Source organism: Citrobacter tructae, from assembly GCF_004684345.1.
Taxonomy (GTDB): Bacteria; Pseudomonadota; Gammaproteobacteria; order Enterobacterales; family Enterobacteriaceae; genus Citrobacter; species Citrobacter tructae.
The window spans coordinates 173,015-230,685 of sequence record NZ_CP038469.1; the positions used below are offsets into that span (position 1 = coordinate 173,015).

General features: G+C 52.8%; 47 protein-coding genes (2 of these 47 running past the window's edge). 22 read left to right on the forward strand and 25 right to left on the reverse strand.

The features are described 5' to 3' along the window. Window positions 1-522 carry the 3' portion of an o-succinylbenzoate--CoA ligase gene (menE, locus tag E4Z61_RS01430; protein ID WP_135321200.1) on the forward strand. 891 nt of this gene lie to the left of the window's left edge, so only the last 522 of its 1,413 coding nucleotides appear in the window; the start codon falls outside the window, past its left edge; it ends in the stop codon at window positions 520-522. Here menE and arnF read toward each other — a convergent pair. The 8 genes from arnF to nudI all read right to left on the reverse strand — a co-directional run bounded on the left by arnF (window position 470) and on the right by nudI (window position 8,558). Then, on the reverse strand, window positions 470-868 hold the full coding sequence (gene arnF / locus E4Z61_RS01435; RefSeq protein ID WP_135321201.1) for a 4-amino-4-deoxy-L-arabinose-phosphoundecaprenol flippase subunit ArnF: 399 nt from the start codon (window positions 866-868) through the stop codon (window positions 470-472). The two genes, menE and arnF, sit on opposite strands and share 53 nt — an antisense overlap. Beyond that, window positions 868-1,203, reverse strand: coding sequence for a 4-amino-4-deoxy-L-arabinose-phosphoundecaprenol flippase subunit ArnE (gene arnE / locus E4Z61_RS01440; protein ID WP_135321202.1), 336 nt, complete (start codon window positions 1,201-1,203; stop codon window positions 868-870). The genes arnF and arnE overlap by 1 nt, the downstream gene beginning before the upstream one ends. Further along, the gene (arnT, locus tag E4Z61_RS01445; protein WP_167817574.1) at window positions 1,200-2,855 is read right to left on the reverse strand and encodes a lipid IV(A) 4-amino-4-deoxy-L-arabinosyltransferase; all 1,656 of its coding nucleotides are present in this window, start codon (window positions 2,853-2,855) and stop codon (window positions 1,200-1,202) included. The genes arnE and arnT overlap by 4 nt, the downstream gene beginning before the upstream one ends. Next, on the reverse strand, window positions 2,855-3,754 hold the full coding sequence (gene arnD, locus E4Z61_RS01450) for a 4-deoxy-4-formamido-L-arabinose-phosphoundecaprenol deformylase (RefSeq protein ID WP_135321204.1): 900 nt from the start codon (window positions 3,752-3,754) through the stop codon (window positions 2,855-2,857). The genes arnT and arnD overlap by 1 nt, the downstream gene beginning before the upstream one ends. Beyond that, the gene (gene arnA / locus E4Z61_RS01455; RefSeq protein WP_135321205.1) at window positions 3,751-5,733 is read right to left on the reverse strand and encodes a bifunctional UDP-4-amino-4-deoxy-L-arabinose formyltransferase/UDP-glucuronic acid oxidase ArnA; all 1,983 of its coding nucleotides are present in this window, start codon (window positions 5,731-5,733) and stop codon (window positions 3,751-3,753) included. Before arnA ends, arnD begins: the two co-directional genes overlap by 4 nt. Beyond that, window positions 5,730-6,713: an undecaprenyl-phosphate 4-deoxy-4-formamido-L-arabinose transferase gene (arnC, locus tag E4Z61_RS01460; RefSeq protein ID WP_135321206.1), complete on the reverse strand. Its 984-nt coding sequence runs from the start codon at window positions 6,711-6,713 to the stop codon at window positions 5,730-5,732. The genes arnA and arnC overlap by 4 nt, the downstream gene beginning before the upstream one ends. 2 nt (window positions 6,714-6,715) lie before the next feature. Beyond that, complete coding sequence (gene arnB, locus E4Z61_RS01465) at window positions 6,716-7,855, reverse strand: UDP-4-amino-4-deoxy-L-arabinose aminotransferase (protein ID WP_135321207.1); 1,140 nt, start codon at window positions 7,853-7,855, stop codon at window positions 6,716-6,718. Between the two features lie 277 nt (window positions 7,856-8,132). After that, the gene (gene nudI, locus E4Z61_RS01470; RefSeq protein WP_135321208.1) at window positions 8,133-8,558 is read right to left on the reverse strand and encodes a nucleoside triphosphatase NudI; all 426 of its coding nucleotides are present in this window, start codon (window positions 8,556-8,558) and stop codon (window positions 8,133-8,135) included. Between the two features lie 318 nt (window positions 8,559-8,876). On the opposite strand from nudI, the gene E4Z61_RS01475 reads away from it, so the two are divergent. The 6 genes from E4Z61_RS01475 to yfaU all read left to right on the forward strand — a co-directional run bounded on the left by E4Z61_RS01475 (window position 8,877) and on the right by yfaU (window position 15,108). Continuing rightward, window positions 8,877-9,419, forward strand: coding sequence for a YfaZ family protein (locus E4Z61_RS01475; protein WP_135321209.1), 543 nt, complete (start codon window positions 8,877-8,879; stop codon window positions 9,417-9,419). A 114-nt stretch (window positions 9,420-9,533) separates the two neighbouring features. Further along, complete coding sequence (locus E4Z61_RS01480) at window positions 9,534-10,730, forward strand: nicotinamide mononucleotide deamidase-related protein YfaY (RefSeq protein ID WP_135321210.1); 1,197 nt, start codon at window positions 9,534-9,536, stop codon at window positions 10,728-10,730. A gap of 200 nt (window positions 10,731-10,930) precedes the next feature. After that, the gene (locus tag E4Z61_RS01485) at window positions 10,931-11,713 is read left to right on the forward strand and encodes an IclR family transcriptional regulator (protein WP_135321211.1); all 783 of its coding nucleotides are present in this window, start codon (window positions 10,931-10,933) and stop codon (window positions 11,711-11,713) included. A gap of 13 nt (window positions 11,714-11,726) precedes the next feature. After that, the gene (gene rhmD / locus E4Z61_RS01490; protein WP_135321212.1) at window positions 11,727-12,932 is read left to right on the forward strand and encodes an L-rhamnonate dehydratase; all 1,206 of its coding nucleotides are present in this window, start codon (window positions 11,727-11,729) and stop codon (window positions 12,930-12,932) included. A 57-nt stretch (window positions 12,933-12,989) separates the two neighbouring features. After that, window positions 12,990-14,279: an MFS transporter gene (locus E4Z61_RS01495; protein WP_135321213.1), complete on the forward strand. Its 1,290-nt coding sequence runs from the start codon at window positions 12,990-12,992 to the stop codon at window positions 14,277-14,279. 25 nt (window positions 14,280-14,304) lie between these two features. Continuing rightward, a complete protein-coding gene (gene yfaU, locus E4Z61_RS01500; RefSeq protein ID WP_135321214.1) occupies window positions 14,305-15,108 on the forward strand; it encodes a 2-keto-3-deoxy-L-rhamnonate aldolase in 804 nt (267 codons plus the stop codon). Window positions 15,109-15,149: 41 nt separating this feature from the next. On the opposite strand, the gene glpC is transcribed toward yfaU, so the two are convergent. From glpC to glpA, 3 genes are read right to left on the reverse strand one after another with little or no spacing between them, the layout of a single operon-like run. After that, a complete protein-coding gene (gene glpC / locus E4Z61_RS01505; protein ID WP_135321215.1) occupies window positions 15,150-16,340 on the reverse strand; it encodes an anaerobic glycerol-3-phosphate dehydrogenase subunit GlpC in 1,191 nt (396 codons plus the stop codon). Continuing rightward, the gene (glpB, locus tag E4Z61_RS01510) at window positions 16,337-17,596 is read right to left on the reverse strand and encodes a glycerol-3-phosphate dehydrogenase subunit GlpB (protein ID WP_135321216.1); all 1,260 of its coding nucleotides are present in this window, start codon (window positions 17,594-17,596) and stop codon (window positions 16,337-16,339) included. Before glpB ends, glpC begins: the two co-directional genes overlap by 4 nt. Then, on the reverse strand, window positions 17,586-19,214 hold the full coding sequence (glpA, locus tag E4Z61_RS01515) for an anaerobic glycerol-3-phosphate dehydrogenase subunit A (RefSeq protein WP_135321217.1): 1,629 nt from the start codon (window positions 19,212-19,214) through the stop codon (window positions 17,586-17,588). Before glpA ends, glpB begins: the two co-directional genes overlap by 11 nt. 272 nt (window positions 19,215-19,486) lie before the next feature. Here glpA and glpT point away from each other — a divergent pair, with 272 nt between their 5' ends. Then, the gene (gene glpT, locus E4Z61_RS01520) at window positions 19,487-20,845 is read left to right on the forward strand and encodes a glycerol-3-phosphate transporter (protein WP_135321218.1); all 1,359 of its coding nucleotides are present in this window, start codon (window positions 19,487-19,489) and stop codon (window positions 20,843-20,845) included. A gap of 3 nt (window positions 20,846-20,848) precedes the next feature. Next, window positions 20,849-21,919 (forward strand): glycerophosphodiester phosphodiesterase, encoded by a 1,071-nt coding sequence (gene glpQ, locus E4Z61_RS01525; RefSeq protein ID WP_135321219.1) that lies wholly within the window; start codon window positions 20,849-20,851, stop codon window positions 21,917-21,919. An 81-nt stretch (window positions 21,920-22,000) separates the two neighbouring features. On the opposite strand, the gene yfaE is transcribed toward glpQ, so the two are convergent. From yfaE to ubiG, 4 genes are all read right to left on the reverse strand, one after another. Beyond that, window positions 22,001-22,255 carry a ferredoxin-like diferric-tyrosyl radical cofactor maintenance protein YfaE gene (yfaE, locus tag E4Z61_RS01530; protein ID WP_135321220.1) on the reverse strand — a complete coding sequence of 85 codons (255 nt, stop codon included), beginning with the start codon at window positions 22,253-22,255 and terminating at the stop codon, window positions 22,001-22,003. After that, entirely contained in the window at window positions 22,255-23,385 is a 1,131-nt protein-coding gene (gene nrdB, locus E4Z61_RS01535) for a class Ia ribonucleoside-diphosphate reductase subunit beta (protein WP_135321221.1), read from the reverse strand. The genes yfaE and nrdB overlap by 1 nt, the downstream gene beginning before the upstream one ends. Window positions 23,386-23,447: 62 nt before the next feature. Beyond that, window positions 23,448-25,733, reverse strand: a complete 2,286-nt coding sequence (gene nrdA, locus E4Z61_RS01540) for a class 1a ribonucleoside-diphosphate reductase subunit alpha (protein ID WP_135321222.1) — start codon at window positions 25,731-25,733, stop codon at window positions 23,448-23,450. Window positions 25,734-26,081: 348 nt separating this feature from the next. Further along, window positions 26,082-26,810 (reverse strand): bifunctional 2-polyprenyl-6-hydroxyphenol methylase/3-demethylubiquinol 3-O-methyltransferase UbiG, encoded by a 729-nt coding sequence (gene ubiG, locus E4Z61_RS01545; RefSeq protein ID WP_135321223.1) that lies wholly within the window; start codon window positions 26,808-26,810, stop codon window positions 26,082-26,084. A 158-nt stretch (window positions 26,811-26,968) separates the two neighbouring features. Between ubiG and gyrA the strand changes: the two genes are divergently transcribed. Beyond that, the gene (gene gyrA / locus E4Z61_RS01550; protein ID WP_135321224.1) at window positions 26,969-29,605 is read left to right on the forward strand and encodes a DNA topoisomerase (ATP-hydrolyzing) subunit A; all 2,637 of its coding nucleotides are present in this window, start codon (window positions 26,969-26,971) and stop codon (window positions 29,603-29,605) included. A 44-nt stretch (window positions 29,606-29,649) separates the two neighbouring features. On the opposite strand, the gene E4Z61_RS01555 is transcribed toward gyrA, so the two are convergent. The 6 genes from E4Z61_RS01555 to atoS all read right to left on the reverse strand — a co-directional run bounded on the left by E4Z61_RS01555 (window position 29,650) and on the right by atoS (window position 36,914). Further along, window positions 29,650-30,834: an acetyl-CoA C-acetyltransferase gene (locus tag E4Z61_RS01555; protein ID WP_135321225.1), complete on the reverse strand. Its 1,185-nt coding sequence runs from the start codon at window positions 30,832-30,834 to the stop codon at window positions 29,650-29,652. 30 nt (window positions 30,835-30,864) lie between these two features. Continuing rightward, window positions 30,865-32,187 carry a TIGR00366 family protein gene (locus E4Z61_RS01560; protein WP_135321226.1) on the reverse strand — a complete coding sequence of 441 codons (1,323 nt, stop codon included), beginning with the start codon at window positions 32,185-32,187 and terminating at the stop codon, window positions 30,865-30,867. Further along, window positions 32,184-32,834, reverse strand: a complete 651-nt coding sequence (locus E4Z61_RS01565; protein ID WP_135321227.1) for a 3-oxoacid CoA-transferase subunit B — start codon at window positions 32,832-32,834, stop codon at window positions 32,184-32,186. Before E4Z61_RS01565 ends, E4Z61_RS01560 begins: the two co-directional genes overlap by 4 nt. 2 nt (window positions 32,835-32,836) lie before the next feature. Then, a complete protein-coding gene (atoD, locus tag E4Z61_RS01570; protein ID WP_135321228.1) occupies window positions 32,837-33,496 on the reverse strand; it encodes an acetate CoA-transferase subunit alpha in 660 nt (219 codons plus the stop codon). 197 nt (window positions 33,497-33,693) lie between these two features. Beyond that, the gene (atoC, locus tag E4Z61_RS01575; protein WP_135321229.1) at window positions 33,694-35,079 is read right to left on the reverse strand and encodes an acetoacetate metabolism transcriptional regulator AtoC; all 1,386 of its coding nucleotides are present in this window, start codon (window positions 35,077-35,079) and stop codon (window positions 33,694-33,696) included. Further along, entirely contained in the window at window positions 35,076-36,914 is a 1,839-nt protein-coding gene (atoS, locus tag E4Z61_RS01580; RefSeq protein ID WP_135321230.1) for a two-component system sensor histidine kinase AtoS, read from the reverse strand. Before atoS ends, atoC begins: the two co-directional genes overlap by 4 nt. A gap of 168 nt (window positions 36,915-37,082) precedes the next feature. Between atoS and rcsC the strand changes: the two genes are divergently transcribed. Then, on the forward strand, window positions 37,083-39,929 hold the full coding sequence (gene rcsC / locus E4Z61_RS01585) for a two-component system sensor histidine kinase RcsC (protein WP_135321231.1): 2,847 nt from the start codon (window positions 37,083-37,085) through the stop codon (window positions 39,927-39,929). A gap of 50 nt (window positions 39,930-39,979) precedes the next feature. Here the strand turns inward: rcsC and rcsB are convergent, their stop codons facing one another. Both rcsB and rcsD read right to left on the reverse strand, forming a co-directional pair. Next, on the reverse strand, window positions 39,980-40,630 hold the full coding sequence (gene rcsB / locus E4Z61_RS01590; RefSeq protein ID WP_045445418.1) for a response regulator transcription factor RcsB: 651 nt from the start codon (window positions 40,628-40,630) through the stop codon (window positions 39,980-39,982). Window positions 40,631-40,646: 16 nt separating this feature from the next. Next, entirely contained in the window at window positions 40,647-43,316 is a 2,670-nt protein-coding gene (gene rcsD, locus E4Z61_RS01595) for a phosphotransferase RcsD (RefSeq protein WP_135321232.1), read from the reverse strand. Window positions 43,317-43,376: 60 nt separating this feature from the next. Here rcsD and E4Z61_RS24245 point away from each other — a divergent pair, with 60 nt between their 5' ends. The 7 genes from E4Z61_RS24245 (at window position 43,377) to mgtE (ending at window position 51,387) form a co-directional block, all read left to right on the forward strand. Then, a complete protein-coding gene (locus tag E4Z61_RS24245) occupies window positions 43,377-43,505 on the forward strand; it encodes a hypothetical protein (protein WP_276608737.1) in 129 nt (42 codons plus the stop codon). A 557-nt stretch (window positions 43,506-44,062) separates the two neighbouring features. Continuing rightward, window positions 44,063-45,160 carry a porin OmpC gene (locus E4Z61_RS01600; RefSeq protein WP_135321233.1) on the forward strand — a complete coding sequence of 366 codons (1,098 nt, stop codon included), beginning with the start codon at window positions 44,063-44,065 and terminating at the stop codon, window positions 45,158-45,160. Between the two features lie 115 nt (window positions 45,161-45,275). Beyond that, window positions 45,276-46,331, forward strand: coding sequence for an FAD:protein FMN transferase ApbE (apbE, locus tag E4Z61_RS01610; protein ID WP_135321234.1), 1,056 nt, complete (start codon window positions 45,276-45,278; stop codon window positions 46,329-46,331). 79 nt (window positions 46,332-46,410) lie between these two features. Next, window positions 46,411-47,475, forward strand: a complete 1,065-nt coding sequence (gene ada, locus E4Z61_RS01615) for a bifunctional DNA-binding transcriptional regulator/O6-methylguanine-DNA methyltransferase Ada (RefSeq protein WP_135321235.1) — start codon at window positions 46,411-46,413, stop codon at window positions 47,473-47,475. Beyond that, window positions 47,475-48,125: a DNA oxidative demethylase AlkB gene (gene alkB, locus E4Z61_RS01620; protein ID WP_135321236.1), complete on the forward strand. Its 651-nt coding sequence runs from the start codon at window positions 47,475-47,477 to the stop codon at window positions 48,123-48,125. The genes ada and alkB overlap by 1 nt, the downstream gene beginning before the upstream one ends. A 75-nt stretch (window positions 48,126-48,200) precedes the next feature. After that, window positions 48,201-49,844, forward strand: a complete 1,644-nt coding sequence (locus tag E4Z61_RS01625; protein WP_135321237.1) for a multidrug ABC transporter permease/ATP-binding protein — start codon at window positions 48,201-48,203, stop codon at window positions 49,842-49,844. Between the two features lie 106 nt (window positions 49,845-49,950). Continuing rightward, entirely contained in the window at window positions 49,951-51,387 is a 1,437-nt protein-coding gene (gene mgtE, locus E4Z61_RS01630) for a magnesium transporter (protein ID WP_135321238.1), read from the forward strand. On the opposite strand, the gene E4Z61_RS01635 is transcribed toward mgtE, so the two are convergent. Continuing rightward, complete coding sequence (locus tag E4Z61_RS01635) at window positions 51,350-52,597, reverse strand: SulP family inorganic anion transporter (RefSeq protein WP_135321239.1); 1,248 nt, start codon at window positions 52,595-52,597, stop codon at window positions 51,350-51,352. The two genes, mgtE and E4Z61_RS01635, sit on opposite strands and share 38 nt — an antisense overlap. Before the next feature lie 278 nt (window positions 52,598-52,875). Between E4Z61_RS01635 and mqo the strand changes: the two genes are divergently transcribed. Then, window positions 52,876-54,537 carry a malate dehydrogenase (quinone) gene (gene mqo / locus E4Z61_RS01640; protein WP_135321240.1) on the forward strand — a complete coding sequence of 554 codons (1,662 nt, stop codon included), beginning with the start codon at window positions 52,876-52,878 and terminating at the stop codon, window positions 54,535-54,537. A 48-nt stretch (window positions 54,538-54,585) separates the two neighbouring features. Here mqo and eco read toward each other — a convergent pair whose 3' ends face one another. Then, complete coding sequence (gene eco / locus E4Z61_RS01645) at window positions 54,586-55,083, reverse strand: serine protease inhibitor ecotin (RefSeq protein ID WP_135324851.1); 498 nt, start codon at window positions 55,081-55,083, stop codon at window positions 54,586-54,588. Between the two features lie 415 nt (window positions 55,084-55,498). Between eco and napF the strand changes: the two genes are divergently transcribed. The 3 genes in view from napF to napA are tightly spaced (each overlapping or abutting the next) and all read left to right on the forward strand, a layout consistent with a single transcriptional unit that may run on beyond the window. After that, entirely contained in the window at window positions 55,499-55,990 is a 492-nt protein-coding gene (gene napF, locus E4Z61_RS01650) for a ferredoxin-type protein NapF (RefSeq protein WP_135321241.1), read from the forward strand. Then, complete coding sequence (gene napD / locus E4Z61_RS01655) at window positions 55,980-56,243, forward strand: chaperone NapD (RefSeq protein ID WP_135321242.1); 264 nt, start codon at window positions 55,980-55,982, stop codon at window positions 56,241-56,243. Before napF ends, napD begins: the two co-directional genes overlap by 11 nt. Continuing rightward, window positions 56,240-57,671 carry the 5' portion of a nitrate reductase catalytic subunit NapA gene (gene napA / locus E4Z61_RS01660; protein ID WP_135321243.1) on the forward strand. It continues 1,055 nt past the right edge of the window, so the window shows 1,432 of its 2,487 coding nt (coding positions 1-1,432); it begins with the start codon at window positions 56,240-56,242; the stop codon falls past the right edge of the window. The genes napD and napA overlap by 4 nt, the downstream gene beginning before the upstream one ends.

The window sequence follows — 57,671 nt, forward strand, 5'->3', positions numbered from 1 at the left end:
GAAGCCGATGGTTTGCGTGATGTCGGTTTTGCTTTGCCGGGCAGAGAAGTCAGAATCGTGGATGATGAAGTCTGGCTGCGTGCCGCCAGCATGGCGTCAGGTTACTGGCGTAACGGACAGCTTATTCCGCTGGTTAATGGCGAAGGCTGGTTTGCTACCCGCGATCGCGGCGTGTTAAACGACGGCAAGCTAACCATTGTCGGGCGTATGGACAACCTGTTCTTTAGCGGCGGGGAAGGTATTCAGCCGGAAGAGGTGGAGCGCGTGATTGCAACGCACCCGCAGGTTCTGCAAGCCTTTGTTGTTCCGCTGGAAGACAACGAGTTTGGCCATCGTCCGGTGGCGGTTGTTGAGTATGACACCGACGCGGATGACGCCAATCTTGCCGAATGGGTGAAAGATAAGCTGGCCCGTTTTCAGCAGCCAGTGCGCTGGCTGGTGTTACCGCCAGAGCTGAAAAGTGGTGGTATTAAGGTTTCTCGCCGTGCGTTGCTGGATTGGGTACGAGAAAAATCGTCATAAGGCCTGCCATAATGCACAGCACGCCGAATAACGCCCGTAATGAAAACGCTCCCTGCCAGCCGGGCAAAATCATTGAGGCAATCCACACCAGTACATAGCTGAGGCTGAGCAGGGCATAAGCTTTGCTCAGTGCCATTTGATGCAGGGCTTTGTGCCAGCAGATGACCGACAGCAAATATCCCACCAGCCCGGCGTACAGGGCGAAAGCCCCGACGCTTGCGGAAAACAGAGCGTCAATAAACATCAGCGGATCCAGCATCGGCGGCAGATTATCCATCGCGTAGCCGAGACTTAACTGGGCGACAGAGGTAATAATGACGCTACACAGTCCCCAAAAGATGCCCATTACACCGCGCTCCCGAGTATAAAGATACCGGTGATGATCAGTCCAACCCCCAGCCAGTGGCGTTTCGTTACCGGTTCACGCCATATTTTCCAGGCTGCCAGTGTGACCCATACAAAATTAAGACTCAGCATCGGATAGGCAATACCGACAGGAATATTTTGCAACACCGCAAGCCATAACAGCATGGCCAGACCGAGGCTTGCCAGAGCAAGGCCAATCCACAGTGTAATGTGGCGTTTGCGCGCGCGGATAGGCACCGGGCGGGTGGCCTGCTTCTGACAGAGTTGCCCGCAGACACTGAGCAAGCTGGCGAGGACTAAGATTATCCAGATCATTTGGGTCGATACTGAATCAAAACCAGTCGCCCCTGATTATCAACGTAGTCAGCGGGTGGAATGGCAAGTTGAGTAATATCTTTATCCTTTGATATCGACAGCACCAGCGTAATGTTTCCTTCCTGACGGTGTTGCGCTAACCACTCTGCAAAATCAGTTCTGCTGACAAAGCGGCCCTTGGCATCTGGGTAGCTGAGACCATATTTTAACTCGCCCGTTTGCCCGTACATGATGATATCGTCGCGTTTCAGGCTCCACGCCAGACCCGCGGCGACGCCAACGCTATCCGAGAGAATGTAGCGACTCGGTTCCAGCGACTCTTTGGTCATCTCAACAAAAAACTGCGGCTGTTTAGATTCCATAACCCTGTCGGGGATCGCGTATCCAAACAACAGCGCCAGCCCCAGCGGGCAGAGTGCTGCATATTTCCAGGTTTTTTCACTATTGGTCAGCGTGTACCAGCCAAAAAAAGTCCAGATGATAAAAATGCCCCATGAACAGAAAACCTTATACGTTTCGATGTGCGTCCAGACAGGTGACGTCAACGGTCCCAGTGTGGAAACGATAAAGGTTGCAACAATGCCGAGCACGCCAAACAGAATGTTGATCCAGCCATTGATGCGCAGGGCGATAGAACCTTTCTCTGCTGCCTGCATGCCGAAACGTGCGGTGAGGATCGCCAGCGGTGCGAAGCAGGAAAGAATATAGGTTGGCAGTTTTCCTTTGGCGATACTGAAAAATAGTATCGGCATGATAATCCAGCTCAGCAAGTACAGAGCACTACGGGGGATATCCCGCTCACGCCAGCCCGCACGCAGTGCGCCTGGCAGCAGACCAAGCCAGGGCAGGCTGCCGGCGACAAGGATAGGGAAGTAATACCAGAATGGCGCTTTATGCTGGGCATCATCCTGCGCAAACCGCTGGATATGTTCGATCCAGAAAAAGTAATGCCAGAAGTCAGGCTCGCGTTGTGCAATGGCGATTCCCCATGGCAGAACAACCGCCACACAGCCAATGACCGCTAGCCAGCCGTAGATGAAGAACGCTTTCCAGCGTTTTTGCACCAGTACCCACGGCAGCACGCTGAGTACCGGAACAGCGAGGGCGAGAAAACCTTTGGTCATCACTCCCATACCGCAGGTCAGCCCCAACAGTAAAAAGGCGATGATTTTGCGTTTTCTGCTGGTAGCTTGCATCCCCTCCCAAAAGCAGCACATGCCCGCCATCAACCAGAGTGCGATGATAGGGTCAAGCACCGCGTAGGTGCCGATGCTGTAAACGGAAAAAAACGTTAAAAATATAACTGAAGAGAGTATCGCGGTACGCTTATCCTGCCATAACCGCATCGCAAGCCAGGCGACCAGCAGCGCAGTCAGTAATGTGGCAAAAATAGCTCCCGCCCTTACGCCAAAATTGGTGGCACCAAAGAGCCATTGGCCAATACTGTTTAGCCAGTATCCGGCAATCGGTTTTTCAAAATAGCGTAATCCTAAAAAATGCGGGACTATCCAGTCGCCGGATGTCAGCATTTCCCGGCTGATCTCAGCGTAGCGCGTTTCGTCAGGCTGCCACAGCATGCGGCTATTGATGGGTAAAACGTAATACAGCGCAATAAAGGCGATAAATGCCATGATGTAGCGTATGGATTTCATCATGTCGCGCTCACCGGTTGCTGGCAACCGAGCCATCCCTCTCTGCCGGGTATTTTGCCACGTACAATTTGTCCTGATGGCAACGTGTTAATATCGTCCGGTAGCAGATCGCCAAGTGGACAAAACGTAATACCTGCGTCGGCGGCACGAATAAGCAGCTCGTCAAAATTTTGATGACAGGCGATGCCTTCAACTTCCGCATGAATGGTGTACACCGGGGTTTCTTTGTTCATCAGCATGTGAGAGAGAATATAAGAGTTGAAGTCTACGGCCTGGACTTCCTGACCAACCACTTCGTCCCAGGTAGGCAAGGTGACGGGGATCTGCGGCGTGCCAGCGTTCCCTGTTTCAAGCAGCGGGCGGAATATTGAGGTGCCGCGACAGTCGCTGTTATAACGCAGATGGAACGCTTCTTTTGCATAAACCACACGGGCGTCGGCACGCCATCCGGCAACGGCAGAGCAGGTGACAGGTTGTCCGGTGATCGCTTCGAGAGCGCTGATGCCCCGAGAGATATCATCAATTAGCTGTTTGTCATTCCAGTTCCCGCTTCGTGATTGCCAGGCGTGGTGATCCCAGGCATGCAAACCCGTTTCGTGCAGATGGGCGGTTTGCGCAATGATTGCCGCATTGGCGTGGCCGATCTCTTTTCCCGGCCACGCGGTTCCCGCCAGCAAAATATCCCATCCGTAGAGGGAGGCTGCGTTTGAGCGCAGCATCTTCCACAAAAATTGCGGTTTCACCAGGCGCCAGAGATGGCGTCCCATGTTGTCAGGTCCAACGCTAAAGAAAAAACTTGCCCGAACATGATGTCGGTTTAATGTCTCCAGCAGGCGGGGCACGCCTTCGCGCGTCCCCCTGAAGGTATCGACATCAATGCGCAAGCCTACTTTGGTCATGATGTGTGTTCCGTGATATCCACGCTGCGTAAGAAGAAATCGAGCGTCTCTTCTACCGTTTCCTGCATGTCGATGGTCGGTTCCCAGTTCAGGCAGCGTTTCGCATTACGAATGTTCGGTTTACGGTGCTCAACATCCTGATAACCTTTACCATAGTAGCTACTGCTTTCGACGTCGCGGAAACCGGCAAACGGTGGAAAGTGTTGGCGCAGTGGATGTTTTTCAAAGCAGCTAAGCAGCATCTCTGCCAGTTCCTGAATGCTGGCTTCGTTATCCGGATTACCGATGTTGATAATCTCGCCGTCGCAGCGTCCGCCTTCGTTTTCAATGATGCGGTACAGGGCTTCTATACCGTCGCGAATATCAGTAAAGCAGCGTTTCTGCTTGCCTCCTTCAATCAGCTTAATTGGCGAACCTTCCACCAGATTGAGGATCAGCTGCGTAATGGCTCGCGAACTACCGATACGCGCGGCGTTAAGGTTGTCCAAACGCGGTCCCATCCAGTTAAATGGGCGGAACAACGTGAAGCGTAATCCCTCTTTTTCGCCGTAAGCCCAAATGACGCGATCCAGCAGCTGTTTGGAAACCGAGTAGATCCAGCGCGGTTTATTGACCGGGCCGACGGTAAGGTTTGAGCTGTCTTCATCAAAGACCTTATCGCTACACATGCCGTAAACTTCAGACGTTGACGGGAAAATAATGCGCTTCTGGTATTTCACGCAGTAGCGAATGATTTTCAGGTTTTCTTCAAAATCGAGTTCAAACACGCGCAGTGGGTTGCGGGTATATTCAATCGGCGTGGCAATCGCCACCAGCGGCAACACGACGTCACCTTTTTTCACATGGTATTCAATCCACTCGGAATGAATACTGATGTCGCCTTCGACGAAATGGAATCGTGGATGTTGCAGAAAACGGCCAATCGCATCGCTGCCGATATCCAGCCCATAAACCTCGTAGTTATCTTCTTGTAACAAACGTTCGGTCAGATGATTGCCGATGAAACCGTTAACGCCGAGGATTAGGACGCGAGTACGGCGTTTGCTGGTGGAAACCGGGTGGCCGTTGAGGCGAGATCCCACCACCAGACCCAGAACCTGCGCCAGCTGTGAACCTTGCATCGCAATGCCATCGCCCGCTTGTCCGGTAATGATTTCAAGCGCGCCATCGGCGCAGGCTATTTGCAGTGGTGATGTACAGATAACGGTGCCCGGCAGTGCGCCGGTGGCATTCGCACACGGGCGTGATGACCAGACGGTGAATTTTTGCGTTCCAACATAGCTAAATGCGCCCGGCCATGGATCGCTGACGGCTCGTACCTGGTTATGCAAATCTGCGGCAGGTTTGCTCCAGTCGAGGAAGCTATCTTCCGGCGTGCGGCGACCAAAACAGGTCGCATCGGATTCCTGCTGGGGAAGCTCCTGAAAGTCACCGGTTTTGATTGCAGGCAGCGCTTGTTCCAGCACCTGGCGGGCAGCCTGGCACAGTTTATGATGCAACGTTAACGCCACGTCCTCGGGGGCGATAGCGACGCGCTGCTGGGCGACAATTGCTCCGGCATCCGCGCGTTTCACCATCCGGTGAAGCGTTACGCCTGTTTCTGTTTCGCCATTCACCAGCACCCAGTTCAGCGGCGCGCGACCACGATATTTCGGCAGCAACGAGCCATGCAGATTGAACGCGCCTGCTGGTGCGAGGTTAAGAATTTCATCGCTGAGTAAGTGGCGATAGTAGAACGAAAAAATGACATCGGGGGCGAGCTGGCTGATGCGTTCAATCCATAACGGATGATTGACGTTGTCCGGCGCGTATACCGGGATACCTGCGCTTGCAGCAAGCCGGGAAACGGAGCCAAAAAACGCTTTTTCACCCGGGTTATCGGTGTGTGTGAAAATAGCTGTGATGTCATAACCCGCATCCAGCAAAGCTTGAATCCCCTGACATCCCATATCGTGATAAGCAAATACGACGGCTTTCATGCGTGGTTTTCCTCGGTTGACTGCGTAGTGTGTGGACGAATAACGTGTTGAACAAAGTAGCGGGGGCGGGCGCGGACATCGTTATAGATGCGACCGATATATTCGCCGAGTAATCCCATGCCAATGAACTGTGCGCCGATAAACGTGAACAGCACGGCAAACAGCATAAATACCCCTTCAGCAGCCCACTGCGGGCCAAGCGTCAGGCGAAGTACGACCAGCAGGACGGACAGGGTGAAACCCGTGGCGGCAATCACACTACCCAGCAGGCTCAGCATGCGCAGCGGTGTGGTGGTCAGACAAGTCACCAGGTCATACATCAGGTTAATCAGGCGCATAAAGCTGTACTTAGAGTCGCCAAATTCACGCTCTGCATGGTGCACAGGGATCTCCGTCGCGCGACGTGCAAAGATGTTGGCCAGAATCGGAATGAAGGTACTGCGTTCCTGGCAATGCAGCATGGCATCGACGATATGACGGCGATAGGCGCGGAGCATGCAGCCATAATCCCCCATCGCTTTGCCGGTTGTGCGTTGAATCAGATGATTGATCATCCGTGAGGCGGTCTTACGAAACACGCTGTCCTGGCGGTTCTGGCGTACCGTACCAACGACATCGAAACCCTGGTCCGCAGTGGCGACCAGACGTGGGATCTCTTCTGGAGGGTTCTGCAAATCTGCATCCAGTGTGATAATCAAATCGCCGGTGACGTGGCTGAAACCGGCCATAATCGCCGAGTGCTGCCCGTAATTTCGATTCAGCAGAATAGAGACAATATGGCTGTTTGGAGCCTGTGAGGCGTCCATCATCAACTGCGCGGAGTTGTCGCTGCTGCCGTCATCGATCAGCAGAATTTCATATTCTTTCCCCAGTTTTTCGCAGGCGTCACTGGTGCGTCGGATTAACTCTGGCAGGCTTTCCTGTTCGTTAAAAACGGGAATGACCACCGAGACTTTTTTGATCGGTGTGGCTTCAAACATGGTCATTGTCCAGCTATCTGGTGAAGTGCCGTAATGACGCGTTGAGTGTCATCGGCGGTCATATCGGGAAATAACGGCAGCGAACAGATGCGCCCGCTATTCCATTCTGTATTTGGGAGCGAAAGGGAAGGGAAGCGCTCGCGATAATACTTTTGCGTATGCGCCGCGCGAAAATGCAGACCGGTGCCGATATTTTGGGCCTTCAGCGCTTCCATCAGGGCATCTCTGCTCAGGCCGCAGCGTGCTTCATCAACGCGAATGATGAACAGATGCCAGGCGTGAATGTGCGACCACTGCGGCAGCTTCAACGGCTGAAAAGGCGTATCTGCCAGCGCTTGCTGATACTGGTGAGCAATTTCAGCGCGACGTGCATTTATTCGACCCAGTTTATCCAGTTGCACCAGGACGATGGCAGCATTGATATCGGTCAGGTTGTACTTGTATCCTGGGGCCAGAACTTCCGCCTGCGGTGCGCGACCGTAGGTTTGTCGGTCATAGGCATCCACGCCCAGACCGTGAAATTTCAGACTGCGAAGCCGTTGCGCGAGCGCACTGTCGTCGGTAACGATCAGTCCACCTTCCGCACAGGTAACATTTTTGATGGCGTGAAAGGAGAAAATCGCCGTGCCGCGTGCGCCAACATGACGGCTCTTGTATAACGTTCCCACCGCATGTGCCGCATCTTCGATGATCGGGATGCCATAACGCTCGCCGATGGCGTAAATCGCATCAAGATCGGCAGGAGCGCCGGCATAATGCACCGGAATAATCGCTTTGGTTCGTGGGGTAATGGCCGCTTCGATTTGTTCGGGAGTGACCATCAGCGTATCGCGGTCGACATCGATCATCACCGGCGTCGCACCCAACAGGACAATCATATTGATCGTAGAAACCCACGTCATCGACGGGGTGATCACCTCATCACCTGCGCCTACGTCCAGCGCCATCAGCGTGATGTGCATACCTGCTGTAGCAGAGCAGACGGCAACGGCATTCTGGTTTCCTGTCAGCCGACAGAATGCCTCTTCCAGTTGCTGATTTTTAGGGCCGGTGGTTATCCATCCGGAGTCCAGAACGGCCTTGATAGCGGCAAGCTCTTCAGCACCTAATGCTGGGCGAGAGAAAGGCAAAAAGTCAGACATCATTATTCCTTAAAGCCATTAAACGCCATCGCATATTTATTTGAGTAATAAACAAGGACGTTGTTAATTATTTCATCAGGCTACAAAGATTAATGACTGAAGGTTAATTTATCCTTAAGAGTTTAAGGTTGGGAAATAACGTGAGATATGTTGGGTTTGGTCTTATCTTGTTGAAAGTATTATTTTTTATTTTGTGATGGCAAGGTGGCATTGCTCCCGTTTATTAAAAAATTAAGCAATGCCAATACACAGGAAACCCATTTTATAGCGACAAAAACTACAGCAATCCTTTCATTTTTAATGTTTTTCGGGTGGCGATGTTTAAGTCGTACTGGGCGAGATCTTGCGGCTTAACCCATGCGAAGTCCTGGAACTCTTCGTTAATTTTCACTTCGCGATTGGCAGAAACACAATCGAAAATAAGATAAATCATGTAGATCTCTTCCTGACGACCATCTGCATAGGTTTTGGTGCGGATATCGTCGCTGAAGGTCCACGGGGTAATCTCAGTGAGTTCCAGTTGCTCGCCCAACTCTTCGCGCACTTCCCGACGTAAGGCCTCTTCGATACGTTCACCCGGTTCAACGCCGCCGCCAGAAAGTGCCCACTGACCGGGGAATACGCCGCGATCGTCGGCCATTTTGCACAGTAAATAACAACCATCGTTCTGAATTAACGGGCAAACAATTGTTCTTTGGCGCATAAGTTGGGTCCTTGTAGAAGCAAGTATAGAAAATTCCATCGTGCGCTCATCTTACCTTTTGCGGGCTGCAGAAAAAACGCTTCATCGACGATTAACGCCGCGTTGCCAGAGAAAACAGGATGTTTGTTGAAAATGGCGTTCAGGTACGCTCAACAGTGCAATTGGCACAAGAACTTAACCTTAACTAAATCTTGTGAGTAGTATTTGGTTACAATATGTTATTGCATCGCTTTTTTAGCTCATTGATTCCTCGCCATCAGGCAGTACAATCCAGCGGTTTTGGGGCTATGTTTTGATTCTTGCTGGAAAGGATAGAAAATGAAAAAAAGTTTGATGTTGGGTTTTGCCGGAATGCTGTTTGTTTCTGCGTCGGCGAACGCGATTAGTATTAATGGCCAGGCTGGCGAAGATTACACCAACCTTGGATTCGGAATGGGAACTGAAACCACGGGTCTGGCTGTCAGCGGTAACTGGATGCATAACGATGACGACGGTGATGTCGCAGGGTTGGGCCTGGGTCTGAATATCCCATTGGGTCCTCTGCTGGCTACCGTTGGCGGTAAAGGTGTTTATACCAACCCAAACGACGGCGATGAAGGTTATGCTGCGGCGGTTGGTGGCGGTCTGCAGTGGCCGATTGGCGACAGCTTCCGTCTGTTTGGTGAGTACTATTATTCTCCGGACTCGCTCTCCAGCGGTATCGACAGTTATGAAGAAGCTAACGCCGGTGCGCGTCTGACGATCATGCGTCCGCTGAGCATCGAAGCTGGTTATCGCTACCTGAACCTGGCGGGTAAAGATGGCAACCGTGACAACGCGGTTGCTGACGGCCCGTATGTTGGGGTTAACGCCAGCTTCTGATGTCCCTGGCGCGGCATTTAGCCGCGCCTGTTTTTATTTCTCTCTCTCCTTCCTTCCTCCATGTTCCCCCTCCATTGCGTTATAGTGTTTTGATTGCATAAGCAGGAGAACACAATGTTAAACGTGGAGATGCTATCCACCGGGGATGAAGTGTTGCACGGCCAGATCGTCGACACCAATGCCGCCTGGCTAGCTGATTTTTTCTTTAATCAGGGATTACCGTTAACCCGCCGTAACACGGTGGGCGACAATCTCGATGACCTGGTCGCCATTTTGCGCGAACGCAGTGAACACGCCGATATTTTGATTGTTAATGGTGGCTTAGGGCCAACCAGCGATGATTTAAGCGCGCTGGCGGCGGCAACGGCAAAAGGTGAAGGGCTGGTGCTGCATGACGCCTGGCTAGCTCAGATGGAACATTATTTCCGCGAGCGCGGTCGCGTGATGGCGCCGAGCAACCGAAAGCAGGCTGAATTACCCGCCAGCGCTGAATTTATTAATAATCCCGTCGGGACCGCCTGCGGATTCGCCATTAAGCTCAACCGCTGCCTGATGTTTTTTACGCCGGGTGTGCCGTCAGAATTTAAAGTGATGGTTGAGCATGAAATCCTGCCGCGCCTGCGGGAGCGTTTCTCCCTCTCTCAGCCCCCGCTATGTCTACGATTAACCACCTTTGGTCGTTCTGAAAGCGATCTGGCGCAAAGCCTGGATCCGCTGCCTTTACCACCAGGGGTGACGATGGGATATCGCTCGTCCATGCCAATTATCGAGCTGAAGCTAACCGGGCCGGATTCCCAACGTGAAGCGATGCTGGCGCTCTGGCCAGAGGTTAAACGGGTTGCCGGGCAGAATATGATATTTGAAGGCACGGAAGGGCTTCCTGCACAAATTGCACGTACTTTGCAGTCGCGACAGTTCAGCCTGACGCTGAGCGAGCAGTTTACCGCGGGCCTGATCGCACTCCAGCTATCTCGCGCTAACGCACCGTTGTTAGCCAGTGAAGTGGTGCCTTCTCAGGAAGAAACGCTGGCGCAAACGGCGCACTGGATAACCGAGCGACGCGGCAAGCATTACGCAGATCTGGCTTTGGCGGTATCGGGTTTCGAAAACGAACATATTAACTTTGCTCTGGCAACGCCCGAGGGTACACACGCTTTGCGTGTGCGACTTAGCGCGAATCGCTACAGCTTGTCGGTGCGTCAGGAAGTCTGCGCGATGATGGCACTGAACATGTTGCGTCGTTGGCTTCATGGTCAGGATATCGCCAGCGAACACGGCTGGATTGAAGTGGTTGAGTCGCTGACGGCGTAGCATTTAACGGGAAGGTGTCCTTGCCTTCCCGTCATCAGTCCATCCTGTTGTACTCTTCGTGAAAATATCAGTGACTTATTTCACAATTCTCTCCGTTATTTCTCCAGTACGTTGGAAGAACGGAGGGATTTGACACGCTTCACAATTTTACCCACGTTGACCGACCACACTGATTCCAGTATCTCAGACTGGAGTCCAGTATGTTGGAATCAAGTAAAGTTCCTGCTCTCACCAGAGCGATCGACATTCTCAATCTTATTGCGCGTATCGGACCATGCAGCGCTGCAACGATCATCGACACGTTGAGGATCCCCAAAAGCACCGCCTATCTGCTGCTTAATGAGCTGAAGCGCCAGCGCTTTATCAGTCTTGATCACCAGGAAAACTACTGCCTGTGGACCAAGCTGGTGGAATTGTCAGGACATGCGCTGAGCAAGATGGATTTGCGCGAGCTGGCTCGCCCTCGTCTGACGCAACTGATGGATGAGACGGGGTTGCTCTGCCATCTGGGGATAATCGACCATGAAAGCGCTTATTACATCCTGAAAGTGGAATCGTCCTCCACCATCAGCGTGCGTTCGCACGAAGGTAAAAGTCTCTCGCTCTATCGTTCAGGTATTGGCAAATGCCTGCTGGCCTGGCAACCCGCCGTTGTGCGTAACACCATTATTGGACAGTTGGTGTGGGAACAGGCAACGCCGACCACCATCACAAACCCGCAACGATTAAATGATGAGTTGGAACGTATTCGTCAACGCGGATGGAGTTTTGACAATGGTGAAGATTATCCGGATGTCCGTTGCGTTGCAGCCCCGGTTTTTAACGCCAGTAACGCACTGACCGCTGCGATCTCAGTGGTCGGTACCCGCTTACAAATTAACGAAGAGAACCGTGACTATCTGGCCGGGAAAGCGATTGCCTGCGCCAAAGATATTTCACGCCTGTTGGGATGGAAAAGTCCCTTCGACTCACTCGCATCATAAAAAGGAGAACATCATGACCCTACCAAAAATTAAACACATTCGTGCCTGGTTTACCGGTGGCGCTACGGCAGAGAAGGGCGCTGGCGGCGGCGATTATCACGATCAGGGGGCTAACCACTGGATTGACGACCATATCGCCACGCCGATGAGCAAATACCGCGAGTACGAACAGTCACGTCAGTCTTTCGGCATCAACGTGCTGGGGACACTGATTGTTGAAGTGGAAGCCGAAAACGGCCAGACCGGTTTTGCCGTTTCCACGGCAGGAGAGATGGGATGTTTCATCGTTGAAAAACATCTCAATCGTTTTATTGAAGGCAAATGTGTGAGTGACATTAAACTCATTCACGATCAAATGCTCAATGCGACAATGTACTACTCTGGCTCCGGTGGTCTGGTGATGAACACTATTTCCTGCGTGGATCTCGCGCTGTGGGATCTGTTCGGTAAGGTGGTGGGGTTGCCGGTCTACAAACTGCTGGGTGGCGCGGTACGTGATGAGATCCAGTTTTACGCGACCGGCGCGCGTCCGGATCTGGCGAAAAATATGGGATTTATCGGCGGTAAAATGCCGACCCACTGGGGACCGCATGACGGGGATGCAGGGATCCGCAAAGATGCAGCAATGGTGGCTGAGATGCGCGAGAAATGTGGACCGGATTTCTGGCTGATGCTCGACTGCTGGATGAGCCAGGACGTGAACTATGCCACCAAACTGGCGCATGCTTGTGCGCCGCATAACCTGAAATGGATCGAAGAGTGTCTGCCGCCGCAGCAGTATGAAGGTTATCGTGAACTGAAACGTAACGCTCCGGCGGGCATGATGGTCACCAGCGGTGAGCATCACGGAACGTTGCAGTCCTTCCGTACGCTCGCTGAAACCGGCATCGATATCATGCAGCCGGATGTGGGCTGGTGCGGCGGGTTAACCACGCTGGTGGAAATTGCCGCCATTGCTAAATCACGCGGGCAACTGGTGGTGCCGCATGGTTCCTCCGTTTATTCCCATCATGCGGTGATCACCTTCACCAATACTCCGTTCAGCGAATTCCTGATGACCAGCCCGGACTGTTCAACAATGCGCCCGCAGTTTGACCCTATCCTGGTAGATGAACCAGTTCCGGTAAATGGACGCATTCATAAGTCGGTGCTGGATAAACCCGGATTTGGCGTTGAGCTTAACCGCGATTGCAATCTGAAGCGCCCTTATAGCCACTAAATCACCTGTGCGTTGTTGTTGATGCGACAACGCCCTCATTTCATTGAGGATCTTGCTATGAGTATCACTTTACTTGACGGTGTAGTGAAGAAAAACCGCGCCCGCTTGATTCCGTTTATGCTGGCGCTGTATGTGCTGGCGTTTCTGGATCGTTCGAACATTGGGTTTGCCAAAGAGACCTATCAAATTGATACCGGGCTGAGCAATGAAGCTTACGCGCTGGGTGCGGGAATTTTCTTTGTGGTTTACGCCTTTCTGGGCGTACCCGCTAATTTGCTGATGCGTAAATTTGGTGCCAGAACCTGGATTGGCACCACCACGTTGCTGTGGGGATTTTTGTCTGCGGCAATGGCGTGGGCGGATACGGAGGCGAAATTCCTGATTATCCGTACCCTTCTTGGCGCGGCAGAGGCAGGGTTCTTCCCCGGAATGATTTACCTGACTTCGCAGTGGTTCCCGCAGCGCAACCGCGCCAGCATCATGGGGCTGTTCTACATGGGAGCGCCATTGGCATTAACTCTGGGATCGCCGCTGTCAGGTGCGCTGCTGGAGATGCACGGTTTTATGGGGCATCCGGGGTGGTTCTGGATGTTCGTTATAGAAGGTTTACTGGCGGTAGGTGCGGGCGTTTTCACTTTCTTCTGGCTTGATGATACCCCACAGCAGGCGCGTTTCCTGAACGCTGAGGAAAAGTCCGTACTCATTAGCCAACTGGCGAGCGAAGAAGAAAAAAAGACCACATCTCGTCTCTCGGATGCGCTGCGTAACGGGCGCGTCTGGCAACTGGCGCTTATCTATCTGACGATTCAGGTTGCGGTGTATGGCCTGATTTTCTTCCTGCCCACGCAAGTTGCCGCGCTGTTGGGAACGAAAGTCGGATTCACGGCTTCGGTGGTCACCGCCATTCCGTGGGTTGTCGCATTGTTTGGCACCTGGTTGATTCCACGCTATTCCGACCGTACCGGCGACCGGCGTAATGTCGCAGCACTGACATTGATGGCTGCGGGGATTGGTATTGGCGTTTCTGGTTTGGTTTCTCCGGTACTGGCTATTCTGGCTTTATGTGTTGCTGCGGCGGGCTTTATCGCAGTACAGCCCGTGTTCTGGACGATGCCAACGCAACAGCTTTCTGGCACTGCGCTGGCAGCTGGTATTGGCTTTGTGAACTTGTTTGGCGCGGTAGGTGGGTTCCTTGCGCCAATCTTACGGGTTAAAGCAGAAACGTTTTTTGCCAGTGACGCTGCTGGGCTGCTGACCCTGGCGGGAGTGGCGATTATAGGTTCACTGATTATCTTCACTTTGCGCGTGAACCGTCCTTCCTCGCAAGTGGGCGCTGCGCATCAATAATCTTATCTACGTTGTAAGGATCGTTATGAACGCATTGTTAGCAAATCCCTTCAAAGAAGGATTACGCAAAGGGGAAGTACAGATTGGCCTGTGGCTCAGTTCAACCACTTCCTATATGGCCGAGATTGCCGCGACGTCGGGTTATGACTGGTTGTTGATTGACGGTGAGCATGCACCGAATACGGTGCAGGATCTCTATCACCAGCTACAGGCAATCGCCCCTTACGCTAGCCAACCGGTGATCCGTCCGATTGAAGGCAGTAAAGCGTTGATCAAACAGGTACTGGATATTGGCGCACAAACGCTGCTGATCCCGATGGTCGACAGCGCTGAGCAGGCGCGTCAGGTGGTCTCTGCTACCCGTTATCCTCCGCTCGGCGAACGCGGTGTTGGGGCGAGCGTGGCGCGAGCGGCGCGCTGGGGGCGAATAGATAACTATATGGCGCAGGCCAATGAGTCGCTCTGTTTGTTAGTTCAGGTTGAAAGTCGGACCGCCCTGGACAATCTGGACGAAATTTTGGATGTGGAGGGCATTGACGGTGTGTTTATTGGCCCTGCGGATCTCTCAGCATCATTGGGATATCCTGATAATGCCGGGCATCCTGATGTTCAGCGGATTATTGAGGAAAGCATTCGCCGCATCCGCGCGGCTGGCAAAGCCGCAGGTTTTCTCGCCGTTGATCCGGCGATGGCGCAAAAATGTCTGCAGTGGGGGGCGAACTTTGTCGCGGTAGGCGTCGATACCATGCTTTATACCGAAGCGCTGGATCGCCGGTTGGCAATGTTTAAATCTGATAAGGCTGTGCAAACGCTCAAAAGCAGTTATTGATACTTGCTTGCCCGATGGTGGAATACCATCGGGCAGCAGCGTTAACCCAATGCTTTGGCAAGCAGGGTGATTGGATGTTCACAGCGCTTGCTTGTTGACATCTCAATCTGCCATTTACAAGTTTCGCAGTCGGTGACGACGATATCAGCGCCGCTTTCTTCAATCTGGCGGAACAGCGGGGCGCCAATGGACTGCGATGTCGGATAGTTTTCTTTTTTGAAGCCGTAAGTTCCGGCGATGCCGCAACACTGGGAATCCAGCACCGTCAGTTCCAGCCCTGGAATTTGTCGCAGTAGCTCCAGCGTGTAGAGCGTCCAGCCCATTTTTTCCATATGGCACGGCGTGTGATAAACCACTTTTAATGGCAGTGTTTTCAGTGGCAGCGTTTTCCCTTCGTCCAGTTTGCGCCATAGCCAACGGGTGGCCAGCTCAATATGTTCGCGCAGGCCAGAGTTGTCGACATCCAGCACTTCAGGATATTCATCGCGTAGCGCAAAAGTACAGGTTGAAGAGGTGGCGATCACCGGAATACCTTTTCCGTCTATCGCTTCTCTGAGTGAGGCCACGTTGCTGACCGCCTGCTTACGCGCTTTATCGGTAAAACCGTTGGCGATCAGCGGCACGCCGCAGCACTTTTCTTTACTCAGCAACTGTACGCCGGTCCCCATTGCGTTCAGCACTTTAATCAGGTCTTTGCCAAGCTGCGGATGGTTGTAGTTGACAAAGCAGCCGTGAAAAAAGGCGACCTGATCCTGATACTGCGCCTGCTGTGCGGCAACGCCGCGATACCAACGACGGAAGGTGCCGAAGGAATATTTTGGCAGCGTCCGGCGATGATCTATTTTTAACGCGTAATCCAGCAACTGACGCACAGGCTTCAGTGAGGTGGCGGTATTGACTATCGGCGCGAACGGTGTAGAAACGGTGCCCATCAAATCGGTATGGCTTAAGACAAAGTTACGCAGCGACGGGCGCGTGGTGTCATATTTGGCGCGCGCGCGCTGGATGATATCGCCAATTTTCACATCTGACGGACAGGCCACTTCGCAGCGCTTGCAGTTGATGCAGTATTTCAGAGCGTCGTCATAGAGCGCACCATCTTTCAGGCGCAGGCGTTCGCCGTCCGGCCCGGCCTGTTTAGGGCCTGGGTAGCCTGGATTGACGCGGCTTACCGGGCAGGCAGTGGTACACACAGTGCATTTGATACAACTTTCAAAACGTGTGTCGCTCATTGCTGGCCTCCTGCACGTTTCGCAATATGATGTGCGGCATGCAAGGCGCTTACTGCGCACACGCCGCCTCCGCAACCTTGGGCTATAGGGTCAAAACCGCCAAGTACCGATCCGACGGCAAACAAGTTCTCTACTGTTTTTCCCGCAAGCGTAGGTCGCAGTTCAGCATCGGTGGTCACGCCAAACTGTTGCCACGGCTGCGGGTCGAAGACGTCGCGCTGATACCACTGCGCACGGGTCTCTGCCTGCTGGACATCCAGGCCAAGGATTGGCTCGTGGACGGCCTCGCGAGTGGCCACCAGCCCGCTGCTGAAGAAGCTACCGCTGGCGAGCACGGCGAAGCGTGGCCGCAGTGGAATATCAGCGTGGTTGCGGGTCCAGACTTCGCTCACTATACCGTCCTGACAGGTGATTTTTTTCACTTCGTCGCCCGGCATCCAGACGCCGCCCTGGCGCACAAACTGGCGTTGTAATTGATTGTGCAGGCGCATGCCTAGAACGGAAGGCGGTAAGGTCGGTAACAACATCAGCGAGCAGGGCAGACGTTCGTTGAGCCACTGCCAGAGCCGGGAATCGGCGAGGCCGAAGCAGGCTGGCATAATGATCATGTCGCAGGTTTTTGCTATTGGCAGCAGCGCGTCATAGAGCAGTTGCCATTTATCTTCGTTATCCAGCAGGCGTGCGATGTTAACCGCGCGAAACTCAGTAGGGTTATCGCGCAGGACATCCAGTTCTGGTAGCTCGATTTCTGCGGTTTCGACGCTGAGGTTATGCTGGCTCAGAGAGGCGGCCGCGAGGTGCGCCTGAAAATCCAGTAACCCGCTGATGCCCACCACGCAGATATGCTGAGCAGACAGCGGCCAGACAGGGACTTCCGGCGAGCTGAGCCAGGCTGAACGCAAGGTGCCCAGTGGCGTCACGCGTTGATGCCCATGATGAACCTCGCCCTGCAATTGGGCGCCAGATTCTTTCAGCAGAGTTTGTGCCTGCTGCGCCAGAGACAATACACTTTGCGTGCCAATGAGACTATAAGGATGCAACGGAGCCTGGGTGCGCAGCGCGTTCAAACCCGCCTCGATATCGCTCACCGGCTGCCCATCCGGCAGCGTGCTGAGTAAATCCAGCGAGCCGGAGGAAAAATGCAGTGCGCTTTGGCCGCGGGTAACAATCGTGCAGCGCAACCCGCTTTTTTGTAGCTGCAGACCGCACAGTAGCCCGGCGAGGCCGCCGCCGATAATGACGGTATCAAATTTCATCCTGGTGCTCCTTTTCCAGACCGCACAATCCCTGATAAACCCAGCGCGTGAATTCGCTTTCGCGCAGCGCATCTCCCCAGGCAATCGGCTGCACGCCTTTCCAGCGTTCGTTGAGGAACTCGGAGAGTTGGGTGATGGATTGCGCGGCGGTGGTAACATTAAAACGTTGCAGCAAACCTGCGGCACGGCAGGCACACAACTCGCCCTGGCATGTCCCCATCCCGACGCGGGTACGACGACGTAAATCCAGCAGGCTGTTGACGGTTAAATTTTCCACAGCGTATTGCACTTCTCCCGCTGTGACCGCCTCGCATTCACAGACCAGACTGCGGTGCTGACGACCTTCGCTCAGCCAGGCAGGGGTGCGATCGCCGTGACGGTAGACCGCTGAGCCACGGAGTGGTGCTGGCAAAGAGATCACACGTTTTAGCGTGTGCTCAGTCGATTCCTGCGAACCTGGCAGCGCGGCATCCGCAGTGGTGCAAGGTCGGGTATTGCCTAGCTTGCGGCAGACGGCGTCGGTAGCCCATTCGGCCATCAGGCGGTAGGTCATCAGTTTGCCGCCGGTGATAGTGATAAACCCATCCAGTCCGTCGCGTTCGGCGTGATCGAACAGTACGATACCGCGGCTAACGTTGCGACCTGTTGGATCATCGTCGCTGGCCACCAGCGGACGCACGCCGGAGTAGGCGCGTAAAATGCGCGTTTTCGCCATAATCGGGGCCAGTTTTTCCCCTTCACGCAGTAGAATATCAACCTCTTCAGCGGTGACGCGGTTGCTGTCGATATCGTCGTAATCAATGTGCTGTGAGGTGGTACCGATCAGCGAGATGGTGTCGCCAGGCACCAGAATGTCGGCATCAGACGGCTTACGACAGCGGTTGATGACATGTTGGTTAATGCGATGATCCATGATCAGCAGCGAGCCTTTCGCTGGGAACATGCGGATGCTCAGATCGGCATATTCCGCAATCCGTTGACCCCAGATCCCGGCGGCGTTCACCACCACCGGCGCATGCAGGGACTGCATCTCACCGGTAAGATGATTGCGTACGTTCACACCGCAGACGGTTGCGCCTTCACGAATCAGCCCGGTCACTTCATGGGCCGTCAGGATGACTGCGCCATGCTCACGTGCATCCAGCATGTTGGCGGCGGTCAAACGGAAGGGATCCACGGTACCGTCCGGTACTTTTACCGCACCAATCAACTGCGGATTCACCGCTGGCTCGATAATGCGTGCCTGTTGGGGGTCAATCGCCTCTGCGCGGATCCCCGCGTCTTCACAGGCGCGAATAAAGGTGGCCTGGAAGGAGAGCTCATCTTCCGGCAACGTAATAAACAGACCGTCCGTTGATTCAACGCAGTGGCGGGCGATACGTTTCAGAATTTGGTTTTCGCTAATACATTCACGAGCAGATTCAGCGTCAGTGACGGCATAGCGTGCACCGCTGTGCAACAGGCCGTGGTTACGTCCCGTCGCACCGGTGGCGATATCGTGGCGTTCGACCAAAATGACGCGCAATCCGCGTAGGGCACAGTCGCGTGCGATCCCGGCACCTGTTGCTCCTCCACCAATGATAATCACGTCACTTGTTTGCGAGTCGCGAGTTTTCATTGTTTTTCCTCACAGTTCGTTTTTTATCATTTAGCCACATAAAAAACATGGATTGTTTGATTTCGCGCATAATCGCTCATTATTCGAAAATGAAACGTGATTCCGTGCGCCTTTATGAACATTTGTCATAAAACTGTAACAATATGTGCTGTGTTTCACATTATTGCGCTGAATCTTTCCTTAACATCGCGGCCACACTGGGGGCGGTAGCGTCGCGATGACGTACTACAGTGTTTCCTTCGAATGAAAGACGGCCACGGAGGCTACATAATATGTTGAGCATTTTTAAACCGGCGCTACACAAAACGCGCTTACCTGCAGCGGAGATCGATCCTACTTATCGTCGATTGCGCTGGCAGATTTTCATGGGGATATTCTTCGGCTATGCGGCGTACTATCTGGTACGTAAGAACTTTACTCTGGCGATGCCATACCTGGTTGAGCAGGGTTTCTCTCGTGGCGATCTGGGCTTTGCATTGTCTGGTATCTCCATTGCTTATGGTTTTTCGAAATTTATTATGGGGTCCGTTTCGGACCGCTCGAATCCGCGCGTTTTCCTGCCTGCGGGCTTGATTCTGGCTGCGGCAGTCATGTTGTTTATGGGCTTTGTGCCGTGGGCGACATCGAGTATTGCCGTGATGTTCGTGTTGTTGTTCCTCTGCGGCTGGTTCCAGGGGATGGGGTGGCCACCGTGTGGCCGTACCATGGTGCACTGGTGGTCGCAAAAAGAGCGCGGCAGTATTGTTTCTGTATGGAACTGCGCGCATAACGTGGGTGGCGGTCTGCCTCCGCTGCTGTTCCTACTGGGGATGGCTTGGTTTAACGACTGGAAAGCTGCACTGTACATGCCGGCATTTGGTGCGATTATTGTCGCCCTGATTGCTTTTGCTCTGATGCGCGATACGCCGCAGTCCTGTGGTTTGCCGTCTATCGAAGAGTATAAGAATGACTATCCGGACGATTACAACGAAAAAGCAGAAGAAGAGCTGACTGCGAAGCAGATCTTCATGCAGTACGTTCTGCCTAACAAACTGTTGTGGTACATCGCGATTGCCAACGTATTTGTCTATTTGCTGCGTTACGGCATCCTCGACTGGTCGCCGACCTACCTAAAAGAAGTGAAACATTTCGCACTGGATAAATCATCCTGGGCCTACTTCCTGTATGAGTATGCGGGTATCCCTGGCACCCTGTTGTGTGGCTGGATGTCGGATAAAGTCTTCCGTGGTAACCGTGGTGCGACTGGCGTGTTCTTTATGACGCTGGTGACTATTGCAACGGTCGTTTACTGGATGAACCCGGCGGGAAATCCGAATGTTGATATGGCATGTATGATTATCATCGGCTTCCTGATCTACGGTCCGGTAATGCTGATTGGTCTGCATGCGCTGGAACTGGCGCCGAAAAAAGCGGCGGGTACGGCGGCAGGCTTCACCGGGCTGTTTGGTTACCTGGGCGGCTCTGTGGCGGCGAGCGCCATTGTGGGTTACACCGTTGACTTCTTCGGTTGGGACGGTGGTTTTATGGTGATGATTGGCGGCAGCGTACTGGCGGTTATTCTGCTGGTGATTGTGATGATTGGTGAAAAACGCCATCACGCAGAGATGGAACTGAAGCGTAACGGGGGCTAATAGATGAAAACCACATTGAAAAGTCTCAGCGTAGCGTTGATGCTGACCGGGATGGTGGTCAGCAGCGCGGCTATCGCCGCAGACAAGATTGTGATTGCACACCGTGGGGCCAGTGGCTATTTACCTGAGCATACGCTGCCAGCAAAAGCGATGGCCTATGCACAGGGCGCGGATTATCTGGAGCAGGATCTGGTGATGACCAAGGACGACCATCTGGTCGTTCTGCATGACCATTATCTTGATCGGGTAACCGATGTCGCTGAGCGTTTCCCGGATCGCGCCCGTAAAGATGGGCGTTATTACGCCATCGACTTTACGCTGGATGAGATCAAATCGCTGAAATTTACCGAAGGTTTTGATATCGAAAACGGCAAACAGGTGCAGACGTACCCCGGGCGTTTCCCGATGGGGAAATCTGATTTCCGCGTGCATACTTTCGAAGAAGAGATCGAGTTTGTTCAGGGATTAAATCATTCCACCGGTAAGAACATTGGCATCTATCCGGAAATCAAAGCGCCGTGGTTCCATCATCAGGAAGGGAAGGACATTGCGGCGAAGACGCTGGAAGTGCTGAAAAAGTACGGCTACAGCGATAAGCAGGACAAGGTCTATCTGCAAAGTTTTGATGTGGCGGAACTTAAGCGCATCAAGAATGAGCTGGAACCCAAAATGGGGATGGATCTCAACTTGGTACAGCTGATTGCTTATACCGGCTGGAATGAAACCCAGGAGAAAAAGCCGGACGGCAGTTGGGTGAATTACAACTACGACTGGATGTTTAAACCGGGTGCCATGAAGCAGGTTGCTGAGTACGCGGATGGCATCGGCCCGGACTATCACATGCTGGTGGATGAGAAGTCGAAGAAAGGCAATATCATGTTGACCGGTATGGTGAAGGAGGCGCATCAGAACAAGATGACGGTGCATCCTTATACCGTGCGGGCCGATCAGTTGCCGGACTACGCGACGGACGTGAATCAACTGTATGACATCTTGTATAACAAGGCGGGTGTTGACGGGTTGTTCACCGACTTCCCCGACAAAGCGGTACTGTTTTTAACAGATAAGCACTAACGCTGCCTGAACGGCTACCTTTACCCGGCTTACGAACGATGGTGTTTGTAGGTCGGGTAAGCGCAACGCCACCCCACAAAACTACATTTCTATTTCAATATCACCCTTTGCCCGGCAACAGCAGGGCAATATTTCACCCGGCTGAATAAAGGCCAAAGGCTCTGCAATCCAGTCAACCTGACCCGCCACCAGACGGGTACGACAGGAGCCGCAGTAGCCTTCACGACATTGATACTCGACTTCAACATTGTGCGATTCGAGCGCGGCCAGCAGGGAAGGATGTTCATCCTGGCACAGCAGTTGTGTGCCAGAGATGCGCAACGTCACGCGGCCCATCAGAGCTGGAAGTTACTCAGATCGTCGGTATCGACTTCGGCATCGATCTGCCCGACCAGATAAGAGCTGACTTCCACTTCCTGCGGCGCAACCTGCACGTTATCGGACACCAGCCAGGTGTTGATCCACGGGATTGGGTTCGAACGCGTCTGGAACGGCAAATCAAGCCCAACGGCCTGCATGCGGATATTGGTGATGTACTCGACGTACTGGCACAGAATGTCTTTGTTCAGGCCGATCATCGAACCGTCGCGGAACAGGTAGTCTGCCCACTCTTTTTCCTGCAACGCGGCCTGTACGAACAGGTCGTAGCAATCCTGTTTACACTCTTCGGCAATCTCTGCCATTTCTGGATCGTCTACGCCGCTGCGCAACAGGTTCAGCATATGCTGAGTGCCGGTCAGGTGCAGGGCTTCATCGCGGGCGATCAGACGAATGATTTTTGCGTTGCCTTCCATTAGTTCACGCTCGGCAAAGGCGAAAGAGCAGGCGAAGCTGACATAGAAGCGAATCGCTTCCAGCGCGTTCACGCTCATCAGACACAGATACAGTTTCTTTTTCAGTTCGCGCAGGTTTACGGTCACGGTTTTACCGTTGACGGTATGCGTACCCTCACCCAGCAGGTGCCAGTAGCTGGTCATTTCGATCAGCTCATCGTAGTAGCTGGAGATCCCTTCCGCGCGTTTCTGAATCTGTTCATTGGTGACGATATCGTCAAACACCACTGCAGGATCGTTGACGATGTTACGGATGATGTGGGTGTAAGAGCGTGAGTGAATGGTTTCGGAGAATGCCCACGTTTCCACCCAAGTTTCCAGTTCAGGGATCGAGATCAGCGGCAGTAGTGCCACGTTCGGGCTGCGGCCCTGGATGGAGTCCAGCAGAGTCTGGTATTTCAGGTTACTGATAAAGATGTGTTTTTCATGTTCTGGCAGCGCCTGGAAGTCGATACGATCGCGAGAAACATCGACCTCTTCCGGACGCCAGAAGAAAGAGAGTTGCTTTTCGATCAGTTTTTCGAAGATGTCATATTTTTGCTGATCGTAGCGCGCGACGTTCACCGGCTGGCCGAAGAACATCGGTTCCAGAAGCTGGTCATTTTTCGTCTGTGAAAAAGTGGTGTATGCCATTGATGTGGATCCTGTCTGGAATGTAATGCCGGATGGCGTTTATACCGCCATCCGGCAAAAGATTAAATCTTACATGCGCCGCTTTCGCAGCCATCGTCCTGAATGGACGGCACCAGATCGTCCTGAGAATCTTCCGCACCGTCACGGGTGTTCTGATAATACAGCGTTTTGACACCAAATTTGTAGGCGGTGAGCAGGTCTTTCAGCAGCTGCTGCATCGGCACTTTTCCGGACGGGAAACGTGACGGATCGTAGTTAGTATTTGCTGAAATCGACTGATCGATAAACTTCTGCATCACGCCAACCAGTTGCAGGTAGCCATCGTTATTTGGCATTTCCCACAGCAGCTCGTAGGCATTTTTCAGATGTTCATAATCCGGTACCACCTGACGCAGGATGCCATCTTTCGACGCTTTGATGCTCACGTGACCGCGTGGAGGCTCAATGCCGTTGGTGGCGTTGGAGATCTGCGAAGAGGTCTCGGACGGCATCAGGGCAGACAGCGTGGAGTTACGCAGGCCGTGAGTCTTGATCGATTCACGCAGGGCTTCCCAGTCGTGATGCAGCGGTTCGTTGACGATCGCGTCCAGATCTTTCTTGTAGGTATCGATCGGCAGAATCCCTTTGGCGTAAGTGGTTTCGTTAAACCACGGGCACGCGCCTTGCTCTTTTGCCAGCTCATTCGAGGCTTTCAGCAGGTAATACTGGATGGCCTCAAAGGTTTTGTGGGTCAGGTTATTTGCGCTGCCGTCAGAGTAACGTTTGCCGTTTTTCGCCAGCCAGTAAGCGTAGTTGATTACGCCAATACCCAGCGTACGGCGGCCCATGGCACCGCGTTTAGCAGCCGGGATCGGATAATCCTGGTAATCCAGCAGCGCATCCAGCGCACGCACGGCCAGTACAGCCAGCTCTTCCAGTTCGTCCAGGCTCTCGATAGCACCCAGGTTAAATGCAGAAAGCGTACACAGCGCAATTTCACCGTTTTCGTCGTTAACGTCAGTCAGCGGTTTGGTCGGTAGAGCAATTTCCAGGCACAGGTTGGACTGGCGCACTGGCGCGATAGCCGGATCAAACGGGCTGTGGGTGTTGCAGTGGTCGACGTTCTGAATGTAGATACGGCCGGTAGAGGCACGTTCCTGCATCATCAGCGAGAACAGCTCAACCGCTTTCACGCGCTGTTTACGAATGCTGTCGTCGTTTTCATACTGGGTATACAGACGTTCGAATTCGTCCTGATCGGCGAAGAACGCGTCGTACAGGCCAGGAACGTCGGACGGGCTGAACAGAGTGATGTCGCCGCCTTTTAGCAGGCGGGTGTACATCAGCTTGTTGATCTGCACACCGTAGTCCATATGACGCACGCGGTTGCCTTCAACGCCACGGTTATTTTTCAGTACCAGCAGGCTTTCAACTTCCAGATGCCACATCGGGTAGAACAACGTGGCAGCACCGCCGCGTACGCCGCCCTGAGAGCAGGATTTCACCGCCGTCTGGAAATGCTTATAGAACGGGATGCAACCGGTGTGGAATGCTTCACCGCCGCGAATCGGGCTACCCAGCGCACGAATACGGCCAGCGTTGATGCCGATACCGGCGCGCTGGGAAACGTATTTCACGATGGCGCTGGAGGTCGCGTTGATGGAATCCAGGCTGTCGCCGCACTCGATCAGGACGCAGGAGCTGAACTGACGGGTTGGGGTACGCACGCCGGACATGATCGGCGTTGGCAGCGAAATTTTAAACGTAGAAACGGCGTCGTAGAAACGTTTAACGTATTCCAGACGGGTTGCACGTGGGTAATTTGAGAACAGGCAAGCCGCCACCAGAATATAGAGGAACTGCGCGCTTTCATAAATCTCACCGGTGACGCGGTTTTGTACCAGATATTTGCCTTCTAACTGCTTAACAGCAGCGTAGGAGAAGGTCATATCGCGGTCGTGTTCGATGAACGAGTCCATCTGCTTGAACTCTTCTTCCGTGTAGTCTTCCAGCAGATGATTGTCGTATTTGCCCATTTCAACCATTTTCACCACATGGTCAAACAGTGCTGGCGGTTCAAACTCACCGTAGGCTTTTTTGCGCAGGTGGAAAATCGCCAGGCGGGCAGCCAGGTATTGATAATCCGGCGCGTCGCGGGAGATCAGATCGGCAGCTGCTTTGATAATCGTTTCGTGGATATCGGAAGTCTTGATACCGTCATAAAACTGAATGTGGGAGCGCAGCTCGACCTGAGAAATCGATACGTTATTCAGTCCTTCTGCCGCCCAATCCAGAACTCGGTGGATTTTGTCGAGATTGATGCGCTCTGTACTACCATCACGCTTTGTCACCAGCAGACTCTGATTCATGTGGTTTTTTACCTGTCCGTGAAAGAAAAAATATCCCCTACATTATCCACAATGCCATGTTGTGACTAAGTCTGTGGATAAATACTATATGTAGGGGTTGTTTGATAAGATAGACGCTATATGGTGAGTATTCTAGTAGGGATTCTTTTCAGTACAAGAGTTGATTTTGGCGTTAAATTGAGGTTGCAAAAGGGTAATAATCGCTAAGTGCGCGTCTTATAAGGCCTGGCGAGGATGTCAATAATTGAGAAAAAAAATAGAAAATTTGATCGAGTGCTGATTTCTTCATCGAACTGGAAAAGCGCGCTGCAGAATACAGCGCAAGCTTTATAAGAATATTTTATGGTGTTAGTCGTTTTTTGCTGTTGTGTGTAACATGTAGTTAACATCAACACCTGGCGCCAGCTTAAAATGATTGGTGATAGGGTTGTAATGTAAACCGGTCATGTGACGCTCTTTCAGCACGGTTTGATCGACCCAACCTAAAAGCTCCGCAGGTTTAATGAATTTTTTCACATCATGCGTGCCTTTGGGCACCATGCGCAGAATGTACTCAGCACCGACGACCGCCATCAGCCATGATTTGCCGTTGCGGTTGAGCGTGGAGAAAAACACGTCGCCGCCAGGCTTCACCAGTTGGGCGCAGGCTCTGACCACCGACTGCGGGTCCGGTACGTGTTCCAGCATCTCCATGCAGGTCACGACGTCGTACTGGTGTGCATATTTTTCGGCATGTTCCTCCACGGTTTCCTGCACGTACTCCACCTGAATTCCGCTTTCCAGCGCATGCAGTTTTGCCACCTGTAGCGGTTCAAAGCCCATATCCAGGCCGGTGACCGTTGCGCCTTCGCGCGCCATGCTTTCAGCCAGAATGCCGCCGCCGCAGCCAACATCGAGCACTTTTTTACCAAACAGGCCGCCTGACCGCTCGGTGATATAGCCCAGACGCAGCGGGTTAATGCGGTGCAGAGGCTTAAATTCACCCTCAAGATCCCACCAGCGCGACGCGACTGCTTCAAATTTGGCAATTTCTTCATGGTCAACGTTGTGAGTCACCGGGGGTTTTTCGGCATTCATTGGGGCTTCTACTCCTTAATTAGCAATGCAAGGGAGTATATCAGCCTGACGGGATGAATAAAGCCTCTCTCTGGGGGAATCCATTTACCTGAATCTGCGCGGATGTGTTATAATTTGCGACCTTTGAATCCGGGATACAGTAGAGGGATAGCGGTTAGATGAGCGACCTTGCGAGAGAAATTACACCGGTCAACATTGAGGAAGAGCTGAAGAGCTCCTATCTGGATTATGCGATGTCGGTCATTGTTGGCCGTGCGCTGCCGGATGTCCGAGATGGCCTGAAGCCGGTTCACCGTCGCGTACTTTACGCCATGAACGTATTGGGCAACGACTGGAATAAAGCCTATAAAAAATCTGCCCGTGTCGTTGGTGACGTAATCGGTAAATACCACCCTCATGGTGATACCGCCGTTTACGACACCATTGTTCGTATGGCGCAACCATTCTCCTTGCGTTACATGCTGGTGGATGGTCAGGGTAACTTTGGTTCTGTCGATGGCGACTCCGCCGCAGCGATGCGTTATACGGAAATCCGTATGTCGAAAATCGCCCACGAACTGATGGCTGACCTGGAAAAAGAAACGGTTGATTTCGTCGATAACTACGACGGCACCGAACGCATTCCGGATGTTATGCCAACCAAAATTCCTAACCTGCTGGTGAACGGTTCGTCCGGTATCGCGGTAGGTATGGCGACCAACATTCCGCCGCACAACCTGACGGAAGTGATTAACGGCTGCCTGGCCTACATTGACGATGAAGACATCAGCATTGAAGGGCTGATGGAACACATCCCAGGCCCGGACTTCCCGACCGCTGCGATCATCAACGGTCGTCGTGGTATTGAAGAAGCCTACCGTACCGGCCGTGGCAAAGTGTACATTCGCGCACGCGCGGAAGTCGAAGCTGACGCGAAAACCGGTCGTGAAACCATTATCGTGCACGAAATTCCGTATCAGGTGAACAAAGCGCGCCTGATCGAGAAAATTGCCGAGCTGGTAAAAGAAAAACGCGTTGAAGGCATCAGCGCGCTGCGTGACGAGTCTGACAAAGACGGTATGCGCATCGTGATTGAAGTAAAACGCGACGCGGTCGGGGAAGTGGTTCTCAACAACCTCTATTCCCAGACCCAACTGCAGGTTTCCTTCGGTATTAACATGGTTGCGCTGCACCATGGTCAGCCGAAGATCATGAACCTGAAAGACATTATCGCTGCGTTTGTGCGCCACCGTCGTGAAGTGGTTACCCGCCGTACTATTTTTGAACTGCGTAAAGCCCGCGACCGTGCTCACATTCTCGAAGCACTGGCGATTGCGCTCGCCAACATCGATCCGATCATCGAGTTGATCCGTCGTGCGCCAACGCCGGCTGAAGCGAAAGCAGGACTGGTTGCGCGTTCGTGGGAACTGGGTAACGTTTCTGCGATGCTGGAACGTGCCGGTGATGACGCCGCTCGTCCTGAATGGCTGGAGCCTGAGTTTGGCGTGCGTGACGGTCAGTATTACCTGACGGAACAGCAGGCCCAGGCAATTCTGGATCTGCGTTTGCAGAAACTGACCGGCCTTGAGCATGAAAAACTGCTCGACGAATATAAAGAGCTGCTGGAGCAGATCGCTGAACTGTTGCACATTCTGGGCAGTGCCGATCGTCTGATGGAAGTGATTCGTGAAGAGATGGAGCTGGTTCGCGAGCAGTTCGGTGATGAGCGTCGCACCGAAATCACCGCCAACAGCGCTGACATTAACATCGAAGATCTGATTACCCAGGAAGATGTTGTCGTGACCTTGTCTCATCAGGGCTACGTTAAATATCAGCCGTTAACTGATTACGAAGCACAGCGTCGTGGCGGTAAGGGTAAATCAGCGGCACGTATTAAAGAAGAAGACTTTATCGACCGTCTGCTGGTGGCCAACACCCACGACACGATCCTCTGCTTCTCCAGCCGTGGCCGTCTGTACTGGATGAAGGTGTATCAGCTGCCGGAAGCGAGCCGTGGCGCGCGTGGACGTCCAATCGTCAACCTGCTGCCGCTGGAAGCCAACGAACGTATTACCGCGATTCTGCCGGTACGCGAGTACGAAGAGGGCGTGAACGTCTTTATGGCAACCGCCAGCGGTACGGTGAAGAAAACGGCGCTGACCGAGTTCAGTCGTCCGCGTTCTGCCGGTATTATCGCGGTTAACCTCAATGAAGGCGATGAACTGATTGGCGTGGATCTGACCTCCGGGTCCGACGAAGCGATGCTGTTCTCTGCCGCAGGTAAAGTGGTGCGCTTCAAAGAAGACGCCGTGCGTGCGATGGGTCGTACTGCGACCGGCGTTCGTGGTATCAAGCTTGCTGGTGAAGACAAAGTCGTTTCTCTGATTATTCCTCGTGGCGAAGGTGCAATCCTGACTGTGACGCAAAACGGTTATGGTAAGCGTACTGCGGCAGAAGAGTATCCGACCAAGTCACGTGCGACGCAGGGCGTTATCTCCATCAAAGTTACCGAGCGCAACGGTTCCGTTGTCGGCGCGGTGCAGGTGACCGATAGCGACCAGATCATGATGATCACTGATGCAGGTACGCTGGTGCGTACGCGCGTGTCGGAAATTAGCGTGGTCGGGCGTAACACCCAAGGCGTTATCCTCATCCGCACGGCGGAAGATGAAAACGTGGTGGGTCTGCAACGTGTTGCTGAACCGGTTGATGACGAAGAACTGGATTCCATCGACGGAAGTGCTGCTGAAGGGGACGAGGATATCGCGCCTGAAGCAGAAAGCGATGACGATGCAGCGGATGACGCAGAAGAGTAATTAAGCTGTCATGAGAAGGGGCCGGAGAAATCCGGCCCTTTTTTTTAGTTCATTCGTTCCACTATCATCGCAATCCCCTGACCACCGCCGATACACAGCGTCGCCAGTCCCAGCGTTTTATCCCGCGCCTGTAGCGCATGTAGCAGTGTCACCAGAATACGCGCTCCGCTGGCGCCGATAGGATGGCCTAGCGCAATAGCACCGCCGTTAACGTTCACCTTTTGTGCATCAAACCCCAGCGTTTTTCCTACTGCCAGAAACTGTGCGGCAAAAGCTTCATTGGCCTCGATCACGTCGATATCGGATAGCTGTAGTCCGCTCAGTTGCAGCGCTTTTTGTGTGGCTGGAACAGGCCCCATACCCATCATCGCGGGTGCGACGCCGCCGCTGGCATAGGATTTGATTCGCGCCAGCGGTTTCAGCCCTGCGGCCAAGGCCGCAGATTCCTCCATTATCACCAGAGCCGCAGCACCGTCGTTAATCCCTGAGGCGTTCCCGGCGGTGACGCTTCCTGTTTTGTCGAAGGCCGGACGTAATGCAGCCAGACCTTCTGCCGTGGTGTCAACTTTAGGGAATTCATCACGATCAAAGACGATGGTTTTTTTCCGCGATACCACACTCACAGGGATGATTTCCGCCTGAAACGCACCCGATTCTATTGCTGATACCGCTTTGCGCTGCGACATCAGTGCCAGTTCATCCTGCATCTCCCGGCTAATACCATATTCGCGGGCGACATTTTCAGCGGTGATCCCCATATGGTAGCCGTGCTCGGCGCAGATTAGGCCATCGCGCAGGATAACGTCGGACAACTGCCCGTCGCCAAGGCGATATCCCCAGCGGGCTTTGGCGTCTAACAGGTACGGAGCCTGGCTCATGTTTTCCATGCCACCGGCGACAATCGCCTGAGCCTGTCCGGCCTGAATAGCTTGTGCGGCAAGCGCCACGCTTTTGAGGCCAGAGCCGCAGACTTTATTTATGGTAAAGCCACAAACGGTGTCGGAGAGGCCGCTTTTTAATAGCGCCTGGCGTGCAGGGTTTTGCCCGAGACCTGCTTGCAATACATTACCCATGATCACCTCGTCAACCCGCTGCGGATCAAGGTGGGCGCGCTCAAGCGCAGCTTTAATGACGATTGCACCGAGTTCGACGGCGCCGGTGGTTGCCAGTGCGCCGTTGAAGCTACCGATTGCTGTACGTGCCGCGCTGACGATGACACAATTTTTCATTTTTCTGTTCCTTTATGTAAGTGATTGCCGTCAGAACAAGGTCAATCCGATGACAAAAATGACGCCGGAGAAGAGCAGGGCGGTGATGCAGTAACCCATGATGTCGCGCACCCCCAGCCCGGCGATGGCCAGTGCAGGTAACGCCCAGAACGGTTGCGCCATGTTCATCCACTGCTCGCCGTAGGCGATAGCCATGACGGATTTTCCGAGGTCAGCGCCAAGCGCCTGCGCGGCGGGAATCACGAACGGCCCCTGAATAACCCAGTGACCGCCGCCCGACGGCACGGCAAAGTTAATGAGCGCAGAGCTGAAAAAGGTCATCAGCGGAAAGGTGTCTTTGTTGGCGACGTTGATGAAAAACTCGGTGATGAGTCCTCCGAGACCGGAGTGCTCCATCATCAACTGGATACCGGCGTAGAAGGGAAATTGCACCAGAATTCCAGCGGTGCTGCGCGCTGCGGCGCTGACGGCCCGCATATAGGCCATTGGCGTTTTGTGCAGCAACAGCCCGGCAATCATAAACATCAGATTGACGGTATTGATGGTGATGTTGAATCCTTTCTCGGTGAAATAGATGGCCAGGTAAGCAATACCCAGTGCACCGATGATCAGGGCCAGAATACGACTCTCTTCCAGTTTTTCTGATGGTGGTGCATCAGCGGGTAATTTCTTCTGAAAATCCGCCTCTTCCAGTAACAGTTTCGGATCGATGCTGACCACATCGGAAGGTTTTGGTGTCATCAGGCGGGTAATGAACGGCATGACGACAATCAGCGCCAGGGTGATGAAGATATTGAAACCAGTGAACAGGGTGTCGCCGACTGGAATTAACCCGGCAATATGCTCAACCGGATTGCCCGGCGTTGCCGCCAGTAGGGGCATTGAGCCGGAGAAGCCGCCACCCCAGGTGAGAAAACCAATGTAGGCACAGGCAATCAGTAGCGGGTAATCGGAGCCGGGAACCCGACGGGCGACTTCGCGGGCAAACATCGCCCCGACCACCAGACCAAAACCCCAGTTGATTACGCAGGCGACCGAACCGAAAAAAGTCACCAGCATCACCCCCTGAACCGGGGTTTTGGCGGCGGATGCCGCCGTGCGCAGCAGACTTTTAACGGGGCCTGAACTGGCTAACGCATGACCCGTCACGATAATTAGCGCCATCTGCATGCCAAATGCCAGCAGGTTCCAGAAGCCGTCACCCCAGAATCGCACCATGCTGACCGGTGTTTGCGGCGTTAGCCATAGTGCAATGCCGAAGGTCAGCAGCGTGAGCAGCATGGCGAAAATCAGCGGGTCGGGCAGCCAGCGGCTGACCACGCGAGTCATAAAGCGGGAGATGCGACCGATCATGCGTCACCCCGCTGGATAACCAGATCGGCGGCGACGTCGAACTGCGCTTCTGTTTTTTCACGCAGCGTGGCGATGTCGCATCCTTCAACGATTTCAGTGAGCCACATTTTTCCGTCAATAAAGCGGAATACGGCAAGTTCAGTGACCAGCATGTGCACCGCATGTTGCGCCGTAAGCGGCATGGTGCAGTGACGGAGGATTTTCGCTGAACCGTCTTTCGCGCAATGTTCCATGGCGATAATCACTTTGCGAGCACCGGTCACCAGATCCATCGCACCGCCCATGCCGGGCACCATTTTTCCTGGTACTACCCAGTTGGCGAGGTTAGCCTGCTCATCGACTTGTAATCCTCCGAGAACACAAGCATCGACGTGACCGCCACGAATAAGTGCAAATGACATGGCGCTGTCAAACATGGCCGCACCGGGTAAAATTCCGCACGGCTGTCCACCGGCGTTAACCAGATCAGGATGCGCGGTCGTTACCGGCCCCAACCCAAGAAAGCCGTTTTCAGACTGCAGAGTGATGTGAATATCTGCCGGTAGATAGTTGGCGACCATTGTTGGCAGGCCAATCCCCAGGTTGACAACATCGCCGTCGCGAAGCTCTTGCGCCACGCGGCGCGCAATACGTTGTTTAGCATCCATGATTAGCTCTCCTGTGGAATGACGATATGGTCGATAACGGCGCCGGGGGTGACTATCTGGTCAGGTTGCAGCTCGCCTGTTTCGACCATTTCATCCGGCTCAACCAGCGTGATGTCGGCGGCAAGGGCAATCAGAGGGTTAAAGTTACGGGCGCTGAGTTGATAGGTGAGGTTGCCAAGCATGTCGGCGCGGTGCGCGCGGATAAGCGCGAGGTCTGCACGCAATGGGCGTTCAAGCAGCCAGGTTTTGCCATCAAGCGTCATGGTCTGCTTGCCATCTTCTACGATGGTGCCGACGCCGGTTGGCGTCAGAAAGCCGCCAAGACCCGCGCCGCCGCAGCGGATTTGCTCAATCAGCGTGCCTTGTGGCACCAGTTGAACCTCCATTTCACCGGCAATCATGCGGCGACCGGTTTCAGGGTTGGTGCCAATATGCGAAGCAATCACTTTGCTCACCCGACCATTGACAATCAATGGCCCGATACCGGTATCGACAAAAGCGGTATCGTTGGCAATTAGCGTCAGATCTCTGACACCAGATTCAAGTAAGGCTTCGACCAGACGAGGTGGCGTGCCAACACCCATAAAACCGCCGACCATGATGGTCATGCCGTCACGAAAGAAGCTCGCTGCGTCTTGTAAGGTAATCAGTTTGGTTTTCATTATGTTTCCCTTGTGAATACTCCATTTTGGGTACGCTCAGGGAATTGCAAGCAGAATGCCAGGATGATGACATCCGTACTTTAATATTTAACACATTGAATTTAATTGTTTATTTCTGAGGTTTTTTTGCGGGGAAGGCGCGGTAACTATGCAGAGTTTTGCGCACTGTGCAAAATTCTGCATAGCAAAATTTTGTATCAGGAACCTGACGTGTCGATACCGTATTCCTGTAATTTATACATCAAGGCGCGTCGGCTGATGCCCAACATCAACGCCGTGCGGGTACGGTTCCCGTCCTGTTGGTCGAGTACTTCTATGATGATCCGTTTTTCCTCGCGTTTAATTTCTTCTTTCAGGTTTCGCTCGCCTGTCTGGGTCGGTTTTACTTCTGTAATTGCACTGGCGGGAGAACGGAACTGCACGGGTAGATCTTCAGCGAAAATCACCGCTCCGGTATTCATGACGACCGCGCGTTCGATAACGTTGGATAGTTCACGAATATTGCCCGGCCACGACCAGGCTGCGAGTATTGACATCGCTGTCGGGTCGATCTCGATAATATCGCGCTGATTTTCTGAGCTGAACTTCTGTAAAAAATGGTTAGCTAATAAGGCGATGTCTTCGCGACGCTCGCGCAGGGGAGGCAGCGTCAGATGAATCACGTTCAGCCGATAAAACAAGTCTTCGCGAAAGGTACCTTCTTTCACCATCGTTTGCAGGCAGCGGTTGGTAGCGGCAATAATGCGGATATCGACACGTATCGTTTGGTGTCCGCCGATACGCTCGAACTCTCTTTCCTGCAAAATACGCAGCAGTTTCGCCTGCAGAACCAGCGGCATCTCACCAATTTCGTCGAGCAATAGCGTGCCCTGATGGGCGCGTTCGAACAGCCCCTGCCGTAATGTCTGTGCACCGGTAAATGCCCCTTTCTCATGACCAAACAGTTCACTTTCCAGTAGTGATTCCGGCAGTGCGGCACAGTTGATTTTGATAAACGGCCCGTTGGCTCGACGGCTGTTGTAATGGATGGCGCGAGCAATTAGCTCTTTGCCTGTGCCACTTTCGCCACTAATCAGCACGTTTGCCTGGGAGATCGCAATTTTCGCCGTGTCTTTACAGATATCCATCATCAGCGGGCTGTTGGTCAGGATATGCCCCCACTGCCAGCTGGTGCTTAGCGCTTTATGCAGGTTGCGGATCTCTTGTTTCATCGCCTGAAGTTGTAATGCGCGCTGAATGACGAGGTGTAGTTCATCCAGATCAAAAGGTTTGATGACATAGTCAAACGCACCGCTGCGTAATGCGTCTACCGCCGTTTCGACTTCAGCGTAGGCGGTCATCAGAATGACGGGGATTCGCGGTTGCTGGGCGCGCATGGCTTTCAGCGCGGCGATACCGTCCATCTCGGGCATGCGGATGTCCATCAGCACCACATCCGGCTGCGTGTCGACAAACAGGTCCAGCGCGGCTCTGCCGTCGCTGGCACAGTGGGTTTCATGCCCTTGCAGGGAAAATGCGGTGGCAAGCATACGGCGAACATTTTCTTCGTCATCAACGATGAGAATACGGTAGGTCGTTTTCATTCTGACGGATATCCCTGCGGGTTGATCGGTAAAATAAGCGTGAAGGTTGCGCCGCAGCCAGGCATGCTGGCAACGTGAATATCCCCCTGATGCGCATTGATAATGCGCTGGCTCAGCGCCAGTCCAAGACCTGTACCTGACGCTTTTGTGGTAAAGAATGGATCAAATATTTTCTTCTGTAAGGCGGTATCAATACCGCAGCCATTATCCTCAATCATCACCGCCTGTTGTGATGCAGTGTACTGCCAGGTGCGGATGCGAATTTCCCCTCGCGCACCTATCGCCTGTACTGCATTAATTAAAATATTCAGGATCACCTGCTTGAGGAGTTCGCGATCGGCGACGATTGCCGTCAGGCTGGTATCGAATTCCGTTGTAAAGGCAATGCGCGCCTGAATACCGGAGGTTTGTACGAGGATTAACGTCTCCTCAATTAACGCATTGAGTTGAACATGCTGCCACTGGCTTTGTCGCGGGCGTGAGAAATCCAACAGTTGTTGGATGACTTTATTGATTGAATCGATTTCATTCAGCACTACGGATAAGTATTCCTGATGCTCCGGCAAAGAGGTTTGCTGACGAATGATCTGGACATAGCCGCGAATGGCCGTCAGCGGATTTCTCACCTCATGGGCGACGCCAGCCATCAGTTCGCCGAGAGTGGCGAGCCTTTCCGTTTGCGCCAACCGCCGCTGGGTCTCTTTACGGGCGGTTAAATCTGAGAAGATAACTAGCGCGCCAATCAACTCGCCATGAGCGTTATGGATCCGACTGGTGGTGACGCTTATCTCAATGGTGCGCCCGCGTCCCGGAAAGCTTACCTCTTGGGCGACATGTTCGGTGCCGCTTTCAAGAGTATCCAGTACTGGGCTGGAAAATGGGGTGTTGGCAAACAGCGTTGCATAGGGTTGCCCAACCAGCTCATGCAGCTTATAGCCTGTTATCTGTTCCGCCGCCGGGTTCATCGTGGTGACGTCGCCCTGTCTGTCGATAGCAATAACGCCGTCTGCGGCGTTTTCAATGATCAGATCGTTTAGCGTTTTGGTCTCCCGTAGCGTTTGTGCCAGCGCATTGACGCTGCGGCTGATTTGCCCCAGTTCACCGGGTAGGTCTGGCAGTCGGGCGGGAGTTTTTTGCGCCAGCGTTGAGAGTCCGTCTGTGATGATGTCGATATTGGCGCTGAGTCGGCGTGAAAAAAGAACGATAAGTAACAGACTGCTGATTAACCCTGCTGCCAGCACAGCAATGATCCTGACATCCATTTTCCAGGCTTGCTGGCGAATGTCTTCCGTCAGTTCGTTGGCCCAGATATACCCAATGACTTCACCCTGGCGTTCAATCGGGATCATTGAGTTGAGTATGTCACCGCGAACCTGCCGTCCGGAATAGACGACGGGAGTGTTGCTGCCCATCACCTCGCGTCCGGGGTGATCGTCGGTGATGGTGATGCCAACGTTACTTTGATAAAAAGCAGAGGGTGCGTAGGTGATAATGGCATCCAGCGCTTTGTTATAATACCCCGCGCCTACACCCGGAAATGCGCGCGTAATACTCTCTGTGAGAGGGCTTAGCTCGGCATTAAGTGCTCGAATACGTGCTGCGCGCGGCAGATTCGCATAGTGGCTAAAGCGATCGCCCAGCGCATCGTTAAGCAAATGCACCACCGCCGACAGTTTTTTCTCTTTTTCAGACAAGACTGCTGAACGGCCTTCTGTTTCTACGATATAACCTATGGATATCGTCGGCACAATCACCATCAGAATGGCCATCATGATCATTTGGTTGCGTAAACGTCGCGGGGTTAAACGACGAGTCAGCCATTTCAGGTCATTCATTCTGACATCCGTGTGGTGTTTTTTAGGCAAACGATGATTATCAGGGGTTGGGATAACGGTTTCTCAGCGGTGTATCATATTCCCGTAAAGAGAGGGCATTGCGACGCCGGACATTTACCGCTACCTTAACCACACTCTATTGATACCCTGAGGCGGAGCTTCGCCCCTTTGAAATACCTTGCTTCCGTTCATACAACCCTAAAAGTTTCCCGCTACCTGTTTCGTGCGCTGGCGCTGCTGGTCTGGTTTCTGATTGCTTTTGCTTCTGTGTTCTACATCGTGAATGCGCTGCATCAGAGAGAATCTGAGATCCGCCAGGAGTTTACTCTTAGCTCCGATCAGGCTCAGCGCTACATTCAGCGCACGTCTGACGTGATCAAAGAGCTGAAATACATCGCGGAAAACCGCTTAACGGCGGAAAACGGCGTGATGTCGCTGCGGGCGCGGGATGACAAAACCGTGGTGCCCAATTTTGAGCCGCTGTTTGCCGATTCCGACTGTGCAGTGATGGGCAACGCCTGGCGTGGCTCGCTGGAGTCACTGGCGTGGTTTATGCGTTACTGGCGCGACAATTTCTCTGCCGCCTATGATTTAAACCGTGTATTTCTGATCGGTAGCGATAACCTGTGTATGGCAAACTTCGGCCTGCGTGACATGCCGGTTGAACGTGACGGGGCGCTGAAAGCGCTACATGAGCGTATCATTAAATACCGTAACGCGCCGCAGGAAGAAAACGGCAATAATCTGTTCTGGATTAGCCAAGGGCCGCGTCCGGGTGTGGGCTATTTCTACGCGCTGACGCCGGTGTATCTGGCGAATCGCCTGCAGGCGCTGCTCGGCGTTGAGCAACCTATTCGGATGGAAAACTTCTTCACGCCGGGCAATCTGCCGATAGGTGTGACAATTCTCGATGAAAATGGCCATGCGCTGATTTCGCTGACTGGCCCCGAAGGGACGATTACCGCCGACCCGCGCTGGATGCAGGAGCGTTCCTGGTTTGGCTACACGCCTGGTTTCCGTGAGCTGGTGCTGAAGAAAAGTCTGCCGCCATCTTCACTCAGTATTGTGTATTCCGTTCCGGTCGATCTGGTGCTGGAACGTATTCGCATGTTGATCCTGAACGCCATCCTGCTGAATGTGCTGGTGGGCGCGGCGCTGTTTATGCTGACGCGTATGTATGAGCGGCGTATTTTTATCCCTGCGGAAAGCGATGCCCAGCGTCTGGAAGAACATGAACAGTTTAACCGTAAAATTGTCGCCTCTGCGCCGGTGGGGATATGTATTCTGCGTACCATCGACGGTATTAATATTCTGAGTAACGAACTGGCGCATACTTATCTGAATATGCTGACTCATGAGGACAGACAGCGACTGACGCAAATTATCTGCGGCCAGCAGGTTAACTTTGTCGATGTGTTAACCAGTAACAATACCAATCTGCAAATCAGCTTTGTGCATTCACGCTATCGCAATGAAAACGTAGCGATTTGCGTACTGGTTGATGTGAGCGCGCGCGTCAAAATGGAAGAGTCGTTGCAGGAGATGGCGCAGGCGGCGGAACAGGCAAGTCAGTCGAAATCAATGTTCCTCGCCACGGTCAGCCATGAGCTGCGTACGCCGCTGTACGGCATTATTGGCAACCTTGATCTGCTGCAAACCAAAGAGTTACCGAGTGGTGTCGATCGGCTGGTCACGGCGATGAACAACTCATCCAGCCTGCTGCTGAAAATCATTAGCGATATTCTCGACTTCTCAAAAATCGAATCTGAACAACTGAAGATTGAGCCGCGTGAGTTTTCACCGCGCGAGGTGATGAATCACATTACGGCCAACTACCTTCCGCTAGTGGTGCGTAAGCAGCTGGGATTGTACTGTTTTATTGAGCCGGATGTGCCGGTGGCGTTGAATGGCGATCCGATGCGCCTGCAGCAGGTGATCTCTAACCTGTTGAGCAATGCGATTAAGTTCACCGATACCGGCTGCATTGTGCTGCATGTGCAGTGTCACGGCGACTATCTCAGCATTCGCGTGCGCGATACCGGCGTGGGTATTCCGGCCAAAGAAGTCGTGCGTCTGTTTGATCCTTTCTTCCAGGTGGGGACTGGAGTTCAGCGTAATTTCCAGGGGACCGGACTGGGGCTGGCGATTTGTGAAAAACTGATCAGCATGATGGACGGTGATATATCCGTCGATTCTGAACCGGGAATGGGCAGTCAGTTTACACTGCGCATTCCACTTTATGGTGCGCAGTATCCGCTGAAAAAAGGTGTCGAAGGGCTGACCGAGATCCGCTGTTGGCTGGCGGTACGAAATGCCTCGCTGTATCGCTTTATTGAAACCAGTCTGATGCGTGCCGGGATGACGGTATTGCGCTATGAAGGTCAGCAACCCGATGCCGATGATGTACTGATTGCCGATGATGTGCTGGAACAGGCGTGGCAAGGACGTGCTGCGGTAATTTTCTGCCGTCGCCATATTGGGATCCCGCTGGAAAGGGCGCCAGGGGAGTGGGTGCACAGCGTGGCGTCACCGCACGAATTGCCCGCGCTGCTGGCGCATATTTACAGTGTTGAGCTGGACAGTGAAGCGCTCTCCAGCACGCTGCCTGCGCCGGATAAAATCGGCAGTACTCACGATGACATGATGATTCTGGTAGTCGACGATCATCCAATCAACCGCCGCTTGTTGGCCGATCAGTTGGGATCGCTGGGATATCAGTGTAAAACCGCCAACGATGGTGTGGACGCCCTCAATGTGCTAAGCAAAAACCATATCGACATCGTGTTGAGCGACGTCAACATGCCGAATATGGACGGTTATCGCCTGACGCAGCGTATTCGCCAATTGGGGCTCACGCTGCCGGTTGTCGGCGTCACAGCGAACGCGCTGGCAGAAGAGAAGCAGCGTTGTCTGGAGTCAGGGATGGATAGTTGCTTATCCAAGCCGGTGACGTTAGATGTGCTGAAGCAGACGCTGACGGTCTATGCGGAAAGAGTGAGAAAAACGCGGGGATAAAAAAAGCCTGATGAGCGTAATGCCATCAGGCCGTTTGACGTTACAAAGAATTAATCTTTATCGGACGGGCTAAGCGTCACGGACGAGAGATAATTCAGCAGGGCAATATCGTTTTCTACGCCCAGTTTCATCATTGCGGACTTTTTCTGGCTACTGATGGTTTTAATACTGCGGTTGAGCTTTTTGGCGATCTCAGTGACCAGGAAACCTTCCGCGAACAGGCGCAGAACTTCGCTTTCTTTCGGTGACAGACGTTTGTCTCCGTAGCCGCTGGCGCTGATTTTCTCCAGCAGGCGAGAGACGCTTTCCGGGGTAAATTTCTTGCCTTTTTGCAGTGCGGCCAGTGCTTTCGGCAGGTCTGTCGGCGCGCCTTGTTTCAGTACAATCCCTTCAATGTCGAGATCCAACACCGCGCTGAGGATCGCCGGGTTGTTGTTCATGGTCAGAACGATGATCGACAGGCTCGGGAAATGGCGTTTGATGTACTTAATTAACGTGATCCCGTCACCGTATTTATCTCCCGGCATAGAGAGATCGGTTATCAACACATGAGCGTCTAATTTAGGCAAATTGTTGATCAGTGCAGTGGAGTCTTCAAATTCGCCGACAACATTCACCCATTCGATTTGCTCAAGTGATTTACGAATACCGAACAGTACAATCGGATGGTCATCGGCAATAATTACGTTCATAGTGTTCATGTATTGGGCTACCTTGCTACAGCAAGCTCTTGACGTAAGCGTCAATGTCGCTGATGTACTTTTCTATACCTGGAGCATCTTTTTCTTGAATAAGATGTTCCAGCGTTTCACATAACTGCTTGCCGGGTACCAGATTAAGCATGGCAAACACGCCTTTCAGGCGATGGGCGGTTTGGGCTAACGCAGCGAAATCGCTGGTTGCTGCCTCAGTATACAACCTCTTAACATCATCCGGTACTGTGTCTACAAAGAGTGCATAGTAACCACTGGCATGAAGTTCGGCGTTTTCATCTCCACCGAGGGGGAGTTCTTGGATCTCTTCCTGCGCCAGCTGCTCTTCTATTAGCTCGAGAACAGCTTCCTGCATGGCATTGCTCATATTAAAGTTGACGCGCAGCTGACCTGGGCCAATTTTGCGTACGCCAGACTCATCATCGCTTAAAAGCAAGCCCGAGGCAGTAAGATTAGACGGATTATCAGTTAAAAAGAGATCATATTCTTGACTACTTAACCGTTCATCGGGCGTGATGCAGGTGGCTCCCCAGTTTTCTAACTGACGTAACACGATGCTACGTACATCACTGGAAGTGACATCAACCATCACGCAGACGTCATCCAACAGGCGCTCTTCAATGTCAGCGTGTTGGTCATGCAGCGGCATTTTAACATGGACGATGTAACGCGTTCCAAGTTCTTCACGCGCTTTGATATTCAGATGTCCGCCCAGTTTGCGGGCCAGCTGATCGCACAGCCAAAACGTCAGCGGGTTGGCTTTACCATAGCGATCACCTTGCGTTTCATTAATGAACGGAAAATGCAGATTATCAATTTCATTCAACGCCACACCTTCGCCGGTATCCAGAATACGGAAGGTCAGGCGCTCCGCTTCTGATTCATCCTGGTCAACGTCGAGGGTAATTTTCCCAATCTGTGTGGTGGTCACCGCGTATTGAATGAGCAGCAGCAGAATACGGCGCAGGGCGTCACGATCGCCACGGCGTTCATCGTTGGCGCTGAGGTGATTTTTAATCAGCAACTGCAAGCCTTTGCGTTTGATGACCGGCAGAACATCAGGCACCACTTCATCAATTAATTCCTGAACGGAAAACAGCGTGGATTCGCTTTTCCAGGTGTCGCTCTCCAGAATATTGGCCAACTGAATTTCATCGATCATTCGTACCAGCACATCGGCCTGATTTGCCAGTTTTTGGCTGTCAGGTGTATTGAGCGCAGCGGCGTCAACGGCCAGTGTTCTGACCGGATCTTTCAGGGTGCTGCTGATATTTTGCATAAAGGCGGCGCGGGCCTGCTGGTTTTTCTCATACAGGCGCTGCGCTTGTTTCAGCTTCTTATTCACCAGCACTTCTTTGTCCTGGTCGCGAATAATAAAGATTTGCGTGCGCGGTGAAATCTGGCTGCGGAACAGCCTGATTTCATACAGTTCATTATTGATGGTGGCCTGGATCACGCCCTGATGCTGTTCCGCCATGCTGGTGATGTTTTGCAGATTTAAATGTGGCAGCAGGTGGTCGGCAATTTTATTGCTGATGACTGTGCGATTGGCTTCCTGGTCGTGGACCAATAAACCCAGCGGCAGCAGCGAAACGATCTCTTCGTTAATTGCCCGCAGAATACGCAATTCATTATTGGCGGCAGGGTTTGGCGCCACGTCGGTCTGGCGGGCAGGGAGGTGGCGAAAGGTGGTATAGCCAAACAGCGCCAGCGCAAGCAGCGCGATGTTCAGCAAGAGCGGCAGCAGGATATTTTGCAATGTATCGAGCAGCAATGAGCCGAACGGTACTTGCCAGACCAGTCGCATATCCGTCGAGTTTAATGCCGAAGAGATCTCAATTTTGGCGTTATTGAAGCTGATACTGACGCTGTCAGGCGACTCTTTGTCGCTACTATGATCGATCGTCGAAGTGGCATCAGGTTCCAGGTGGAAACTGTCCAGCGGCATGTCAGGCGGGATCAGATCATTAATGGGCAGGTCAAAGGCCACCACGGTAGCCAGATGCCCCGGCTGATTAAAAGTGGTACGCAGCGTGAAGTAATGCCCGTTTTGCCAGACCAGACGGCGCAGCGAGGAGAAGCTTTCACGCTCATCCAGCGCATTGGCCTGCTGCAGCATTTCTGCGCGACGCGAATCGACAATATTACCAATAGTCGATTCTTTAAAACCGGAGGTAAGATCTTTCAGAGGCAACGTCGAAATCAGGATCAGGCTGTTGTCCTGACCATTGAGATAATACATTGACCACGGGACATTCTCGGCTCCCCACAGCGTATCCAGGTAGGTTGAGATTCGCTGGGTCATCTCCAGCGTCGAGCTGTCGTGCGAGCCGAAAATTAGCGCTTCAGTCTTTCTACGCGGTTTTTCAAGATAGTAGATATCTTGTTTAAGACGGGTTTCTTGCAGTCCATCTGCGGTAGCGGATTGAGGGGTGGCGGCAATATTGTCATAGATTTGCCAGGTGACGTACCGCCAGGTATCTACTCGCTTATGGATGGCATGAGTAATATCGACAATCTGGTAGCTCTTATCTTTTAGCCAGGTGTTGACCGCGCTCTGGACCATCACGCCCATCATCACTAACAGCACAACGATCAGTAATAAGAAGAAACGGGTAATACTTCCCGGGAGCAGGGAGAATCGGGTAGAAGCCGTTGTGTCTGACTGACTCATTCGTGTTTAAGACCTGTTAGAACGATGCTTAAGATGAAGGGGCAGTATAAAGGGTAATGGATGAATTGCCATACTCTCGCGACGCCGAACGCGCGGCATTTGTTTACCGCCCATTTTGTCGTCATCACCGTGCGCTACAATCTGTACAGCGAACGACGTCAGGTACAAATAGAAATGTCGAAGATATGAATTTAACATTAAATAACAAGAAATTATTTGATGAGTTTAGATGCGCCTAATGCACGTCAAAATAATTAATAATCGTTATAGTTTTTCGGCGGTAGCACAGGACGGTCTGTTTTGTGTAAAGAAGGGTAAAAAAAAACCGAACGCAGAGCATTCGGTTGAAATAGGGGTAAACAGACATTCATGAATGAATGAATGACGGTAATAAATAAAGTTAATGATGATAGCGTTGCTATTTTAGTTGCGAGTGAAGATTTTTTTTTGTCATTCAGTGCTATGAGTTATTTGAATGTAATTTGTTGATTTATATTGTAATGTGTATGATTCTTGACTATTTGTGCTTATTTTGCCCATTTCATGAATTAAAAAAAGTTCCGCCGTATTAATGTTTTGAAACATCTATGTGGACAAATGAAACACCTTAAAAGTTTTAGTATCATATTCGTGTTGGATTATTCTGTGTTTTTGCGGAGAATGAAGTTGCCGACTGGTTAATGTATGTAATCAGTATGCAGTGGCATAAAAAAAGCAATAAAGGCATATAACAGAGGGTTAATAACATGAAAGTTAAAGTACTGTCCCTCCTGGTACCGGCTCTGCTGGTAGCAGGCGCAGCGAATGCTGCTGAAATTTACAACAAAGACGGCAACAAATTAGATCTGTACGGTAAAGTCGACGGTCTGCACTATTTCTCCGACGATAAGAGCGCTGATGGCGATCAGACCTACATGCGTATCGGCTTTAAAGGCGAAACTCAGGTTAACGACCAACTGACCGGTTATGGCCAGTGGGAATACCAGATTCAGGGTAACTCCTCTGAAAGCGAAAATAACGCTTGGACCCGTGTGGCGTTTGCTGGTCTGAAATTCGCTGATGTTGGTTCTTTCGACTACGGTCGTAACTACGGCGTGGTGTATGACGTAACGTCCTGGACCGACGTCCTGCCGGAATTCGGCGGCGATACCTACGGTTCTGACAACTTCATGCAGCAGCGTGGTAACGGTTTCGCGACCTACCGTAACACCGATTTCTTCGGTTTGGTTGATGGTCTGAACTTTGCCATTCAGTACCAGGGCAAAAATGGTAGCGTGAGTGGCGAAGGCATGACCAATAATGGTCGTGGTGCACTGAAACAGAATGGCGACGGCGTTGGCGGATCTATCACGTATGATATCGGCGAAGGCTTCTCTCTGGGTACCGCAGTCACCAGTTCTAAACGTACGACCGAACAGAACAACACTGCTAACTATATTGGTAATGGTGATCGTGCTGAAACCTACACTGGTGGTCTGAAATACGACGCCAACAACGTGTACCTGGCAGCACAGTACACCCAGACCTACAACGCAACGCGTGCGGGCACTCTGGGCTGGGCTAACAAAGCACAGAACTTCGAAGCCGTTGCACAGTACCAGTTCGACTTCGGCCTGCGTCCGTCCGTGGCTTACCTGCAGTCCAAAGGTAAAGACCTGGGCCGTGGCTATGACGACGAAGATATCGTGAAATATGTTGATGTTGGCGCGACCTACTACTTCAACAAAAACATGTCCACCTATGTGGATTACAAAATCAACTTGCTGGATGACAACAACTTCACCCGTGATGCAGGTATCGGTACCGATGACATCGTAGCGCTGGGTCTGGTTTACCAGTTCTAATCTGCGTTCATGTCAATCAAAGGCCCTGCGGGGCCTTTTTTAATGCCGTTTTTCTGACGTACAAACAACTATTTTTGGTGTACTCTTGCGCCCGTTTGTATAAGGGTAACTACATATGCATATGAATTTTTGTCGTGCAGCGCTGCTGGCTGTAACGATCTTTTTTGTCGGGTGTGATGAAGCCCCGAAATCGACACAGACTCCGTCACCTGTTGCCACGGTACTGGAAGGTAAAACGATGGGCACCTTCTGGCGGGTTAGCGTGGTGGATGTCGATGCCAAACGTGCCGAGGCGCTACGAACGAAGATCCAGACGCAGCTTGATGCTGACGATCAGCTCCTGTCTACCTATAAAAATGATTCTGCGCTGATGCGTTTTAACCTGTCGAAAAGCCTGTCTCCCTGGCCGGTTAACGATGCGATGGCGGATATCATCACCTCGGCGCTACGCATTGGTGCGAAAACTGATGGCGCCATGGATATTACCGTCGGGCCGTTGGTTAACCTGTGGGGATTTGGTCCTGACCAGCAGCCGCTGCATATCCCCACGCAGGAACAAATTGACGCCGCAAAAGCCAAAACCGGACTGCAGCACCTGAGCGTGATCAATGACACGCGGCAGAACTACCTGCAAAAGGATTTACCCGATCTGTATGTGGATCTCTCAACCGTCGGTGAAGGTTATGCTGCCGATCATCTGGCTCGATTGATGGAGCAGGAAGGGATCGCCCGCTATCTGGTGTCTGTTGGTGGGGCGCTAAACAGTCGGGGGATGAACGCCGAGGGACGCCCGTGGCGCGTGGCTATACAGAAACCTACCGATCGGGAAAACGCGGTGCAGGCGGTTGTCGATATTAACGGTCATGGTATCAGCACATCCGGTAGCTACCGCAATTACTACGAACTGGACGGTAAGCGCCTGTCGCATGTTATCGATCCGCAAACCGGTCGGCCAATTGAGCACAATCTGGTCTCGGTAACGGTGATTGCGCCAACGGCGCTGGAAGCCGACGGCTGGGATACCGGACTGATGGTGCTTGGAACCGACAAAGCCAAAGAGGTGGTACGTCGTGAAGGGCTGGCGGTCTATATGATCGTCAAAGAAGGTGACGGGTTTAAAACCTGGATGTCGCCGCAGTTCACAAGCTTTCTGGTCAGCGATAAAAATTAAAAAGCAAGATTGCGGGTTTTTACACTTTGCAATGCGGACACACTAAGGCTAAGCACTATGCTTAACAAAGGAGTCCATCATGAAAAATGTATATCGCGTAACGGATGATGACCGCTGGCAGTCTGTGCTGCAACGTGATGCACACGCCGACGGTCAGTTTGTTTTTGCCGTGCAAACCACCGGTATCTTTTGTCGACCGTCCTGTCGGGCCAAACATGCGCTGCGCAAAAATGTCCGTTTTTTTGCCGATGCCGCACTGGCGCAGGCGGCAGGGTTTCGTCCCTGCAAACGCTGTCAACCTGATAAAGACAGCGCGCAGCAGCAGCGGCTGGATAAGATTGCCCGGGCGTGCCAGCTGTTGGAGCAGGAGACGCCGCTCACGCTGGATGCTTTAGCCCGACAGGTGGCGATGAGCCCGTTTCATTTGCATCGTCTGTTTAAAGCCACTACGGGGATGACCCCGAAAGCGTGGCAGCAGTCTTGGCGCGCCCGACGTCTGCGTGATGCGCTGGCGAAAGGGGAGCCGGTAACCCAGGCTTTCTTGAATGCTGGCTTTCCCGACAGCAGCAGCTACTACCGGAAAGCGGATGAGGCGCTGGGCATGACTGCAAAGCAATTTCGTAAAGGCGGCGAGAAACTTGCGGTTCGTTATACCCTGGCGGACTGTGTACTGGGCCGCTGCCTGGTAGCGGAAAGTGAACGTGGGATCTGTGCGATCTTACTTGGCGACGACGACGCCACGCTGATATCAGAGTTGCATGAACTGTTCCCCGCTGCACATGGCATGCCCGCTGATACCGATTTTCAGCAGCATGTGCGCGAGGTGATCGCGGTCATTAACACGCGCAATACCTCACTGTCGCTACCGCTGGATATCCGGGGAACGGCATTTCAGCAGCAAGTGTGGCAGGCGTTGCGCGATATTCCCTGTGGCGAAACGGTTAGCTACCAGCAATTGGCTAATGCCGTGGGCAAACCGAAAGCGGTTCGCGCAGTGGCCAGTGCCTGTGGGGCAAATAAGCTGGCGATAGTGATCCCGTGTCATCGGGTGATCCGAGGCGATGGCGCGCTTTCGGGTTACCGCTGGGGCGTCGCCCGCAAGGCGCAACTGCTGCAACGTGAAACCACAGACGAGGAAAGATAATGCTCGATCTCTTTGCGGATGCAAAACCCTGGCAGGAACCGCTGGCGTCTGGAGCGGTCATTTTGCGCCGTTTTGCGTTTGATTCCGCCCCTTCTTTATTACAAGCAATGGCAGCTGTTGCCAGACAGTCGCCGTTTCGCCAGATGGTGACTCCCGGTGGGTATACGATGTCGGTGGCGATGACCAACTGTGGCCAATTGGGTTGGACGACCGATCAACATGGCTACTTCTATTCTCCAGTCGATCCGTTAACGGGATCGCACTGGCCGCCGATGCCGGACGTTTTTGTGGAGCTTTGCCAACAGGCGGCAACAGCTGCGGGCTATCCTGACTTTCAGCCGGATGCCTGTTTAATCAATCGATATACACCTGGATCAAAGTTGTCATTGCATCAGGATAAAGACGAACCCGACCTGCAAGCACCCATCGTTTCTGTATCGCTGGGCCTGCCGGCTATCTTTCAGTTCGGTGGTCTGAAGCGCAACGATCCGCTAAAACGTCTGCTGCTGGAGCACGGTGATGTGGTGGTATGGGGTGGGCAATCGCGCTTGTTTTATCATGGTATACAGCCGCTTAAGACAGGGTACCATCCGTTGACGACGGACTGTCGCTACAACCTGACTTTTCGCCGAGCCAGTAAAGAAGAATAAAAATAAGAATTATTATTGCTGTCAGCGAAGAGATGTTTAAACTGCGGGCTGTCATTACTTGTCCGGGTTGTACACATGGAACTTTTACTTCTTGTCTGGCGACAGTATCGCTGGCCATTTATCAGCGTCATGGCGCTCAGCCTTGCCAGCGCCGCGTTGGGGATTGGGCTGATTGCGTTTATCAACCAGCGCCTGATTGAAACGGTCGATACCACGCTGATGGTGCTGCCGGAGTTTCTCGGCCTGCTGCTGTTGCTGATGATTGTTACCCTTGGCTCACAGCTGGCGCTAACCACGCTGGGACACCACTTTGTCTACCGTCTGCGTAGCGAATTTATCAAACGTATTCTGGATACCCACGTCGAGCGCATCGAGCAGCTGGGTAGCGCCTCGTTGCTGGCTGGTTTAACCAGCGATATCCGCAATATCACCATCGCCTTTGTCCGTTTACCGGAGCTGGTGCAGGGGATTATCCTGACCGTCGGGTCGGCGGCGTATTTGGCAATGCTGTCGACCAAAATGCTGCTGGTGACGGCAATCTGGATGGCAATCACCATCTGGGGCGGATTTGTGCTGGTGGCGCGGGTGTACAAACACATGGCCACGCTGCGTGAAACCGAAGATAAGTTGTACAGCGACTACCAGACAGTGCTGGAAGGGCGCAAAGAGCTGACCCTTAACCGTGAACGTGCCGAGCACATCTTTAATCAGCTGTACGTTCCGGATGCCAAAGAGTACCGCCACCATATTATCCGCGCCGATACCTTCCACCTGAGTGCGGTCAACTGGTCGAACATTATGATGTTGGGGGCCATTGGCCTGGTGTTCTGGATGGCTAACAGCCTGGGCTGGGCAGATACCGCCGTGGCGGCAACCTATTCGCTGACGCTGTTGTTCCTGCGTACACCGCTGCTGTCCGCCGTTGGTGCGCTGCCCACGCTGCTCACCGCGCAGGTAGCGTTCAATAAACTGAATAGATTTGCTCTGGCACCTTTCAAGGCGGAGTTCCCACGTCCCACGGCGTTCCCGAACTGGAAAACGCTCGAGCTGCGCAACGTGGTTTTCCACTATCAGGATAATGCCTTTTCCGTTGGGCCAATCAATCTGACGATTCATCGCGGTGAGCTGATTTTCCTGATTGGCGGCAACGGGAGCGGGAAATCCACGCTGGCTATGTTGCTGACCGGGTTATACCAGCCGCAGTCCGGCGAGATTTTACTCGACGGCAAGGCGGTGGCTGTCGACAAACCCGAAGACTACCGCAAGCTCTTCTCCGCCGTGTTTACCGACGTCTGGCTGTTCGACAAACTGTTGGGGCCGGAAGGTCAATCGGCCAACCCGGAGCTGGTTGATAAGTGGCTGGAACATCTGAAAATGGCGCACAAGGTGGAGCTGAACGACGGGCGGATTCTCAATCTCAAACTGTCGAAAGGGCAGAAAAAACGCGTGGCGCTGCTGCTGGCGTTAGCCGAGGAGCGCGACATTATTCTGCTGGATGAATGGGCCGCCGATCAGGACCCGCACTTCCGTCGCGAATTCTACCAGGTGCTGTTGCCGCTGATGCAGGAGATGGGCAAAACTGTCTTCGCCATTAGTCACGACGATCACTACTTTATTCATGCTGATCGCCTGCTCGAGATGCGTAGCGGCCAGCTAACCGAACTGCTGGGCGATGAGCGCGACGCCGCCTCGCGTGATGCGGTAGCCCGCACCGCCTGATCTCCGTAAGCCGCCGGTTTTTTATTCATCCGGCAGCTTCGTTTATTGTTATTTACATAATTCGGCATCATGATTGATGGTATTTCATATCATGGATTTATGATTAATGTCCGTAATAAACAAAAATAGCGCCAGGCTACGTGATGAAGAACGTGCACGTCTAATCTGGTTACTGACCACAGATAAAGCCATTATTTCAACGCTACTGGGCAAGCTTACCCTGGCTGAGCAATATGACGTCGGTACTCTGGCCGACGATATTGCTGAGGTAGGGGCGCTGGTGGCCCATTTGCCGCCACCCGATCTTGCCGATACCCTCGAAGCATTACCCTCTGAAGAACGTCACGCGCTGTGGCGCTTGATCCAAAGCGACAAGCGTGGCTATGTGCTGCTGGAAGCATCAGAAAACGTCTGGGACGACCTGATCGACGAAATGTCCGATCGGGAATTGCTCGACGCGCTGCAATACCTCGACATCGATGAGCAGATCTACGTGGTGCAGCATTTACCGCGTAACCTGACCGGTCGACTGCTGGCGACGTTACCGGCGGAGGAGCGCGCACGCGTGCGCCAGGTGATGCACTACGAGAAGAATCGCGTCGGTGCGATTATGGAGTTCGAAGTCATTACCGTGCGTCCGGACGTGACGCTGGAGGTGGTTCAGCGCTACCTGCGACGACTGGGTAAAATGCCGGAGAATACCGATAAACTCTTCGTTACCGATCGCAATAAAGTTCTCGTTGGTGAACTGACATTAACCTGCATTCTGCTCAATGACGTGCAGCGCAGAGTCAGTGAAGTGATGGAAGACGATCCGCTCACCTTTGCCCCGGAAGATATCGCCGAGCACGCTGCGCGTACCTTTGAACGTGACAACCTGGTCAGTGCGGCGGTGGTGGACCCCACCGGTAAGTTAATGGGACGATTAACCATCGATGAGATCGTCGATGTGGTGTATGAAGAAACCGACACCGACCTGCGTCGAATGGGGGGCTTAAGTGCCGGAGAAGATGTCTTTGCCCCGGTCACTAAAGCGGTAAAAACCCGTTGGGCATGGTTGGCGGTCAATCTCTGTACTGCGTTTATCGCGTCGCGCGTGATCGACGGCTTTGAACACACGATTTCACAGCTGGTGGCGCTGGCGTCGTTAATGCCCATTGTGGCGGGGATCGGCGGCAACACCGGCAATCAGACCATTACCATGATTGTCCGCGCGCTGGCGCTGCAAAATATTCAGCCGGGAAACCTGACGTTCCTGATCCTGCGTGAAATGGGTGTGGCGCTGATTAACGGCCTTGTCTGGGGCGGGATCATGGGCGGCATCACTTGGTGGCTGTACGATGACATTGCGCTCGGTGGTGTGATGACCCTGGCGATGATGCTCAATTTGCTGATGGCGGCAGTGATGGGCGTTATCATTCCGATGACGATGGTTAAGCTTGGGCGCGACCCGGCGGTCGGCTCAAGCGTGATGATCACCGCCATCACCGACACCGGTGGATTCTTTATTTTTCTCGGTCTGGCAACGCTGTTTTTGATGTAGTGGAGCGTTTGCCTCTGATGATGCGCGGCAGGACCAGCATCGACAACACCCCGGCAACTACACCAATCGCCAGGTTGCCGGTCGACACCGTCGCGGCAACGGTAACGAACATCACCAGCGTTTCGGTGACCGGCGCTTGTTTTAGCGCGGTGGGCTGAATGCTGTGCCAGCTGAAAGTTTTCATCGCCACAATGACCATAATGCCTGCCAGTACCGACATGGGGATTTTCGCCATCACGTCGCTTAACGCAGTGACCAGCAGCAGTAATACCAGTCCGGCGGCGAAGGTGGAGACGCGACTGCGTCCTTTGCCCATCTCAACGTTAACAATTGTCTGACCAATCATAGCGCATCCCGCAATGCCGCCGTAAAACCCGGCCAGAATATTGGCTATCCCCAGCCCGGCACTCTCGCGATTCTTATTCGACGGCGTAACCGTCAGGTCATCCACCAGACGGGCGGTCAACAGCGACTCCATCAAACCGACAAAAGCAATACTCAGCGCGCAAGGCCAGATAATCGCCAGCGTTTGCAGATTGAGCGGTACGAGTAACGGCGTTAATCCTGGCAGGCCGCCGCTCATTGAACCTTCGTCACCGACGGTCGGTAACAGTTGCCCGCTGGTGACAGTGAATATCGTCAGCAGCACGATGGCAATCAGCGGCGCGGGAATGCTTTTAATAAACCGTGGCACCCACAACACGATCAGCAGTGTCAGGACAAATAGCCCCCAGATTATCGGGCTTTTACTCCAGAAGTGCGGAACCTGAGCAAATAAAATCAATATGCCCAGCGCGTTAACAAAACCGGTCATCACGGCGGTAGGGATAAAACGCATCAAACGCGCCATTCCCAATACGCCAAACAGGATTTGGATAATCCCGGCCAGCACAACCGCAGGCAGGATGTACTGTACGCCGTGTTGATGCACCATCGGGCCAATCACCAGCGCAACCGATCCGGCTGCGGCGGTAACCATGGCAGGACGACCGCCTAAAAAGGACATCGCCAGACACAGGACAACTGAAGCAATCAGGCTGACGTTAGGGTCCACACCGGCGATGACAGAAAAGGAAATGACTTCCGGGATCAGCGCCAGAGCCGTGACCACGCCGGCCAGCGTTTCGCGCATCAGCAGGCGGGGTTTACGTAGCACAACGCCGACGGAATGCTCCGCTGCTGTGGCGAGGGATGAATGAGTCGCAGACATAGTTACTCTCAGGTCAGAAATGGCCTGATAACAGCAGACCGACAGGCATCCGTGCGGTGAATAGCAAAGCGCAGCATAGTACCCGCCTGACGGGCGGGTTTCCAGAAATGATTGTCAATAACCGTATAAAGAATCAACTTATTAATAACATTTTTAAAATTTAAATATAATTTATAAACAATATTTAATTATTTTTACTTAAGTGTTACCGTTGACACCGTTCGATTTTCACCTGCATTAAAAGCAAAAAGCGATACTAAAAGTAAGGCATTAACATTATGAAAAAAGTGACTGCCATGCTCTTCACCATGGCCTTGGGGCTGAATGTTGTCTCTATGACGGCAAAAGCGAAAGCGGTGGAAGAGCAGGAAACGGATGTACTGTTGATTGGTGGCGGTATTATGAGCGCCACGTTAGGCACCTATTTACAGGCGCTGGAACCACAATGGTCAATGACCATGGTTGAGCGACTGGATGGCGTTGCCGAGGAGAGTTCAAACGGCTGGAACAATGCCGGCACCGGCCACTCGGCACTGATGGAGCTGAACTACACGCCTAAAAAAGCTGACGGTACCGTCAGCATTGAAAAGGCCGTCGAAATTAACGAAGCCTTCCAGATTTCCCGTCAGTTTTGGGCCTATCAGGTCAACAACGACGTGATGCATGATCCGCGTTCATTTATCACTACCGTGCCACATATGAGCTTCGTCTGGGGTGATGAGAACGTCAACTTCCTGCGCGCGCGTTATAAAGCCCTTCAACAGAGCTCTCTGTTCCGTGGTATGCGCTATTCCGAAGATCACGCACAGATCAAAGAGTGGGCGCCACTGGTGATGGAAGGGCGCGATCCAAATCAGAAAGTGGCGGCGACGCGTACAGAGATTGGTACTGACGTCAACTACGGTGAAATTACGCGTCAGCTGATTGCCTCGTTGCAGAAAAAGCCCAACTTTGCGCTGCAGCTAAGCACCGAAGTGCGTGGTTTTAAACGCAATGCGGATAACAGCTGGACGGTCACGGTTGCTGATCTGAAAAACAACGAAGCGGAACACGACATTAAGGCTAAGTTTGTCTTTATTGGTGCTGGTGGTGCTGCGCTGAAGCTGTTGCAGGAAACTGACATCCCGGAAGCGAAAGGTTACGCCGGATTCCCGGTTGGCGGGCAGTTCCTGGTAGCGGAAAACCCGGACGTGGTGAATCGCCATCTGGCAAAAGTATACGGTCAGGCCTCTGTTGGTGCACCTCCGATGTCCGTGCCGCACATTGATACCCGCATTCTGGATGGCAAACGCGTGGTGCTGTTTGGGCCATTTGCGACATTCTCCACCAAGTTCCTGAAAAACGGTTCATTGTGGGATCTGCTGAGCTCGACGACCACGTCGAACTTTATGCCGATGGTCAACGTGGGTCTGGATAACTTCGATCTGGTGAAATACCTGGTAAGCCAGGTGATGCTCAGCGACGACGACCGCTTTGCTGCGCTGCAGGAATACTACCCGCAGGCGAAGAAAGAAGACTGGCGTTTGTGGCAGGCTGGCCAGCGCGTACAGATCATCAAAAGTGATGAAGATAAGGGCGGCGTGTTGCGCCTGGGTACCGAAGTGGTGAGTGATAAAGACGGTACGATTGCTGCGCTGCTGGGCGCGTCACCGGGTGCGTCAACCGCGGCACCGATCATGCTGCATCTGATGGAAAAAGTGTTTAAAGATAAAGTCGCTAGCCCGGAGTGGCAGGCGAAGCTGAAAACGATTATTCCGTCCTATGGCACGAAGCTGAACGGTAACGTTGAGGCCACGGAACAAGAGCTGCAGTACACCAGTGAAGTTTTGGGTCTGAAATATGACAAGCCGCAGGCGGCTGACGAAACGCCTCAACCGCAGTTAAAACCTCAGGCTCAACCTCAGCCAGAGCAGAAAGCGGTGGCGGATATCGCACTGTAAACAAAATGCCCGATGGCGGCACAAATGCTGCCATCGGGCATTCTTCAATTAACGTACGACTGCGTTCTGTACGTTCTCGTCTGCTTTCCAGATACGGTATTTCACTTCTACGTTTTCCGGGGTGTAGACAACAATCGGTAATTTGCTGTTGTAACGCAGCATCCCGTCGTCACCCAGATGAGCGGTGATGAATTTCTTCTCTTTCTTACCTTCCGGGCAGGCCATCATGGTTGAAACCGGAGAGGTGACTTTGTCGAATACGTAGTAGTCATAACCCCAACCTTCCAGCGTTTTGCTGTCCAGTTCTCCGCCAAGGCGATGTTGGTTACAGTCAACTTCCAGCGTTTGGCCGATCAACAGTTCTACCTTTAGAGTAGATTCATCTTTCTCGGGAGTAAGTTGGATAACCTGGCGTTTCATCCCTTTTTCCGCTTTAGGATAAGGGGCGACTTTTTCCAGCGGCTGAGCATTGGTATCACTGGTTACTGCCCATGCAGAGGTGCTGGCAAAGGTGGCTAACAGGACGGCAGGAACGATGGTCTTCATCTTATTGTTCACAGTATTTCCTTTCTTCTGTTTTCTGAACGTGTTTGTGGCAGGTTAACATATTCATATCAGCTATTAATCTAGATTTACTTATATTTTAAGTGCGTTAGTCAATGATTTTAGATTCACGCAGTGATATATCCTAAGATTTATCTTATTTTTAAGATAAATCTCTTTCGTGCTTGATCGCTATATAGATGAATATATAACTCATTGAAATGTGAGCAAAATCGTGTTTTTTTCTATCAACCCCACACTCTTTTGATCCGGCAACAGCATTTACCCCAATTGGGGTATGCACCTCTAACACATCCTGAAATATCTTACTGTTAAAAATAACTACTCATAAATAGTGCGGTTTTTGATTGTCGTTCAACCCGCTCAGGGAGAGCGTCATTTATGGAAGGGCAATGTCATGGTTGATTTATCCCGTCGAAGCATGTTGACAGGTAGCTGGCGTAACGCCGGCAACGGGATCCGTCCGCCATGGAGCAAGGAAGAATCACACTTTCTGGCTCATTGCCTCCGTTGTGACGCCTGCGTTCAGGCGTGTGAAACCGACATCCTGCAGCGAGGCCAGGGTGGTTATCCGAGCGTAAATTTCAAACACGGCGAGTGCAGCTTTTGTTACGCCTGCGCGCAAGCCTGCCCCGAATCACTCTTTCTTCCGCGCCACACCAGGGCCTGGGATCTGAATTTTACGATCGGTGAAAACTGTCTCGCAAATCAGTCTGTTGAGTGCCATCGCTGTCAGGATAGTTGTGAACCCATGGCCATTTCCTTTCGCCCCACGCTGTCCGGTATTTATCAGCCACAGCTCGACAATCAAGCCTGTAACGGATGCGGTGCGTGCGTCGCCACCTGTCCGGTATCAGCCATTAATGCGGAGTACAACCATGGACACTAACTGGCAGGTTTGCAGCCTGGTCGTTCAGGCCAAAAGTCAGCACATCAACGATATCGCTACGCAGTTACGTTCGTTTCCTGGTTGCGAAGTTGCACTGAGTGATGTGGGGAGCGGACAACTGATTGTGGTGGTAGAAGCAGAGCACAGTGAAACGCTAATGAAAACAATTGAGTCGGTACGCAACGTTGCAGGCGTACTGGCGGTGTCGCTGGTTTATCACCAGCAGGATGATCAAGGTGAGGAAACACCATGAAACTCAGTCGTCGTAGCTTTATGAAAGCTAACGCCGTTGCGGCCGCTGCGGCGGCTGCCGGGTTAAGCGTGCCGGGCGTTGCCCGCGCGGTAGTCGGTCAGCAAGAGGCCATTAAATGGGACAAAGCTCCGTGCCGTTTTTGCGGTACCGGTTGTGGCGTATTGGTAGGTACCCAGCAAGGGCGTGTTGTGGCATGTCAGGGCGACCCGGATGCGCCAGTTAACCGTGGTCTTAACTGCATCAAAGGTTATTTCCTGCCGAAAATCATGTACGGAAAAGACCGTTTAACGCAGCCGATGCTGCGCATGAAAGATGGCAAATATCACAAAGAAGGCGAGTTCACTCCGATCAGTTGGGACCAGGCTTTTGATGTGATGGAAGAAAAATTCAAAGCGTCACTGAAAGAGAAAGGACCCGATGCCATCGGCATGTTTGGTTCCGGTCAGTGGACCATCTGGGAAGGCTATGCCGCAGCGAAGCTGTTCAAAGCCGGTTTCCGTACCAACAATATCGACCCGAATGCGCGTCACTGCATGGCGTCGGCGGTAGTTGGCTTTATGCGTACCTTCGGTATGGATGAGCCGATGGGCTGCTATGACGATATCGAGCATGCGGATGCTTTCGTGCTGTGGGGCGCGAATATGGCGGAGATGCATCCGATCCTGTGGTCGCGCATCACCAACCGTCGCCTGTCCGATCCCAATGTTAACGTCGCGGTACTCTCCACCTTCCAGCACCGCAGCTTTGAGCTGGCGGATAACGGTATGGTCTTCACGCCGCAAACCGATCTGGTGATCCTTAACTATATCGCCAACTACATCATTCAAAACAATGCGATAAACCAGGATTTCTTTAGCAAACACGTTAACCTGCGTAAAGGGGTGACGGACATCGGCTACGGTCTGCGTCCAACTCATCCGCTGGAAAAAGCAGCGAAAAACCCTGGGTCCGATGCTTCTGAGCCGATGAGCTTTGAGGACTACAAGGCTTTCGTTGCCGAGTACACGCTGGATAAAACCGCCGAAATGACCGGTGTACCGAAAGATCAGCTGGAACAGCTGGCGCAGTTGTATGCCGACCCGAAGAAGAAAGTCATCTCCTACTGGACGATGGGCTTTAACCAGCACACCCGCGGTGTGTGGGCCAACAACCTGGTCTACAACCTGCACCTGTTGACCGGTAAAATCTCTCAGCCAGGCTGTGGTCCGTTCTCTCTGACCGGCCAGCCTTCTGCCTGTGGTACCGCGCGTGAAGTTGGGACATTTTCCCACCGTCTGCCTGCGGACATGGTGGTGACGAACGAAAAACACCGCGATATCTGCGAGAAGCACTGGAATATTCCGGCGGGGACCATTCCGGCCAAAGTCGGCCTGCACGCCGTGGCGCAAGACCGTGCGCTGAAAGATGGCAAGCTCAATGTCTACTGGG

Bases quoted from the DNA above. Each gene is read 5' to 3' on its own strand.
- arnF (WP_135321201.1), bottom strand. From the start codon at position 868: ATGGGCATCTTTTGGGGACTGTGTAGCGTCATTATTACCTCTGTCGCC.
- arnE (WP_135321202.1), bottom strand. From the start codon at position 1,203: ATGATCTGGATAATCTTAGTCCTCGCCAGCTTGCTCAGTGTCTGCGGG.
- arnT (WP_167817574.1), bottom strand. From the start codon at position 2,855: ATGAAATCCATACGCTACATCATGGCATTTATCGCCTTTATTGCGCTG.
- arnD (WP_135321204.1), bottom strand. From the start codon at position 3,754: ATGACCAAAGTAGGCTTGCGCATTGATGTCGATACCTTCAGGGGGACG.
- arnA (WP_135321205.1), bottom strand. From the start codon at position 5,733: ATGAAAGCCGTCGTATTTGCTTATCACGATATGGGATGTCAGGGGATT.
- arnC (WP_135321206.1), bottom strand. From the start codon at position 6,713: ATGTTTGAAGCCACACCGATCAAAAAAGTCTCGGTGGTCATTCCCGTT.
- arnB (WP_135321207.1), bottom strand. From the start codon at position 7,855: ATGTCTGACTTTTTGCCTTTCTCTCGCCCAGCATTAGGTGCTGAAGAG.
- nudI (WP_135321208.1), bottom strand. From the start codon at position 8,558: ATGCGCCAAAGAACAATTGTTTGCCCGTTAATTCAGAACGATGGTTGT.
- E4Z61_RS01475 (WP_135321209.1), top strand. From the start codon at position 8,877: ATGAAAAAAAGTTTGATGTTGGGTTTTGCCGGAATGCTGTTTGTTTCT.
- E4Z61_RS01480 (WP_135321210.1), top strand. From the start codon at position 9,534: ATGTTAAACGTGGAGATGCTATCCACCGGGGATGAAGTGTTGCACGGC.
- E4Z61_RS01485 (WP_135321211.1), top strand. From the start codon at position 10,931: ATGTTGGAATCAAGTAAAGTTCCTGCTCTCACCAGAGCGATCGACATT.
- rhmD (WP_135321212.1), top strand. From the start codon at position 11,727: ATGACCCTACCAAAAATTAAACACATTCGTGCCTGGTTTACCGGTGGC.
- E4Z61_RS01495 (WP_135321213.1), top strand. From the start codon at position 12,990: ATGAGTATCACTTTACTTGACGGTGTAGTGAAGAAAAACCGCGCCCGC.
- yfaU (WP_135321214.1), top strand. From the start codon at position 14,305: ATGAACGCATTGTTAGCAAATCCCTTCAAAGAAGGATTACGCAAAGGG.
- glpC (WP_135321215.1), bottom strand. From the start codon at position 16,340: ATGAGCGACACACGTTTTGAAAGTTGTATCAAATGCACTGTGTGTACC.
- glpB (WP_135321216.1), bottom strand. From the start codon at position 17,596: ATGAAATTTGATACCGTCATTATCGGCGGCGGCCTCGCCGGGCTACTG.
- glpA (WP_135321217.1), bottom strand. From the start codon at position 19,214: ATGAAAACTCGCGACTCGCAAACAAGTGACGTGATTATCATTGGTGGA.
- glpT (WP_135321218.1), top strand. From the start codon at position 19,487: ATGTTGAGCATTTTTAAACCGGCGCTACACAAAACGCGCTTACCTGCA.
- glpQ (WP_135321219.1), top strand. From the start codon at position 20,849: ATGAAAACCACATTGAAAAGTCTCAGCGTAGCGTTGATGCTGACCGGG.
- yfaE (WP_135321220.1), bottom strand. From the start codon at position 22,255: ATGGGCCGCGTGACGTTGCGCATCTCTGGCACACAACTGCTGTGCCAG.
- nrdB (WP_135321221.1), bottom strand. From the start codon at position 23,385: ATGGCATACACCACTTTTTCACAGACGAAAAATGACCAGCTTCTGGAA.
- nrdA (WP_135321222.1), bottom strand. From the start codon at position 25,733: ATGAATCAGAGTCTGCTGGTGACAAAGCGTGATGGTAGTACAGAGCGC.
- ubiG (WP_135321223.1), bottom strand. From the start codon at position 26,810: ATGAATGCCGAAAAACCCCCGGTGACTCACAACGTTGACCATGAAGAA.
- gyrA (WP_135321224.1), top strand. From the start codon at position 26,969: ATGAGCGACCTTGCGAGAGAAATTACACCGGTCAACATTGAGGAAGAG.
- E4Z61_RS01555 (WP_135321225.1), bottom strand. From the start codon at position 30,834: ATGAAAAATTGTGTCATCGTCAGCGCGGCACGTACAGCAATCGGTAGC.
- E4Z61_RS01560 (WP_135321226.1), bottom strand. From the start codon at position 32,187: ATGATCGGTCGCATCTCCCGCTTTATGACTCGCGTGGTCAGCCGCTGG.
- E4Z61_RS01565 (WP_135321227.1), bottom strand. From the start codon at position 32,834: ATGGATGCTAAACAACGTATTGCGCGCCGCGTGGCGCAAGAGCTTCGC.
- atoD (WP_135321228.1), bottom strand. From the start codon at position 33,496: ATGAAAACCAAACTGATTACCTTACAAGACGCAGCGAGCTTCTTTCGT.
- atoC (WP_135321229.1), bottom strand. From the start codon at position 35,079: ATGAAAACGACCTACCGTATTCTCATCGTTGATGACGAAGAAAATGTT.
- atoS (WP_135321230.1), bottom strand. From the start codon at position 36,914: ATGAATGACCTGAAATGGCTGACTCGTCGTTTAACCCCGCGACGTTTA.
- rcsB (WP_045445418.1), bottom strand. From the start codon at position 40,630: ATGAACACTATGAACGTAATTATTGCCGATGACCATCCGATTGTACTG.
- rcsD (WP_135321232.1), bottom strand. From the start codon at position 43,316: ATGAGTCAGTCAGACACAACGGCTTCTACCCGATTCTCCCTGCTCCCG.
- E4Z61_RS24245 (WP_276608737.1), top strand. From the start codon at position 43,377: ATGAATTGCCATACTCTCGCGACGCCGAACGCGCGGCATTTGTTTACC.
- E4Z61_RS01600 (WP_135321233.1), top strand. From the start codon at position 44,063: ATGAAAGTTAAAGTACTGTCCCTCCTGGTACCGGCTCTGCTGGTAGCA.
- apbE (WP_135321234.1), top strand. From the start codon at position 45,276: ATGCATATGAATTTTTGTCGTGCAGCGCTGCTGGCTGTAACGATCTTT.
- ada (WP_135321235.1), top strand. From the start codon at position 46,411: ATGAAAAATGTATATCGCGTAACGGATGATGACCGCTGGCAGTCTGTG.
- alkB (WP_135321236.1), top strand. From the start codon at position 47,475: ATGCTCGATCTCTTTGCGGATGCAAAACCCTGGCAGGAACCGCTGGCG.
- E4Z61_RS01625 (WP_135321237.1), top strand. From the start codon at position 48,201: ATGGAACTTTTACTTCTTGTCTGGCGACAGTATCGCTGGCCATTTATC.
- mgtE (WP_135321238.1), top strand. From the start codon at position 49,951: ATGTCCGTAATAAACAAAAATAGCGCCAGGCTACGTGATGAAGAACGT.
- E4Z61_RS01635 (WP_135321239.1), bottom strand. From the start codon at position 52,597: ATGTCTGCGACTCATTCATCCCTCGCCACAGCAGCGGAGCATTCCGTC.
- mqo (WP_135321240.1), top strand. From the start codon at position 52,876: ATGAAAAAAGTGACTGCCATGCTCTTCACCATGGCCTTGGGGCTGAAT.
- eco (WP_135324851.1), bottom strand. From the start codon at position 55,083: ATGAAGACCATCGTTCCTGCCGTCCTGTTAGCCACCTTTGCCAGCACC.
- napF (WP_135321241.1), top strand. From the start codon at position 55,499: ATGGTTGATTTATCCCGTCGAAGCATGTTGACAGGTAGCTGGCGTAAC.
- napD (WP_135321242.1), top strand. From the start codon at position 55,980: ATGGACACTAACTGGCAGGTTTGCAGCCTGGTCGTTCAGGCCAAAAGT.